Source organism: Psychrobacter sp. K31L (assembly GCF_017942195.1).
Lineage (GTDB): Bacteria > Pseudomonadota > Gammaproteobacteria > Pseudomonadales > Moraxellaceae > Psychrobacter > Psychrobacter glaciei.
In genome coordinates this window covers 1-57671 of sequence record NZ_JAGKSC010000002.1, presented here as the reverse complement: position 1 = coordinate 57671, position 57671 = coordinate 1, and the positions used below count along the sequence as shown (strand labels likewise).

At 42.1% G+C, this 57671-nt stretch carries 41 protein-coding genes (1 of these 41 running past the window's edge); 32 read left to right on the top strand and 9 right to left on the bottom strand.

Annotated elements, in window-relative coordinates:
• From J5X94_RS03400 to J5X94_RS03385, 4 genes are all read right to left on the bottom strand, one after another.
• Positions 1–1677, bottom strand: partial view of an esterase/lipase family protein gene (locus J5X94_RS03400; protein WP_210540116.1) — the 5' portion only. The gene continues 804 nt to the left of window position 1, outside the view; only the first 1677 of its 2481 coding nucleotides appear in the window; it begins with the start codon at positions 1675–1677; its stop codon lies off the left edge, out of view.
• A gap of 542 nt (positions 1678–2219) precedes the next feature.
• Positions 2220–3353, bottom strand: coding sequence for a tetratricopeptide repeat protein (locus tag J5X94_RS03395; protein ID WP_210540113.1), 1134 nt, complete (start codon positions 3351–3353; stop codon positions 2220–2222).
• 201 nt (positions 3354–3554) lie between these two features.
• Complete coding sequence (gene coq7, locus J5X94_RS03390; RefSeq protein WP_026037258.1) at positions 3555–4193, bottom strand: 2-polyprenyl-3-methyl-6-methoxy-1,4-benzoquinone monooxygenase; 639 nt, start codon at positions 4191–4193, stop codon at positions 3555–3557.
• A 196-nt stretch (positions 4194–4389) separates the two neighbouring features.
• Positions 4390–5730 (bottom strand): MFS transporter, encoded by a 1341-nt coding sequence (locus J5X94_RS03385; RefSeq protein WP_210540111.1) that lies wholly within the window; start codon positions 5728–5730, stop codon positions 4390–4392.
• A gap of 480 nt (positions 5731–6210) precedes the next feature.
• Here J5X94_RS03385 and J5X94_RS03380 point away from each other — a divergent pair, with 480 nt between their 5' ends.
• Together J5X94_RS03380 and J5X94_RS03375 are read left to right on the top strand one after the other, a co-directional pair.
• A complete protein-coding gene (locus tag J5X94_RS03380; protein ID WP_210540109.1) occupies positions 6211–9831 on the top strand; it encodes an autotransporter assembly complex protein TamA in 3621 nt (1206 codons plus the stop codon).
• 61 nt (positions 9832–9892) lie between these two features.
• On the top strand, positions 9893–14887 hold the full coding sequence (locus tag J5X94_RS03375) for a translocation/assembly module TamB domain-containing protein (protein WP_210540523.1): 4995 nt from the start codon (positions 9893–9895) through the stop codon (positions 14885–14887).
• 158 nt (positions 14888–15045) lie between these two features.
• On the opposite strand, the gene hemP is transcribed toward J5X94_RS03375, so the two are convergent.
• Positions 15046–15204, bottom strand: a complete 159-nt coding sequence (hemP, locus tag J5X94_RS03370) for a hemin uptake protein HemP (RefSeq protein WP_227672156.1) — start codon at positions 15202–15204, stop codon at positions 15046–15048.
• Between the two features lie 273 nt (positions 15205–15477).
• On the opposite strand from hemP, the gene J5X94_RS03365 reads away from it, so the two are divergent.
• From J5X94_RS03365 to J5X94_RS03275, 19 genes are all read left to right on the top strand, one after another.
• Positions 15478–16560, top strand: coding sequence for an NUDIX domain-containing protein (locus J5X94_RS03365; RefSeq protein ID WP_210540107.1), 1083 nt, complete (start codon positions 15478–15480; stop codon positions 16558–16560).
• 427 nt (positions 16561–16987) lie between these two features.
• Positions 16988–18217 (top strand): lipocalin family protein, encoded by a 1230-nt coding sequence (locus J5X94_RS03360; protein WP_210540105.1) that lies wholly within the window; start codon positions 16988–16990, stop codon positions 18215–18217.
• A 275-nt stretch (positions 18218–18492) separates the two neighbouring features.
• A complete protein-coding gene (locus J5X94_RS03355; protein ID WP_210540103.1) occupies positions 18493–19935 on the top strand; it encodes a glyceraldehyde-3-phosphate dehydrogenase in 1443 nt (480 codons plus the stop codon).
• A gap of 282 nt (positions 19936–20217) precedes the next feature.
• Positions 20218–21429 carry an Obg family GTPase CgtA gene (gene cgtA / locus J5X94_RS03350; protein ID WP_010200157.1) on the top strand — a complete coding sequence of 404 codons (1212 nt, stop codon included), beginning with the start codon at positions 20218–20220 and terminating at the stop codon, positions 21427–21429.
• A 69-nt stretch (positions 21430–21498) separates the two neighbouring features.
• Complete coding sequence (gene proB, locus J5X94_RS03345) at positions 21499–22671, top strand: glutamate 5-kinase (RefSeq protein ID WP_210540101.1); 1173 nt, start codon at positions 21499–21501, stop codon at positions 22669–22671.
• 487 nt (positions 22672–23158) lie between these two features.
• Positions 23159–24295, top strand: coding sequence for a uroporphyrinogen decarboxylase (hemE, locus tag J5X94_RS03340; protein ID WP_201590947.1), 1137 nt, complete (start codon positions 23159–23161; stop codon positions 24293–24295).
• A gap of 167 nt (positions 24296–24462) precedes the next feature.
• The gene (gene argC, locus J5X94_RS03335) at positions 24463–25530 is read left to right on the top strand and encodes an N-acetyl-gamma-glutamyl-phosphate reductase (RefSeq protein ID WP_210540099.1); all 1068 of its coding nucleotides are present in this window, start codon (positions 24463–24465) and stop codon (positions 25528–25530) included.
• 174 nt (positions 25531–25704) lie between these two features.
• Positions 25705–26580, top strand: coding sequence for a hypothetical protein (locus J5X94_RS03330; protein ID WP_210540098.1), 876 nt, complete (start codon positions 25705–25707; stop codon positions 26578–26580).
• A 199-nt stretch (positions 26581–26779) separates the two neighbouring features.
• The gene (locus J5X94_RS03325) at positions 26780–27175 is read left to right on the top strand and encodes an ATP-dependent Clp protease adaptor ClpS (RefSeq protein ID WP_210540095.1); all 396 of its coding nucleotides are present in this window, start codon (positions 26780–26782) and stop codon (positions 27173–27175) included.
• Between the two features lie 682 nt (positions 27176–27857).
• Positions 27858–30428 carry an AAA family ATPase gene (locus tag J5X94_RS03320; protein WP_210540093.1) on the top strand — a complete coding sequence of 857 codons (2571 nt, stop codon included), beginning with the start codon at positions 27858–27860 and terminating at the stop codon, positions 30426–30428.
• Between the two features lie 303 nt (positions 30429–30731).
• Entirely contained in the window at positions 30732–31469 is a 738-nt protein-coding gene (locus J5X94_RS03315; RefSeq protein ID WP_210540091.1) for a uracil-DNA glycosylase, read from the top strand.
• A 15-nt stretch (positions 31470–31484) separates the two neighbouring features.
• Positions 31485–32063 carry a tRNA adenosine(34) deaminase TadA gene (gene tadA, locus J5X94_RS03310; protein WP_416346160.1) on the top strand — a complete coding sequence of 193 codons (579 nt, stop codon included), beginning with the start codon at positions 31485–31487 and terminating at the stop codon, positions 32061–32063.
• Positions 32064–32557: 494 nt separating this feature from the next.
• Positions 32558–33310 carry a (d)CMP kinase gene (cmk, locus tag J5X94_RS03305; RefSeq protein WP_210540090.1) on the top strand — a complete coding sequence of 251 codons (753 nt, stop codon included), beginning with the start codon at positions 32558–32560 and terminating at the stop codon, positions 33308–33310.
• Between the two features lie 288 nt (positions 33311–33598).
• Positions 33599–35287 carry a 30S ribosomal protein S1 gene (gene rpsA / locus J5X94_RS03300; RefSeq protein WP_189580689.1) on the top strand — a complete coding sequence of 563 codons (1689 nt, stop codon included), beginning with the start codon at positions 33599–33601 and terminating at the stop codon, positions 35285–35287.
• 335 nt (positions 35288–35622) lie between these two features.
• Positions 35623–35928, top strand: coding sequence for an integration host factor subunit beta (locus J5X94_RS03295; protein ID WP_010200120.1), 306 nt, complete (start codon positions 35623–35625; stop codon positions 35926–35928).
• A gap of 86 nt (positions 35929–36014) precedes the next feature.
• Positions 36015–36419 (top strand): lipopolysaccharide assembly protein LapA domain-containing protein, encoded by a 405-nt coding sequence (locus tag J5X94_RS03290; RefSeq protein ID WP_194619017.1) that lies wholly within the window; start codon positions 36015–36017, stop codon positions 36417–36419.
• Between the two features lie 72 nt (positions 36420–36491).
• Positions 36492–37190, top strand: coding sequence for an orotidine-5'-phosphate decarboxylase (gene pyrF, locus J5X94_RS03285; RefSeq protein WP_210540088.1), 699 nt, complete (start codon positions 36492–36494; stop codon positions 37188–37190).
• A gap of 225 nt (positions 37191–37415) precedes the next feature.
• Complete coding sequence (locus J5X94_RS03280) at positions 37416–38213, top strand: metallophosphoesterase (RefSeq protein ID WP_228293139.1); 798 nt, start codon at positions 37416–37418, stop codon at positions 38211–38213.
• Positions 38214–38380: 167 nt separating this feature from the next.
• Positions 38381–39217: a histidine phosphatase family protein gene (locus J5X94_RS03275; protein ID WP_210540084.1), complete on the top strand. Its 837-nt coding sequence runs from the start codon at positions 38381–38383 to the stop codon at positions 39215–39217.
• A 70-nt stretch (positions 39218–39287) separates the two neighbouring features.
• Here the strand turns inward: J5X94_RS03275 and J5X94_RS03270 are convergent, their stop codons facing one another.
• Together J5X94_RS03270 and rpsT are read right to left on the bottom strand one after the other, a co-directional pair.
• Complete coding sequence (locus J5X94_RS03270; RefSeq protein WP_210540521.1) at positions 39288–40430, bottom strand: FAD binding domain-containing protein; 1143 nt, start codon at positions 40428–40430, stop codon at positions 39288–39290.
• A 122-nt stretch (positions 40431–40552) separates the two neighbouring features.
• Positions 40553–40819, bottom strand: coding sequence for a 30S ribosomal protein S20 (rpsT, locus tag J5X94_RS03265; protein ID WP_010200097.1), 267 nt, complete (start codon positions 40817–40819; stop codon positions 40553–40555).
• A gap of 467 nt (positions 40820–41286) precedes the next feature.
• Here rpsT and J5X94_RS03260 point away from each other — a divergent pair, with 467 nt between their 5' ends.
• The 6 genes from J5X94_RS03260 (at position 41287) to J5X94_RS13880 (ending at position 48825) form a co-directional block, all read left to right on the top strand.
• Positions 41287–41988, top strand: a complete 702-nt coding sequence (locus J5X94_RS03260; RefSeq protein WP_210540082.1) for an NAD-dependent epimerase/dehydratase family protein — start codon at positions 41287–41289, stop codon at positions 41986–41988.
• An 88-nt stretch (positions 41989–42076) separates the two neighbouring features.
• Positions 42077–42592 carry a ribonuclease E activity regulator RraA gene (rraA, locus tag J5X94_RS03255; RefSeq protein ID WP_228293164.1) on the top strand — a complete coding sequence of 172 codons (516 nt, stop codon included), beginning with the start codon at positions 42077–42079 and terminating at the stop codon, positions 42590–42592.
• 238 nt (positions 42593–42830) lie between these two features.
• Entirely contained in the window at positions 42831–46568 is a 3738-nt protein-coding gene (mfd, locus tag J5X94_RS03250; RefSeq protein WP_210540080.1) for a transcription-repair coupling factor, read from the top strand.
• A gap of 288 nt (positions 46569–46856) precedes the next feature.
• Positions 46857–47291 (top strand): HIT domain-containing protein, encoded by a 435-nt coding sequence (locus tag J5X94_RS03245; RefSeq protein WP_189580711.1) that lies wholly within the window; start codon positions 46857–46859, stop codon positions 47289–47291.
• 687 nt (positions 47292–47978) lie between these two features.
• Positions 47979–48332 (top strand): IS630 transposase-related protein, encoded by a 354-nt coding sequence (locus J5X94_RS13885; protein ID WP_228293138.1) that lies wholly within the window; start codon positions 47979–47981, stop codon positions 48330–48332.
• Positions 48283–48825 (top strand): IS630 family transposase, encoded by a 543-nt coding sequence (locus J5X94_RS13880; RefSeq protein ID WP_228293137.1) that lies wholly within the window; start codon positions 48283–48285, stop codon positions 48823–48825. The genes J5X94_RS13885 and J5X94_RS13880 overlap by 50 nt, the downstream gene beginning before the upstream one ends.
• Before the next feature lie 94 nt (positions 48826–48919).
• Here the strand turns inward: J5X94_RS13880 and J5X94_RS03235 are convergent, their stop codons facing one another.
• Positions 48920–50113, bottom strand: a complete 1194-nt coding sequence (locus J5X94_RS03235; RefSeq protein WP_210540078.1) for a hypothetical protein — start codon at positions 50111–50113, stop codon at positions 48920–48922.
• Positions 50085–51845, bottom strand: coding sequence for a hypothetical protein (locus J5X94_RS03230; RefSeq protein WP_210540076.1), 1761 nt, complete (start codon positions 51843–51845; stop codon positions 50085–50087). Before J5X94_RS03230 ends, J5X94_RS03235 begins: the two co-directional genes overlap by 29 nt.
• A 440-nt stretch (positions 51846–52285) precedes the next feature.
• On the opposite strand from J5X94_RS03230, the gene J5X94_RS03225 reads away from it, so the two are divergent.
• The 5 genes from J5X94_RS03225 to J5X94_RS03205 all read left to right on the top strand — a co-directional run bounded on the left by J5X94_RS03225 (position 52286) and on the right by J5X94_RS03205 (position 57610).
• Positions 52286–53308, top strand: a complete 1023-nt coding sequence (locus J5X94_RS03225; protein ID WP_210540075.1) for a nucleotidyltransferase — start codon at positions 52286–52288, stop codon at positions 53306–53308.
• Positions 53309–53316: 8 nt separating this feature from the next.
• Positions 53317–55008, top strand: a complete 1692-nt coding sequence (locus J5X94_RS03220; protein WP_210540074.1) for a ThiF family adenylyltransferase — start codon at positions 53317–53319, stop codon at positions 55006–55008.
• Positions 54993–55508, top strand: a complete 516-nt coding sequence (locus tag J5X94_RS03215) for a Mov34/MPN/PAD-1 family protein (protein ID WP_210540071.1) — start codon at positions 54993–54995, stop codon at positions 55506–55508. Before J5X94_RS03220 ends, J5X94_RS03215 begins: the two co-directional genes overlap by 16 nt.
• Before the next feature lie 3 nt (positions 55509–55511).
• Positions 55512–57143 carry an SAVED domain-containing protein gene (locus J5X94_RS03210; RefSeq protein ID WP_210540069.1) on the top strand — a complete coding sequence of 544 codons (1632 nt, stop codon included), beginning with the start codon at positions 55512–55514 and terminating at the stop codon, positions 57141–57143.
• A 230-nt stretch (positions 57144–57373) separates the two neighbouring features.
• Positions 57374–57610 carry a hypothetical protein gene (locus tag J5X94_RS03205; RefSeq protein ID WP_210540066.1) on the top strand — a complete coding sequence of 79 codons (237 nt, stop codon included), beginning with the start codon at positions 57374–57376 and terminating at the stop codon, positions 57608–57610.
• The last annotated feature ends 61 nt before the right edge of the window (positions 57611–57671 follow it).

The window sequence follows — 57671 nt, the reverse complement described above, 5'->3', positions numbered from 1 at the left end:
GATGATACCACCCATGCTATGACTGATAATCACGCTATTTTTGCTGGCACGATTTTGTCCTTCAGGATCAGTCTGTTGATACGTACTATTGATCAATTCCTGAATTTGATAACGGTTCTCTAAAATAGGTAAATTGGTCGGATAAAAAATCTGCCATACCTGATAGTTATCACGCAACTTATCATCATTAAAAATATCGTTGGTCAAATTCACCCACGTGGCGGGACTAGACGCCAAGCCATGCACCATGATGATTACCCGCTTATCAGGATCGTAAGGCTCTAGCATAAACAGCTTGGGTAAGCTGGCCTGTTTTTGGCGGGTAATTAGGTTTAAGTAACCGACGCCATCGAGCTGGTTTTCTGCCAGCCATAGTCCATAGCCAGCAGAGAAGTTCGCTGCCAGTGGATAGTCATCGCCCAAGATAGTGGCGCTCTCGCTGCGATAAGGGTTGTATAAATGAATATCGAGCTGATGACTGCTGAGCGTATCAAGGACGCTATCTCCAGCGGGCTTAATTAAGCCCGTCATCAATAAATGCCCTGTAGGATAGATGCGTGAGCTGGGCGCGCTATCATCTTTTTTTCCGTCAACGGTATCTTTATTGAGCCGCCCCGATAGCGATGAAACCAACAGTTGTCGGACAGTCGTGGTATAGCGATCATCCAATGAAGCGACTAAGCTAATACCCAGTCCTGGACGTTTGCTGATTGAGTTGAGGCCTGAGAGACGCAGCTCATAAGTGGATACCAAGTCAGCGAGCGCTGAGGTTTGTTTTTGTGCATTTTTTAGATAGTTACTTTCGTTGGGCATAAAGATATTGAGATTATAACGGTCTACTTGCACCTTCATCACTTCGATCTGGTCAGTAGGTTTACCGTTTAACGATGCTCGGTTTGCGATCGCTTCTTGTTTGCTCGTATCTTGAGAAGCCGTGCTCATTGGTAGATAGTCCACTTCGGTCTTACCCATCAATTTATTTGTGCCATCTACCGATTGATATAGTTGGGTAATGACGTCATTGCTGGCTGCGTTATAAATATCTTGAGTTTGGATGTCAATATCGCTTGGAATACGGTTTTTTGCCTGAGATTGACTTTTTACTTTATCTACTCCTTCAAAGTCATGTGCCAAACTGTCATAAAACAGATAGGTATAGCTGGATTTGATGGCATCAAACAGTTGACTTTGGTAGTTGATCAAGCATTCGTCTGTATTCTTCTGCTGACTATCGGCTTCAGTATCACTCAGAGGCGCGTTGGCATAATAAGGATCAAGCGGCGGACGAGTGAGGGCATTTTGACACTCTTTGGAGTCGGCAAGCTGACGAGCTCTGGCATAATGTAATTCTGAAAACACAGCCAGCGCTGGACGGTAATTTTCATTGAGCATGCTGTCAGTGAGCTGCATTAGGCACAAATCAAACTGTTGAAAACAGGCCTGTTCGTTGAGGCCTGCTGATAACAAGGCTGACGCTGTGTCAGTACTGAGCTCATTGTCTGTGACGATATTGCCGCGCTGTGCAGAAATGGTCTTCGCTGATGCTTGCTTTTCAACCGATACGGTACTACAAGCTGGTAGTAGCGCCATTGCCATTATGAGCCCTGATAGAATGACAGGTTTTATTTTTATAGTAGCGTGTGTTGCCGGATTACTGACAGGGCGAGTGAAGGTCATAGGTAATTCCAATAAATAATAGTCATGCCTATAGTCATCATAGGTCGTCAATATAATAAAACGAGTGTAGCGCAACTTTTTGGATTTCACTATTTTATTTGAAACTTCAGGTGTAATGGACAAAATTAATAGTAAAATTTTGTTTAATAATATTCAGAATAAAATGAGTGTGACGACAACGTATCAAATTTTTAACCTGAATGGCTAAAGAGGTTATTTGAATAAGCAAAAGAAAAAGAAAAAGCGACAATGACTAGGGCGTGTCTTCATTTCAAAAATGGCGATAAAAATGAGATAAATTGCCGTCAAACAAGAAAAATAGCGCAGATAATATCGGGATATTAACCAGCTATTTGACGATGTTTGGCAAGATTTAGCCATTTTTAGCCCATTTAGATGACTATCGAGTGAATTGAAGACAGGCCCTAGCATTGAGCCAAAAAAAAACTTCTTTTTATATTGATATCAAACCAATACAAAAAGAAGGCGCTACGTACTTTAGTTTTAAGTCATTTTTTAATAATTGAAGTTAATAACTGAATTTATGCTCCTGGCTTCACGTCGATATCAGGCGCTGGTATGTCCCAAATATAAAACTTGCCATCTTCAACGAGCTTAATTTGTTGACGAATAACTGCATTATTAGGGACTTGTTGCTCGAGACGACGCAAACGCTCTAGAGCATTATCGCGACGATCACTTAACAAGTCTGACTGCGCCAAGCTTTGCTCCGCTTCGGTGTAGCCCAAAGAGACGGCTCGGTCTAGATATTTTTGACCTTCTTTGAAGCCACCGCCTTCTGATAACATCATACCGTATAAGAAGTTGGCTTCACCACTATCAGATTTTATCTTGATGGCACGGTCGACATATTTGCCGCCACGTACCGTATAGTCTGAGCCTAAGTCTAAATTACGCCCCATACCATTGAGTTTGGCCGCCCGAAGTAGCACGTCATAAGAAGCATTTGGCGATTGAGCATAAGGCTCAATCCATTCGGTCAATACTTTGATTTTTTCACGAGTATAGTGACGTTGTGAGCGATTAGGAAAGTTTGGTGGATAATGACGGGCGTTAGGAGAGACGTCTTCAATAAAGTCATCTAGCAAGCTAACGTCAAGCTTATCAGTACCCAAACCTTGCTGCTGTGGAACCAACACTGTCGGTACAAAGCTAACGCTTGAAAGTTGCACTTGCGGCGTTGGAATATTAGACAGCTGACCACCACGAAGGTCAATGCCGGTTGCTGTCATTGGTCCACGCTCGTACACACGAGTCGTCCCTGTCAATTCCGGAGTTGCTACTGCTGGTGCTTGCGGTACTGCCGCTGACTGTACAGCGTTTAATGGCGGCTGACTTTGCTGAGTGCCAGTTGGTAAAGCATTGTTTTGCTGAGTAATATTTGCCGTTGCCATATTTGCTGCTACGTCGGTTTGAGCCGTACTGGCAGCAGCGTTAGCATTTGGCTTAGCAAGACGAATGACGCGTCTGCTTGAATCCATGGCACTAGGGACAGCAGCGACTGTGCTAGCACTAGCTGTGCTGTCAGTTTCTGCCGCATTAACAGGGACAGACAACATCATGGCACAGGCAGCCGCTAAGGCGGTCAAGGTCGCAAACTTAGGCGCTTTAGTAGATGAGTCGGTAGACAAGCTAGAGTGGTTGATGGCTTTCATAAAAGTCGTTACCTTGTGTATTAAGTCGTTATTTACAATCGATTGATAGTTGTTTTGTATTGTCTAAAATGTTTTGTATTATTGGCGCGCAATCTTGCAAATTTCTAATACCCTAGCAAATTAAGCTGAATGCTATCAGTAGTAGGATTGTTAAATTAAATAATTCAGTCAGCCCTATGAGAGGCGCTACTCACTATGCATTTACAGATGATAAGCCGTGGCTTTCATCCGATTTGCCATCCAACGCATGGTCTGACGCACCGGTGGTGATAAGGCCGCGCCACCACTTGCTAGTGCCAGCTCGCGATGGTGCAATTCTTCAATATCCATTTGCGCCAGTATCTCTCTTGAGCGCTGATCATGGACGGGTAATTGCCCGATATGCTCTTGCAAATGCTCGCTGACTTGCGCCTCGGTTTCGGCGACAAACCCCAAACTAAACTCGTTAGAGATAGTGCCTGCTACCGCACCAAGACCGAAAGACATGCCGTACCATAATGGGGTAAAAAGGCTAGCATGACTGCCTAATTCCTTTAAACGTGTCTCGCACCACACCAAATGATCGACTTCTTCTTCGGCTGAATGCTGCATGGCTTGCTTGACGCCATTGTCTTTGGCAGCAAAGGCTTGACCGTGATATAGACCTTGCGCACATACTTCGCCAGTATGATTGATGCGCATCAGTCCTGCCACGTGACGCGCCTCCGTAATGGTCAGCTCAGGAATATCGTCATTACTGACGGGCAATGGGCGGGTACTGGGGTTTGAGTGCGGAACAACCGCTCGCAATGCCTTGTCAACCCCAAGCAATAGCTGGTCAATTTTAGATAAGGGACGCAGGGCCATGATTCACTCCTGATGGCTTTATTTTTTATCAATAAAATACTTTTATTAAGGCTACGTGCTTTTTAAAACAGTCATATTCTGTTCATGCACATTACTATAGCAAACAATACAAATTATCGGCACCACTATTATCGGCTGTATGATTCAGCAAACACCAACTTTACTAATGCTCGTTAGATCTTCGAAGCATCTAATCTTGTCGGCTAAGCTCATCATCATGAGTTTGGATGACCGCATGCTTCACGTGTTTGTTCAGCTTAATATATAAAAACGCACCAAAAGCAATGTTTAGCAGACCAGTGACCAAGAATAATTGCGGTAGCGTCAATCCTAAGGTGTTGAGCACCACAATCGCAAAAATCGCTGAGCTGACCATAAAGATGGCATTAAAAATGTTGTTGGCACCAACGATACGTGCGCGGTGGCTTTTGGGCGCGTAAGCCTGCATAGACGCATATAAAGGGACAATATATAAGCCGCCACTAAACCCTAAAAAGAACAAATCGGCAAACACGCGCCAACTGCCACTCACGCCAAACAAATCACCAATACCCAGTAACGTCTCAGTGTTAACGTCAATGTTTAGTCCTGACAAGGAAAAATACAAATCGATAGCAAAAATACTTAAACCAGCAATACCAAAAGGAAGTAAGCGTAAACTGACTTGGTTTTTGGTCAAGGTTTTACATAACAAAGACCCGATCGACACACCAACAGAAAATAACGTTAATAGGAAAATAACCACTGACTCATCGCCATGCAAAATGACTTTGCTGAATTCTGGTACTTGGGTCAAAAACGTCGCGCCATAAAACCAAAACCAGCTGTTGCCAAGAATGACAAAGAATAAGAAAGGCAGCGAGTATAAATAGCGTACCGTCGACCAGCTGGTGGTAAAAATATTCCAATTAATCTTGAGCGTCGGCTGCATGGCGGGCATCGTAGGAATATATCGGGCTGCTAGATAACCCAAAACAGCGACGACCAATACGGTGGCGCTAATCCAATAAAGGGATTGCGATAGCTGGGTCAAAACACCGGCGACAATCATACCAATGAGGATAGCCAGTGAGGTGCCCATCTGAAACAAACCATTGGCACCGACGAGCTCATCTTCCTTCATCGCTTGCGGTAAGTAAGCGTATTTAATCGGGCCAAAAAAAGTTGAATGTGTGCCCATCAAAAACAACGCCACAAATAATAAGCCGTACCACTCAAAGACAAAGCCTACAGCAGCAATCGCCATAATGACCAGCTCAAGCATTTTAATGAAGCGCGTGAGCTTTGACTTTTCAAACTTATCAGCGATTTGTCCCGCCAATGCCGAAAATAGAAAGTAGGGTAGTATAAATAGCATTGCCGCTAAGTTATTTAAAATACTAACTTCCATGCCCAACTGACTGGCAGCGGTATAAGTCAGTACTAATATGAGTGCTTGTTTAAAAATATTGTCATTGAACGCCCCCAAAAACTGGGTAAAAAACATGGCGCTAAAACGGCGGCGCTTAAATAACTGAAACTGGTTGGCCATGAAGATTCCTACAGATGGATCGCGGCTGATAGATGAAAAATAAGGGCTGCGCGCAGCTTTTGAGGTGCAAGCAATTATCAATATTATCAAAAACTTATCGAAATATAGCATAGGTTTTATCAATATTAAGCCGTATAATAGCAAGGCTTTGATAAAAATACATGCGCCCGATGCTATGATTTCATAATTAACTAAGTTATGATTTGTAATTTTACATGGTTGTCTTTTGAAGGGTTACCTTGTGAAAGCATCAATGAGGTGAAGGTATCAATGAGACTCAAGACTCGGTATCACTTAAAACGACCTATTTTATGCTAGCAAGTTTAGATGATATACGTTCAGCGCTAAAACTTAGCAATAAAAAAGTACGGTAGTCCATAGAGCATCTCAGCTAACTGTTATAAGTTTATTCACCGGTAATACCTGATGAGTCTATCGTCAGTGACTTGTGCCGCGTGAGGTGATAGGAAATAAGTATACATGGAACAGCAGCCTTCAACTCTAGCGCGCCACTTGTCAGTTACGCAGTGTAATGCGTTAACCAGTCATGACGGGAACAACATCAAACCCTCTAAATATGCCGCGATTGATGAGTTGCAGCCAGCGTTGTCGCGTACTTATTTTACGCGTTCTGCGATTTTTAGGGCATTAGCGACCAGTTTGGTGGGCTTTGGCATCGCGCCTATGGCATTGGCTGAGACCACGACAGGTATCGATACTAGCAGTCAAATCATTGATAGTCAGAACGTTGGTTCTCAGAATGATGACACGCAAAATACAGCCAGCCGGTCAACCGCCAGTACTGCGACACTAGCCCAACCACCAACAGCATCACAGCCCCCGACCCCTCGCGAGCCATCTTCTACTGAAGACACTCAGCTCGATATCGCATTGGATGCCTTACGACTAAAAAGAGCCGTGGAACAAGGCATCATTGATAAGTCAGTATTAGATGATTATAGAGAGCAAAACCTAAGCAATAAGCAGCCTAATAGTAAAGAGACAGACGCGCAAAATTCACTATCTGAGCAAGCATCTGCAAATCAGCAAGGTGTTGATGATAATGACAATATCAATGACAATGATTTGGATAATGAGCTTTATGATGTAGACGACTTGAGTGACGCGCAGGCGAACGTTGCCAATAAGGATTTGTTGCAGCAAGCTGAGACAGTGCAGCAGCAAGGCTATCAGATGATGACGCCTGAGGAAATTGATCGCGAGCTGGCAGCGCTAGATAGGCAAAATGCGCAAGACATTGACAGTATCAATAATGGTAGCGCCGCTACTAGCACTGATATTAATGGCATGAATGGTATTAGCAATAACGACAGCGACTTTGATGCGCCTATCGCGACGTTAAACGATACCAACCCGCCTATCGGTTTAGATGTGAGTCTCGACGCCACCAACTTGCCAGCACCGAACAACCTTGATACGTTAGGAAGAAATGAGACGGCGGCTGAACAGGCTAAGACCGCTGAAATCATGGCACGACCCATTAACGTAAGCGATGCTGTCAGTAGTGGAAGCGCTGATGACGATAATATTATTATCGATGATCAGATGTCAGTCAGTGCAGATAATGTGATAGGAGAGGAAGGCGAACAATCAGATATCATCAATCCAAATGATTATTTGCCAGATTATCAGTCCGAAACCCAAGCTGTCAATCAAAGTATCCTGCAGGCCAAAAAGCCTAAGGCGCTGTCTCGCAAAAAAACCAATATCGTTAAGCGGCTCTATGATAGGTTATTTAATGATGGTGCTCTAGCGCTACCACATGTAGAGACAACGGTTTACTTGCAGCAAGTCGCTGCTGACGATGCGACTAACGCTCAACCAAAAGTTATCGAAGCAGACGAAGACACGCAACCGATTAAGAATATTAAGGCGGCGCTTGATGACACGACCGTCCAATCTGTCGTTGACTTTACGGCAGCTTTACCGCGTCTGCGTCAAACGGCATTAGATGCCGCAAAAGCCGTTGGTTATTACGATGTGACCTTACGTCTGCGCCAACCCAATAGCGACATCATTGAGGTGGTTATTGAGGATTTAGGCGAGCCGGTCACTGTGGACAGTCGTATTGTCGAGATTCGTGGTGAAGGTAGCGCGCAAGAAGAATATCAAGCGTTAGAAAAAGAGCTGCCACCGCAAGAAGGCGATGTATTTAACCACCGCGTCTATAAAAACAGTAAAGCAGCGCTTGAGTCACTCAGCAATACTTATGGCTATTTCGACCAATATTGGTTAAATAAATCAGTCGATATTATTTTGCCAGACAACACCGCTGATATATCGCTGGTTTATAACACGGGCGACCGTTATGAATACGATGATGTGGTGTTTTTTACTTATGATGCAGCGACCAATACTCTGACCCGCGACCCTGATAAGCTACCTGTCGAACTGTCTTTATTGCAGCAGTTGTTTGATTTTAAACCCGGTGATCCATTCTATCGCCCCGATATTACCAAATTTAGTAACGATTTATCGGCGACGCGTTATTTCAACACTGTGAATGTCGAATCCATTTTGCCACCCAATGAAAGCAGCGAAAACAGTACTTTAGCTTTTGATAATGCACCCGCCAATACTCTTGACAACGATGTTGATGGTGAGGTCAATGCTTCAGAAATTATCGATGGCGTAGCGGCAGCAAATAATGGGGCAGAGAGTAGTAATACGAATGGCACTGTCCAAAATAGCACTGTCCAAAACAGTGATGAGGCAAATGGCAGTGAAGGCACCAACACTGCCAACAGTGGAGAAACAGTCAATCCGGCTGATATCGCTGCCATTGAGTTTGAGGCAGACGAGCAAACACTGGAAAAACTTCAAGCCATTAAACAAAAAGCCAATCGTTTAAGTCGCCTACCAGATGATCGGGTGTTAGACGAAAAAGACCAAGAGACAGACACGATTTTAGGTAAAATCAGTGACTCTATTAGCAATGTGGCACAAAAAATATTTCCGGATGAAAAAAGCATTCTTGCGGATGAAAACTTTGTACCACCAACGCTGGCAGGACGTAAAACGCCGCAACAAGTACGAGAAAGTAAAAAAGTCCCACTATATGTCTTTGTCTCTGCCAGTAAGCCACGCGATGCCCAAGTAGGTATTGGTTATGGTACCGATACTGGCGTACGTGCCACGGCGAAGATAGATTACAATCTACTCAATCGTCAAGGCTATCAGGCAGGGGCAGAAACAGAAGTCTCTAGAATTACTAAGAATGTTTCGGTCTATGCCAGCCGACCGTGGAAGCATCCGCTTAATGATAAGTTAGATGCTCGCCTGACTTATGAAGAGGAAGTCATCGATCAAGGCGAAGGCAACTTTGATCTATCTACCCGAACGCTAAAAGCGGCATTGGCACGTAATATTCGCCGTGACAGTGGCTGGAATCGTAGCTACTCTGTGCGTTACCGTTTAGATGAGTTAGAGACGGGGGTGGATGAGGCCAATTTAGAAGATCTGCCCATACGTTTTACGTCTTCTAGCCCGCAGCAACAAGCGCTGTTATTGGGCTATGGTATGAATAAAACGGATGTGGATAGTGCAACCAATCCAACTCGTGGTATCCGTCAGTATTACTCTATTGAAGCAGGAACTGAAAAGGCATTAAGCGATACGGATTTGGCAATTGTGCGTGCGGGTGTCAGCGGTATATATAGCTTTGGTAATGATAATAAACACCAAGTCCTTGGTAGCCTCAATACCGGCTACATTTGGGCCGATGACTTTTATGACGTGCCTTACAAGTTGCGCTTCTTCGCGGGTGGCGACCAAAGTATTCGCGGCTACGATTATGAAAGCTTATCGCCTATCGACAAAGGCTATCTGACGGGTGGACAAATCCTCGCCGTTGGTAGTGCCGAATATAACTATGAATTTAGACCTGGCTTCCGCGGTGCGTTGTTTACCGATGTGGGTAACGCCTATGACAAAGACTTCGAGACTGAAACCAAAGTCGGCGTCGGCGTTGGTATTCGCTGGGCATCGCCAGTCGGTGTGGTGCGGGTTGATGTCGCTGCTGGTGTGACAGAAGAGAGTATTCCGGTTCGATTGCACTTCTTTATCGGATCGCCTTTATAAGAGCCTCGTCAATCGTTTTTTAGCGATTGTTGACAATCATTTTTTAACGTAGTTGAGTGTGATGTTGACCGAAAATACCCCGCCTAATGATTCATCGGATGAAGATCCGGCGCAACGAGATGCCCGTGCTGTAAGACGTTGGTATCCGCTGTCTTTTTTGCTCAAACTACTGGTGCTCATACTAATTGTGCTAGCAATTATGTTCGCCGTATTTTTTTATGCGGCTGGTACTGAATCAGGTACCAAGTTCTTATTAGAAAAGATCAGTGCCGAGACGGGTATTAAATTCAAATATGGGCGCGGTAATTTACGTGATGGTTTGTTGGTCACGGATATCGATATCGAGGCGACCGAAGACCTTGAAGTACGGGTAGATAAAGCCTATGTCAAAATAGGCTGGCGTGCAGTATTTGCAAAAGAAGTCCATCTACGGGATGCCGACATTCAACGTATTGAGATTATCAATAAAAAACCACCAACGGGTGAGGCTTTCGATTATAAAACGCTTAAGCTACCGGTGAACCTGCGTTTTGATCAAGCAAAAATAAAAACGATTGTCTATAAGCAAGTGACCAAAGACCCTATCATCGTTCATGACATTACCGCTCGTGACTTAACATGGGTTGGCAGCATGGTCACGGTAGGTCGTGGTGACTTACGCTATGCGGACATTGTCAAAGTCAGTGCTTTACAAGGTGAGATTGATCTTCAAGGTGACTATCCGTTAGATTTGAGTGCTATTGCTGAAGTGAGTGCTTTAGACAAAGCCTATATCGATCCGCTAAATATCACTGCCACAGGCAGTTTAAAGCGTACTGTCGGCAAAGTGCGTAGTCGCTATAATGATAGCGATGTCAGCGGTGATTTTGTCGTACAGGCATTGGACAAGGATTTGCCACTTCAAGCAAAACTGCAATGGGATGATATTTTGATTCCTTATGCTGAAAGCCAAAATATTCGTTTAAAAAGCGGCACGGCCACTGCCTCAGGTGTCATCTCTGAAATACGTCTGCGTATTAATACCGAACTGACTGCCAAAGATATCCCTTCAGGGCATTATCAAGGGCGGGCAGTGATTGCCAATAGCCAACTGCGCATTGATCGTTTGGATGCTCAGGTTCCAGCTGGAAACTTAATACTACAAGGTATTTTAGATTGGAAAGATAGCTTCGATGCAAAAGTACGAGTGACCGGTAGCAACTTCGATATTCGCCGTGTTATTCCTGACGACTATGCCGATTTCAAAGCCTATGCCCCGCAAAAATTAAACGGTCGACTATCGCTACATTATCAACAACAGAACAGCGCGGGTAACTTAGAAGTTGACGCAGATTTCCGTCAGCGTGATGGCGAGCATATTAATGCCAATATTACCCAAGGTAAGACCTCTGCGAAGATCAAACAGGCAGCGCCTTTATATATCGATGCCACTTGGCAAAATCTGACCCGTCGTAACGTCCCTAACATCGGTAATATCGATAGTCCAAGCGGTCAAGCGGATGTCATCGTGCGCGGTTCGACCCTCTCTATCGATGCCAATGCGGTGATCAATGAGCTGAATGCCGCTCCCAAAGGCAACTACGATGTACGTGTCCGAAAAGTGGGTAATGTCATCGATATTAATCGCCTTAATTATGATGGCATTGTCGGTGACCTATCGGGTACAGGGCAGATCCAACTGGCGAGCAAGCAGCGCCCATTGACGTGGCAAATTGATGCCCGTACCAATGGCTTACTACCCAAAGAGTATCGTAGTGACTTACCGCTTGAGCGTCTAACGGGCAGCATTAGTGCCAGTGGTCGCTTAGTGAATATCACCAAAAGCGGAGTCAAGGGTCAGCGTCATATTATTAATTTAAACAATACCGATTTGCAGGCGCAGCTTGATGCCACGCAAGACGGCCGTGCTATCGGCATCACTGGTGGCGGTGACGCCAAAGTTGATATCGTTGGTGGCGAGCTGTCTATGTTTGATGCGCGTTTTGATGGGCAGGTCGATACTGCAGATGTGCCAAAGGGTCGCCTGTCTATCGATGCGGCAGGCACGCCAAGGCTGATCAGTATTCGCAAGCTCAATTATAACGGTGAGGCTGGCGCAGTGAATGCAAAAGGTGTCATCGATTTGCGCAAAAATATTGGTTGGACAGTTGACGGTCGCTTTGATAACTTCAATTTGGGTTATTTTTTACCCAATAATCCCGCCATTATTACTGGTGACCTAAAAACCAATGGTGAGTGGCAAACTGCATCCAAGAACAACGCGAATGCCAAAGGTAAATTGAATCGCTTTGCAGTAAATTTTAACGGTGTATTAGATGCCGAGCAGCTACCAGCAGGCAAACTCGCTATTGATGCCAGTGGCGATGCTCAACTCATCCGTATTAAACGCTTCCGTCATGTCGGCGCTGCAGGTAGTATCGATGCTAGCGGCACCGTCGATGTGCGTCAAGGTATCGCTTGGGATATTAAGGCGGTAATGAATCGCTTTAATTTAGGTTATTTCCTCAAGAGTACGCCAAGCGCTATCACTGGTACTATAGATACCGACGGTCGCTGGAGTGATACTCAGCAAACCATTAATATCAAACAAATCAACTTGACCGGCATGTTAAAAGGTCAGCCGCTTAGTGCAAAAGGCAGCTTAGCCGCGAAAATGCGTCTGCCAAAAGACTTGGCGAGTTACTTTAAGCGTCTGCAAACGAAAGATGCACAAGCACAATATAAGCAAGTGAACGCCTTAATCGACAGTTTAAATGCCAATAACCTCGTCTTACGTTGGGGTGATAACTACATCACTGCTAATGGCAATGCCAAGCAATTACAAACCAAGATTAATATCACCAGTCTTGATCAGCTCTCCAATAAGCTGACCGGTAAAGTGACCGGCGGTGCGACCTTATCGCAACCTGCGGGACAAGCCTTGCCCACTATTTATATTGATTTGGTCGGTGAGCGTATTGCGCTCCCAGGTTTTATATTGCGTCAAGGTCGTATTCGCGGCAAAATCGTCAACTTAGCAAATAGCCCAAGTCAGCTGATTGTCAGCGCTGAAGGCTTAGACGCTGCGGGACAGAGTTTTAAAAGCGTTAATGCGTCTTTCAATGGTACTGAAAAGTCGCACGTGGTCGATCTAAACGTCGCGAATGAGCAACTTGATATTGCGGCAAGACTCAAAGGTGGCTTTAATCGCGACACACTCAGTTGGTCTGGGGTGATTGGTAAAGGTCGCGTCAAGTCTAGATATGCCACGTTGAACCAACTACAGCCAGCGCAATTAATCGTCAATTTGCCCAACAATCAGAACGGCAATAGCCGTGAGCTTAAAGTGCAACTTGCCGCACACTGTTGGCAGGCGGCAGATCAAACTGGCAAGCTGTGTTTGCGTGAAAAATTAATCGCTTCGCCATCTGGTGGTCAGGTTGACGTAGTGCTACAAAAGCTGGATACCTCGCTATTTTCAGTATTTCTACCTAAAGATATTGATTGGCATGGTCAGATCAATGGTAAAGCCGTTGTCGGTTGGCAACGCGGTCGTCCACCGACTATTAATACCACTTTATATTCTGATAATGGCAAAATAGGCTTGCTCCAAGATGGTGATAGCGCTCCTATAAGTTTGTCATATAAGCGTGTATCACTGATTGCCTTGTCAGTACCTGAGGGTCTCAAACTGCGTACAGACATCAATACTGGTCGCGGGGCACGTGGTTATGCGGAAGTTATTGTCGACCCTTATAAAGATCCTAAACCCATCTCGGGCGCATTGGTGCTCAATGAGCTCAATTTAGCGATTTTCAAACCTTTCTTCCCCGGTATGCGCGTACTCGAAGGTAATATCACCATGGCGGGTGGTGTGGGTGGCACATTGGATAAACCACAGTTCTATGGCGATGTTAAATTGGCTAATGGTCGTATCGCGATGCTGGATCTGCCTGTCAATTTAAGAAAAGTTAATGTCGATGCTAAAATTCGTGGCACGCAAGCGACTGTTGATGGAACCTTTAATAGTGGTACGGGCAGCGGCACGCTAACCGGAACGGTAAACTGGCAGCAAAAACTACAAGCCAAACTGAGTATCGCTGGTGAGCGTCTAGTACTGACCCAGCCGCCATTGCTATTGGCTGAGATTAATCCTGATATCGATATCATCGTGCGTCCAGGCGACCGTTACGTCAACATTACAGGTGCTATCAGTGTGCCGTCGGCGACCATTCGTCCGCCAGAAGCCAGTGAAGACATCATTACGCAAACTGAAGATGTGGTCGTCCTTGATCGTCGCCTTATTGGTAATATCGACGAAGTTTTAGCTATCTCAAAACCTTGGTCGATCAATGCCGATATTGGCGTAGATTTAGGGGATGATATTAATTTCCGTGGATTTGGTGCCGTTATTCCTTTGGCAGGTGCTATCAATATCACTCAAAACGGCACGGGCATTATGCGCGCCACAGGGGTGGTACAGGTATCACGTCGTACCAATATCAATGCCTTTGGTCAGAGTTTAGAGCTTAACTATGGTCAGGTACGCTTCAATGGTGATGTCATGAAGCCTAACTTGAGTATTGAGGCCGCCAAAACCATTAGTGGAAAAACAGTTGGCGTGCGTGTTAAAGGCAGTACTGAAAGTCCAAATATTATTGTCTTTAACAATGCTGGTCTTACTCAGCAGCAAGCAATGAATGCCTTGGTAACGGGTCGTATCGATAATAAGAGCGCCACACAAATCAGTGAGCAAGGATTTAAGTCACAAGTGACTAATAATCTAGCCGCTGCTGGTCTGAGCTTTGGCCTGAGTGGCACACGCAACTTGACCAACCAGATTGGTCAGGCCTTTGGTCTACAAAGCCTGACCGTTGATGCTTCTGGCGGTAGTGAAGACACCAACGTCAATGTCACCGGTTACGTGACCCCTGACTTATATATTCGCTACGGTGTGGGTGTTTTCAATGCGCAAAACAGCTTATCTGTCCGTTACCAGTTGACCCGTCGCATTTATGTTGAAGCCACATCAGCGGCAGAGAACGCAGTTGATGTGGTCTATAGTTGGCAGTTTTAGGTAACACTGTCATCCGTTGCTTATTCATCAATGAATTGCAACAATTGCAACAATTGCAACAGTGGCTCAATAGCACTTACCATGTTCTACCTAATAAAACGCTATCCAATAAAAAACGCCTTCATCGAAAGGCGTTTTTTATTGAGGTTTAATTTTGACTATTTGGTCAAAATTAAGCGATTGTTGCGGGTTAAGCGTAAGCGATATTCCTCACCTTCGTGCTCAATACGTACTTCTTTGGTCAAGGCAAACAGATGCTGTGACTGTAAAGTTGGTAGACGGTTTTCGCGGCAGTTCAAGTAACGAGAGATAACCATGCTCATAGTAAATTCCTTTTGATAAAACAGTTGAGTAGTCAACATCAGAGAGTAATAATTATTAACGATAATAATTATCATTTAGATTGAGTTTTTTTGCAAGGTAATTGATAAAATAAAATGCAGTTATTATGTAAACTTATATGAAGCAGTAGTGATAAAGCCCATCTCAAGTGCATTTTCACCAGTTTTGTCTACCTTTTGATTCCATAGCAGACCGCCATTTCAAGTTATTATCAGCAAACAATGAAATAAGCACTTAAGGATAGTATTATGCCAAACCCCTCAAAAATCCCAGCAACGAGTCATCAAAAGATTGTAAACGTCGCTGTCGCTGTTATTCATTATCAAGCACAGTATTTGCTTGGATTCCGCGATGCGGCTCAACATCAGGGTAATCGTTATGAGTTTGTAGGTGGCAAGATTGATGCGGATGAAACCGCAAAACAGGCCTTAATACGCGAAGTCGCTGAAGAAACTGGGATCGATATTCACGGCAATACGGTCGTCAAACTTGGACGGCTACATCATGATTATGGGGATAAGCAGGTAAGCTTGCAGGTCTATAATATTGAGCTGACAGCACTACAGTACGAACAGCATCGCCATCTTCGCTATGGCTTAGAAGGGCAGGCGCTAAAATGGGTCAATAAATCTGCGCTATTGGCGGGAGAGTATCACTTGCCTGCTGCCAATAAAACGATTCTTGAATGGTTGCGACTACCCACGAAGATAGCGATTACTTATCCTCTGGCACACTTTAGTGATCGACCCAATCCAGCAGCAGAATGGTTGACTTACCACGAGGAAAAGGTAGCGCCTCATGCTTGGCTATACATTCGAGTTAAGGAGTCAGGCTTTGATAACAGCGTAAAGCAACTGATGACTTTGCGTCCAGATATTCAGGTGATTCTGCCTTTTGATCATCACATGCAATCTGTGCAACCTGACTATCAAATCGTTGCTCATCAAGTCGTTGTTCATCAACTCTCTCAGACTGCGCTCATGAAATGGTTTAATAATGGGGAGCACGTTTCTGTAGGTGAGCAGACGTTATATAACGATCGACCATTGATAGTCAGTTGTCATGATGCGGCTAGTATCTATGCTGCCAATAAGCTTGCTAGTGCTCGTTTACAGCAGCAGCTACCACCAGTTATCGGTATTTTTCTGTCACCGTTATTAGCGACCCAAACTCACCCTGATACTGCACCATTAGGTTGGTCAGATTGGTCAGCTCTGGCACAGTTGGCAGATATGCCTGTCATCGGCTTGGGTGGATTGTCACCAGCCATGATTGGGCGAGTCGCTCAGTTCGGTGGTATCAGCGTGGCAGGTATTCGTCAGTTTATTTAGCAATTTGTTTAGGACGTATCTTTATTTTTATCGGGTATTTGTTATAAAAGGTTTATGCAAGTAATGGATCTTCTCTATATTTATCCAGCCAGTAACTCTGTGTTTATTCTTTAGCACAAACATAGAATTACTTACAAACCGTTGCGTTTTCCTACATTGCAACACTGTTTTAATCGTAGTGCTGCCATTAAGATAAGCTATCAAATTAGAAAGTGTCCATTTAAAAGTACCCACGCTATTTTTTATAAATGACGATTTTAGTGTTTATAAGCCGGCAATCGGGTCAAGCTGTCTTCACTACTTCTAATAACATTTAATTTTACTCGTATTATTTTTCACATTAGCAGTGTGTTTGAGCAAGAAATTAAATGGTAATCATTTGATAATTGATCAATTTTAACCATCACCACTAATTAATGGTACCTCTATGAAAACCAATAAGTTACCTCAGTCAGCATGGTCTGATTCACAGGCAGCCGGTTCTCAAGCGCAGCAACTCAGCCAATCAAAGGCTCGTTATCCTCATGATAGTGGGCAACATGCCAATAGTGCTAGCAACGATGCTAGCTATGACAGTTATGACGATGAACGTTCAGACCCTTTGGCAAGAGATACGTCTCTGCAAGACAGCTATTTTGGATACAAGAGTATCGACAAAAGCCTTACACAGGCAAAAGAGTTTGCTATGATTGAAAACGGTAGTATCGATAGTAACGATCCAAAAAACAGTGATCCAGAAGATTTTGACACAGCCAATGGCTACAAAAAAGCCAGTGGATCTCAAAAAATCAGCGGTTATCAAGAAACCAGCGGCTATAAAAAAGTGCAGAAGAAACAAGCACAAAAAATCAGTGAATTAGACGCATTTATGTCGGAAGATCCTGCTGATTTTTCAACAGAAAAACCCCAAAAAACCGATGATTTATCATTTACTGCCACTTCATACAAAAAAATACCGGAGCGCATATTCATGAACGGGCTTATCAAGCATACCGGCATTGCCTTAGCGATTATTATACCGTTGGCAGCGTTTTCGGCATATGCCGCACCGTTGCCGGCTACAATGTCTGCCAATAAAACCTCTGCTACAGCGACGACTGATAAAGCGACAACAGAGACATTGTCGGTGAAGCCTAGCAGTATCATGCATAGTTCTGCCAATGTACCAACGACCGTCGATAGTGTGGATCTCAAACAATATGCAGGTACGTGGTATGAGATAGGTCGATTGCCGATGTATTTTCAGCGCAATTGTGCCAGTGATGTCACTGCCAATTACACCGAAAAAACAGATGGCTCAGGAATTATAGTCACTAATAAGTGTCAGGCTGAAGATGGTTCAGGCATTGTAGCTGAGGGGTTGGCAAAACCTGCTGACGATACGGGTAGCAAATTGAAAGTCACGTTCTTGCCTTCATGGATTCGCTGGCTGCCAGTTGGTCGCGCTGATTATTGGGTGTTGGCACGGGATCCGGATTACAAGACAGCTTTGGTCGGTACACCCGATAAAGGTAGTCTATGGTTGTTGGCACGGTCGCCCAATATCAGTCAGGAAACTTACGCAAAGTATCGCCAAATTGCCCAACAACAAGGATATGATTTAAAAGAATTTAAATTGACAGCGCACAGTAATCAAACGGTTACTCTGGTGCCATAACTGTCTAAAATATTCGTGTTTATCAAAAGGTAGCGTAATAAGCTGCCTTTGTTTTTATAATCTATTAAATATACCCTCAAAACGCGTTATAAGTGCTTGCTGATCGGTTAGCACTGGCAAAATAGAGCATATTAAGCTAAAATCTAGGCGATCTAAACACTCTGATGAAAATGATTGACATGAATATTCTTCTGTCATTTTATTTGAGTGGTTACTTAGACTAAATTCAATCTATCTGTTTGATACTTTTTCATAATACTTTACTGATCATAAGGATGTTTCTCGTGAGCAATGCTGATACCTTACGCCAACTACATCAAGAGCACTTGAGCAATTACAACAACCAAGAGCAACAAGCGATCGAGCTTATGGGGCTATTGAATAAGCTCTATAACGAGCAAGATGTACAAGTAACATTGTTCGGTGAAACGCTAGGTACTACCTCAGTTGGTCAGATATTAGCACTACACCAAAAAGTAGCACTGCGTGATCATGGCGCTAAGTCTATCGATATCGCTGACACTTTAGCGATGGTAAAAGTCATCGCAGAGAGCAAAGACATTCAAGCCACTCGTATCGACGTTGGTCAATTGATTGCTAATGACACTGATGTACAAGCTGCGCTAAAATCTGTCAATAATGCAGGTGCCGTCAATGGCGCGACGGATGTTGTATTGTATGGTTTTGGCCGTATTGGTCGTATTTTGACCCGTCTGCTACTGTCACAAGCGTCAAGTGCAAAAGGTTTGCAACTAAAAGCCGTCGTTGTACGTCCAGCTGCTGCTGGTGATTTGGCTAAGCGTATTTCATTGCTTGAGCGTGACTCGATTCATGGTAGATTTTTGGGTGGCATTAGTATCGATGATGACAATAACGGCATGATTATCAACGGTCGTTTTGTGCAAGTAATTTATGCTAAAGACCCTAGCGAAATCGACTACAATGCTTATGGTATCGACAACGCTTTGGTCATCGATAATACAGGTATCTGGAAAGATGAAGCAGGCCTTGGCAAGCACCTACAATCTACTGGTGTGAAAAAAGTTCTGTTAACTGCACCTGCTGGTGGCGATATTAAAAACGTCGTTTATGGTGTGAATAACAATACTATTGGCGACGATACGATCGTGAGTGCTGCTAGCTGTACGACCAATGCTATTACCCCAACGCTTAATGTATTGAACGATGAGTATGGCATCGAAAACGGTCACGTAGAGACTATCCACTCATTCACCAATGATCAAAACTTAGTCGACAATTATCACAAAGCAGATCGCCGTGGTCGCAGTGCAGTTATGAACATGGTGATTACCAGCACTGGCGCAGCAAAAGCAGTTGGCAAAGCATTGCCAGAACTAAGTGGTAAATTAACGGGTAATGCTATTCGTGTACCAACGCCCAATGTCAGTTTAGCTATTTTAAATTTGAACCTTAAAACAGCACCAAAAAGCGCTGATGCGTTAAATGAATTTTTGCGCAAGATGGCCAACAGCAGCACTTGGCAGTCGCAAATTGCTTATACTGACTCTACAGAAGCTGTATCAACGGATTTTGTTGGCACGACTCATGTAGGTATCATCGATGCTCAAGCAACTATTTTGACGGATAATCATGCCATTGTTTACATTTGGTATGACAATGAAGTCGGCTACAGTACGCAAGTATTGCGTTTGGCGACGCAAATGGCTGGAATCAGCTACACTCAGATTCCAGCATAAAAAATCTAAGGTGACATCATTTATGCGGTAGTACCTTGCAATCCGTATAGATTCGTCGGTTTTTAGATGCAGTACTTAAGCACCCGATAGTCCGATTGGTTATCGGGTGTTATTGTCATAATGACTACCAAGGGCGGCTTCACACACGGGTCGCAAATATTTTTTAAATCAGTTTTTAAAATTATTGGTTTTTATAACCACACAAACACATAGCTATACCCTAAAATACAGTCGCTGACTGTAACCAGTTGATAAACTGGATGGTAAATTAAGGAACGTAAGATGCGATTTATTGATGAAGCCGTCGTAACGGTAAAAGCAGGTGACGGTGGTAACGGAATCGCCAGTTTTCGCCGAGAAAAGTATGTCCCACGTGGTGGACCTGATGGTGGAGATGGTGGCAAGGGCGGAGATATTTACGTCATTGCAGAGGATAACACCAACACCCTAGTGGACTATCGTTATACCCGTCGTCACGATGCTATGCGAGCAGAGAATGGCCACAGTAGAAACTGTTCAGGCAAGGGCTCCGATGATTTGTTTTTACCAGTACCTATCGGTACCACAGTAGTTGATACCGAAACTGACGAAGTGTTGGGTGACTTGGTTGAACTTGATCAGACGTTACTGATTGCCAAAGGTGGCGATGGTGGTTTGGGTAATACCCATTTCAAAAGCTCGACCAACCAAGCACCACGTAAGGCTACGTCTGGTTTTGAAGGTGAGTTAAAAGTTCTTAAATTTGAGCTAAAAGTTGTGGCTGATGTTGGCTTGATTGGTTTGCCTAATGCTGGTAAATCTACCTTTATTCGTCAAGTCTCTGCTGCTAGACCAAAAGTTGCTGACTATCCGTTTACCACCCTCGTTCCGAATCTAGGTGTGGTTGATATCGGTCGTCATCGCTCATTTGTGATGGCAGATATTCCAGGTTTGATCGAAGGTGCTTCAGAAGGTGCTGGACTTGGCATTCGTTTCTTAAAACATGTGGCTCGTACTCGTCGTCTGTTACATGTGGTTGATGTAAAGCCAATTGATGGCAGCGATCCGGTAGCCAATGCTTGTGTTATCTTGAATGAACTTGAGCGTTTTTCGCCTGAGTTATCCAACTTGCCCCAGATTTTGATATTAAACAAAATTGATCAGGTGCCTGACGAAGAGTTAGATGAGCTTTGTACTCATATTGTCGCCGAGCTTGAGTGGACAGGCGATGTATTTCGCACGTCAACCTTAATGGGTGAAGGGACTGATGCAGTTAAATATCATTTAATGAATGAGATTGAGCGTGAGCGTGAGCGTGAACTAGAAGATCCTATCTTCGCTGAAGCACAAAAAGCGCGTTTTGAGCGTTTAGAAGCAGAAGTGCGTCTCAATACTGAGGCTCAGCGTGAAGCATATCGTGCGGCTCGTAAAGCGGCGCGTGAAGGCACAGATTTAGTCAACGAAGACGAACTGGATGATGATGACGATGGCGTTGAAGTCGTATATGTTCCCTAAGTTATTTCGTTTGAGCTGATTTTTTAAATTAACCCCCGTAATTAATCCATAAAAGAAACAGGAGTTTATATGGCAGGTGACATAGAAAACACGACCGAAGAGGCAAGGTTTATTAAGCAAACTCGCAACTTTGATATTCAGCGCGTTATTGTCAAGATTGGTTCATCGTTATTAACCAATAACGGTCGAGGGCTAGATCGTACTGCCATATATGAGTGGGCAAAACAGATTGCTAAGTTGCACAAAAAAGGTGTGGAGGTGCTACTGGTATCGTCAGGTGCCGTTGCTGAAGGTGTGGTACGTATGAACCTTGAGGAGCGCCCTAAGAAACTAGCTGCACTACAGGCCTGCGCTTCTATTGGTCAGATGGGTCTGATTGAAACGTGGTGGTCAGCATTGATCCAACATGGTATTCAAAGCTCGCAGCTACTATTGACTCATGATGATTTGTCCAACCGTAGCCGTTACCTCAATACGACGGGTGCGCTGACGCAATTACTAGAATGGCGCGTACTACCTGTCATTAATGAAAACGATACCATCACTATTGATGAGATCAAATTTGGTGATAATGACACGTTAGGTGCAATGGCAGCAGCGATGGTCAATGCTGACTTGTATATTATCCTAACCGATCAAGACGGTGTGTTTACTGATAACCCACGTGACAACCCTGATGCCAGAATGATTCGTCAAGAGCGGGCGATGGCTGATTATTTGTTTGATATCGCAGGGGATGGTGGCAAGCTCGGACGCGGTGGTATGTTGACCAAAATCCGTGCTGGTCGTCTTGCAGCGATGGGTGGGTGTCCAACCGTTATCGTGAGCGGTGCTATTGATGATGTTATCACTCGTGTCGTTTCAGGTGAGGCAGTGGGTACATTACTGACTACCAACGAAGAAGACAAAATCATTGCTCGCAAACAATGGCTTGCAGCGCATCTGCGCATGTCAGGCAGCTTGATTGTCGATGCTGGTGCAGCTAAAGCGTTGACTGAACACAATAGAAGCTTGCTGCCAGTTGGGGTCGTAGAAGTGCGCGGCGGTTTTGATGAAGGCGATGTGGTAGAGATTATTCATCAAGATACAAACGAACGTATAGCCGTCGGGCAAGTGAATTTTTCATCGCATGATGCGCGACGTGTGGCTCGTGAGCGTACCGAAAGCTTTGATAAAATTTTCGGTAGTAATGAAGAGCGTGTGGTTATGGTACATCGTGACAACTTAGCATTGACGGTATAGTCAACCCTATATAAATTGGATACGCTGTCAGTCTCGCTTAGTCTACTATTTACAGCACTTTTTATAGCACTTTCGCTCCACTTTCTTATATCCAAATTATATTGAACCAACTATATAATTTGGATATGGCCTGTTTGCAGGTGCTGATGAGTCATAGAGATGTGTCGGTTGATAGCTTATATACGTCATAGCATGACTTATCAACGTTTAAAAATTGTCAACATGTAGGCATTTATCAGTATTTATTTAGGTATTTATCAGTATTTAGAAGTAACGAGCACTCAAAAATCTAAGAACCAGTATTACTTAATGATACGAGACGTTTTTGGATTGAAAGACAGCGTTGACTAAAACGTTTCTTTGAATGAAAGCTTAATTATCCAACGTGCAACGCGTTTTATATCCTCTATATTCAACTTATTTTATCCAGCACAGTATTCATTGAAAATAGTAACAATGAATACCGTGCTGCTTTGGAGATTTGTACATGAGTGCTTCAGACCATAGCAACTCGCTTCAGCAAGAATTTGCCCCTTTAAAAAACGACAGATTGCTACGCGCATTTCGTTTTGAGACGATAGACACCACCCCAGTGTGGATGATGCGTCAAGCAGGTCGTTATTTACCAGAGTACAAAGCCACCCGCGCTGAAGCAGGTGATTTTATGAGCTTGTGCCGAGATACTGACCGCGCAACTGAAGTCACTTTGCAGCCCTTACGTCGTTATGATTTGGACGCCGCTATTTTATTCAGTGATATTCTGACCATTCCTGATGCTATGGGATTGGGTTTGTATTTTGAAGCTGGAGAAGGGCCGAAGTTTAAACACCCTATTCGTACGCAAGCAGATTTAGATAGATTGCCTGTGCTTGATGTGAATGATTCTCTTGATTATGTCATGCGTGCGGTGACAAGTATTCGCAAAGCGCTTAATGGCCAAGTACCTTTATTTGGCTTTTCTGGTAGCCCGTGGACACTAGCGACTTATATGATTGAAGGCGGTAGCTCAAAGGATTATCGTTATACCAAAGGCTTTTTATATAGCAATCCTGCTTTTTTGCATCAATTATTAGATAAGCTTGCTACGTCTGTTATTGACTATTTAGATGCGCAAGTCGTCGCTGGTGCTCAGGTACTACAGATTTTTGATAGCTGGGGCGGCGCGCTTGGTCATCGTCAGTTTATCGATTTTTCACATGCTTATAATAAGCGCATCGTCGCTGAGCTAAAAGTGCGTCACCCTGATATACCAGTGGTACTATTTACCAAGGGTGGCGGACTATGGCTAGATATTCAAGCAGATAGTGAAGCGGATGCCTTAGGTCTAGATTGGACGATGCCGCTTGATCGTGCGCGTCAGGCGTTGACTGAGAGTCAGCGTCAATTGACTAAGCAGCATAAAAAACTACAAGCTAGCAAAGCGCTTCAAGGTAATCTGGACCCAGCAACCTTGTATGGTTCTCCTGAAACCATCCGCTCAGAAGTAAAATTAATGCTTGATGATGCCTATGCTAACGGCGAAAAAACCGGCTACGTAGCGAATTTAGGTCATGGTATTACGCAGTGGGTCAACCCTGATAATGCCAAAGTATTTATCGATGCCGTGCATGATTATAAAATCTAGCCACTGTTTTATTTAATTACTGTTTTATTTAATCACCGTTTTATTTAACTACTCTGCTATTTAGCCACTGGGGTATTTAAATGCTATGATAAATTTGACTTATAAAGTTAAAATCCAGTGTTAGCTATAGCCTAGCAATTACATTATTGAGTAAAAGGGGATATCTTATGATTTCAGCAGCAATCGTCGGTGGCACAGGGTATACAGGTATTGAGCTGATTCGCTTACTATCCGCTCATCCTGAAGTTTCTATTGATTTGCTAACGTCACGTAGCGAAGCTGGTACACGTGCTGATGAGATATTCCCAAGCTTACGCGGTATCTCAGACATCGTTTTTAGTGACTTGGGTGATGATACACTTGCAACGTTGCAAAAATGTGATGTGGTATTTTTTGCCACGCCACACGGTGTCGCGATGAAGCAAGCGGAAGCATTGACTCAAGCAGGCGTGCGAGTCATCGATCTGGCAGCTGATTTTCGTCTCCAGTCATTGACGGAGTTTGAGCATTGGTACCAACAGTCGCATGCATGCCCTGAGTTATTGAAGACCGCTGTTTATGGCCTACCTGAAGTCAATCGCCACAAGCTTGCAAACGCCTTAGTAGTAGGGAACCCTGGCTGTTATCCAACCACGGCTATTTTGGGACTAAAACCCATTATTGACGCGCAAAACAAGCAAGCAGCACGCTTGATCGACGCACGTATCGTTATTGATGCCAAATCTGGTGTTTCAGGGGCGGGACGTCAGGCAAGTTTGGCGCTTAATTATGCGGAAACGACAGACAATTTTAAAACTTATAGCGTTGCAGGTCATCGCCATCTGCCAGAGATTGAGCAAGGAGTTGCGCAATTATTAGACAGTCAGTTTAGCCATCGCATTCGCTTTTTACCGCATTTAGTGCCAATGATTCGTGGCATGTTAAGTTCTATCCATATGGAGATGACTGAGGAAGGTGCGGCTATTGATTGGCAGCAAGTATTTGAAGAGTGCTATGCTTCAGAGATGTTTATTGATGTCATGCCAAAGGGCATTTATCCTGATACGCGTAGTGTACGTGCCAGCAACCGTCTGCGGATTGCGGTACATCAAGACAATGACCGTGCTGAACTGACGGTTATCGTGGTACAAGATAACTTAGTAAAAGGCGCGGCAGGGCAGGCGGTACAAAATATGAATGTGATGTTTGGTCTTGATGAATCACTGGGATTGAATTTCGCGCCTATTGTTCCTTAATATTGAGGCGTGTTGAACGCTCACAAATAAGCACTGCCATGGTCGAGGGATCAAACATAACCTATTAAGTTACCTCATTTTTTTATTGTCACATCGTTCATATTGATGGTGCTAGGTATTGATTATAAATTCCGCTATAATAACCTGCCCTTACTGTTAAGAGATACTGTCTAAATGCGTGTTAAGATTGTACTACGCTTTTGCTCACAGCCAGCACGTCTATCGTGCCAAGACGCTATTTCATATAAATTGGAGCGTAGCCGACATTCTTTACAAGTCAGTAATGGCACTATCGATAGTCGGAACAGTCTCAGTGCGAGCCAAACAGGTGCTTCGACACTGGTACTGGCGCTTTTTGTCGTGGCCATATTAGCGACAGCTATCGTTGGATTGGTATTTGGTCACAAGCTTGGCTATCAGCGCGGCTTTCATGCGATGCAAACTGAGACCAAACAAGCGATTATCAACAGCACTGAGGCAACTAAAGAGCTGAAAGATCTACGTGTTAGCAATAAGATTGCCACGAGTGAAGCCGCCACTGCCAAGCAAGAGCTGGCGATAAGTTTGACAAATTTAGAAGAGTTACGCGTCACACAAAAAGAATTAACCATTGAAAACAAACAAGTTACCCAGCTTAATGAACTTTATACTGAGGTGATTAGTGATAATGGTGGCATGCCACTACAGATAATTGGCGCTAATATTAAGCCGTTACCTGAGAACGCTTTCGAGTATGGTTTTGATGTCGGTATGCTGAGTAAAGATGGCACTGCCAAACGTTTAACACCAATTTTGACATTAATTGATAATGATGACTTTGTGGAAGTACCACTAGATCCTGCCAGTTATTCGATCAAAGGTATTGTACGTATTCGTGGTCGCTTTATGATGCCATCAGGATTTAAGCCTTTACAGGCTAAACTGACTTTAAGAGCTGGTGGGCAACAAAAAGAACAGTTGTATGATTGGAGGCTTGGCGATAGGGTCGACAATATGCCGCTCTCCCTTTTAGACTTGCCAGAAGTCGATGAAAGTCCTATTCAACCTTGATTATTACTCAAATTTTAATAAGCACTTGAAATTTAGTGGTATGAGCCAAAGCTAGTTAAACATAATGGCTACTGATAGCAGCTAAGTGGAAGCAAAGGTGCTTTGTTACATACTAATTACGCACCAAATAGCCTCTCTGTATAACCTCCTTTTTATTTAGAATTTACCTTATAATTATATTTTTATTATGATAAAACCTATGACTCTACAAGCTAGGCCAACCGTTTTCGATTGGCATTTTCCCAACATACCTGCACAGCATGCTCAAGACAGTGCGCCAGAGGATGAGACGTCGCCGCAAGCAGACGTGCTCGTGGCCGAGCCAGAAGTGGCGAAGCCGCCGATGTATGCGGTCGTGATGTATAATGACAATTACACGCCGATGGAGTTTGTTGTCTATGTTTTACAGTCGGAATTTCGCCACAGTGTTGATTCTGCCGTTGAAGTGATGTTGACGATTCACAACAGCAGTAAAGGTATTGCTGGTATCTATCCCAAAGATATCGCTGAAACCAAAGCCAAAAAGGTAAACAGTTTGGCTCATCGCGAAGGCTATCCTTTATTGACTCAAATTGAACCACATCAGGGTGAATAGCCGCCACAACGGTTTTATTTTTTCGCAGCTTTTCACCTTGTTTGATATTATTTAATTAGCTATTTAATGCTGCCACTTCTAAGCTTATATACCCGTAATATTTTTTAAAAGCCTTTTTACTAGGCAATGCTACTATTACTTCACCGCAAATCAGCCCTCATACCTCTCCTAGGTAATCAGTCTTCTTTCTGCTTTGATCTTGATTTTTATCTCAAATAGCCTTATATACTAAACATAACGTCGTGTGATAAATGGATGTCTTGCGCTCAGTTTTTTAGCATTTCGCTATGTTCCTAATACCCTGATTATTTACGCCCTTATTTTTATAAGATCTTTTTTATTCTCAACTTCTCATTTGTGTAATTCGTTATTTTCTGACTTTCTCGTCTCCAACATCCCCTCACAAAGTATGCTTAGATACATTTTAGTATGCGTTAATAGATTGACTATGTTTGAGTATCATGTTGAGATAAAGAAAAGCGAATATGAATTATCACAATCATTGCTAGATAGGTCGAAACACTCACTAAATGATACACGGTACACTTCAATCATCGTTTGGTCGTGTCTCTTAATAATACTAACATTGCCCTTGAACAATACATCTATCGCCCTGATTTACTACCTAACTCATTCATAAAGCTATCAATTTATAAGATAGGTACAACCGTAGGAAGTCCTTATGTTAAGTCGTCATCTTGAAGTTTCTTTGCGTTTAGCAATGACACTTGCGCGCCAAAAATCGCATGAGTATCTCACTGTTGAACATTTATTGTTGGCACTGTTAGAGAACACGCATGCTGCCAACACATTAACGGCGTGCAATGCAAATGTTTCAACGCTACGTACCGAGCTCGAGGCTTATATCAATAAGCATACGCCAACGGTAGATGCAGAAACGGAGCAGTCACCACAGCCAACCCAAAGCTTTGATCGCATCCTGCAACGTGCTATTTTTCATGTGCAGTCTATTGGTGGTGGTCGTTTGGTCGAAGGCTCAGATATCTTGGTATCTATGTTTTCCGAGCACGATACTTACGCTGTTTATTTACTCAAAAAACAAGGCATCAGTCGTCTTGAGCTGACCCAGTATTTATCACATGGTCAAGATAAAGATGAGCCATCAGAGCCTCGTGCTTCTACGACTGGAGAACGTCGTAGTGCTTCTGAAAAAACCAGCAAAGATCCGTTGGTTGAGTTCGCTACTAACTTAAACCAGCGTGCGGCAGAAGGTAAAACCGATCCATTAATTGGACGTACTTCTGAGATTGAGCGTGCTGCTCAAGTACTCTGTCGTCGCCGCAAAAATAACCCATTGTTGGTTGGTGAGCCAGGGGTTGGTAAAACGTCTATCGCTGAAGGTTTGGCATGGTTAATCATCAATGATAAAGCACCAAAGCCGCTTAACGGCTGTGTGATTTATAGCTTAGATATTGGTTCGCTCATCGCCGGTACTAAGTACCGTGGTGATTTTGAAAAACGTATGAAATCGCTCCTTGATGCAATGAAGAAAAAGCCTAATGCCATCTTGTTTATCGATGAGATTCACATGATTATTGGTGCCGGCTCTTCAATGAGTAGCAACATGGATGTGTCTAATCTAATCAAACCGGCGCTTGCCAACGGTGAATTGCGTTGTATTGGTTCAACGACCTTCACTGAGTATCGTCAAGTGTTTGAAAAAGACCATGCACTCTCGCGTCGTTTTCAAAAAATCGATGTGAAAGAGCCAAGTGTCGATGACAGTATCGATATTTTACGGGGCCTCAAACCGCGTTACGAAGAGTTTCATAACGTTGAATATACAGATGAAGCATTGGTCACTGCTGTACAGTTATCGGCCAAGCATATTCACGAGCGCTTTTTACCTGATAAGGCAATTGATGTTATCGATGAAGCTGGTGCTTATAAGCGTTTAGGCGTGATTCCGGATACCGATGATATCGAGGCAGAAGAAAGCTTCATTGCTGATTTGGAGCAAGATTTTGATGCGCAAATTGATGCCGATGTTGAAGGTCTTGAGAGCGATATTCATAATGACGTAACCGGTGATGACGACGATAATGAAATGCAGGATGAAGCCAATACTGCAAAAGCCAATGATCGTGCTAAATCATCTGATGAGTCAAAAGCGGCGAAGGCCAAGAAAAAACCACCGATGAAAATCGATGTGGCAGACATTGAAGCTATCGTGGCCAAGCTTGCGCGTATTCCGCCCAAGTCGGTATCAAGCGATGATAAGAGTATTCTTGAGCATTTAGATCGTGATCTTAAGCATTTAGTATTTGGTCAAGACGAAGCGATTGAGACCTTGGCAGATGCCATTAAATTGTCTCGTGCGGGTCTAAAAGCACCAGACAAGCCAATTGGTTCATTTATGTTTGCCGGTCCGACAGGGGTTGGTAAGACAGAAGTATCGCGTCAGTTGGCAAAATTATTAGGCGTAGAATTGGTGCGCTTCGATATGTCAGAATATATGGAAGCCCATACCGCATCACGTCTGATTGGTGCGCCTCCTGGCTATGTCGGTTTTGATCAAGGTGGACTGCTTACTGAAAAAATCAATCAGCATCCGCATTGTGTCTTATTGCTTGATGAGATTGAAAAAGCGCATCCTGATGTGTTCAACTTGTTATTACAAGTGATGGATCATGGTACGTTGACGGATAATAACGGTCGTGTCGCTATCTTTAAGCAAGTGATTGTCATTATGACCACCAACGTGGGTGCTGATAGTATTAGCCGCTCTTCGATGGGCTTTACTCAGCAAGATCATAGCCGTGATAATACAGAATCGCTCAAACGTGTCTTTACCCCTGAATTCCGCAACCGCTTAGATGCCACCATTCAGTTCAATTCACTAGATACATCAGTGGTGGTATCAGTGGTCGATAAATTCTTGGTCGAGCTACAAGTACAGCTTGATGATAAGCAAGTCACGCTAGAGATTGATGATGAAGTACGTGATTACTTGGCTGTAAAAGGATATGACCGTTTGATGGGTGCGCGTCCGATGCAGCGTCTGATTCAAGACGAAATCAAAAAACCATTGGCAAGTATGATTTTGTTTGGAGATTTGGTTAACGGTGGGGTTGTTCATCTTACCTTAGAGCCTGAAGCGGGCGATGAGCAAGATGGTGCTACTATGAAACTTGATAAGCTATCGGATAAAGGTTCAGCGAATAGTCGGATTATCTTAACAGTCGTTGAGACCCATGAGCCGCGCTCAGACTCTGAATCATTGGCCAGCTAAACGGTTTTACATTAGCTTTATAAAAACGGCTACCATATTGCTGTGGTAGCTGTTTTTTTATTGCTATAATTTATCAACAAACCTCACATCATTTTTTGTTACCATCAACTTTTAAACTACGCTATAGTCAGTGAAAAGTAATATCAAACCATCACGCACTGCTGATACCAATTTTTCTTGCTTGCTGTGCTTGCGCAGACAGAGGCTACAAAAAATTAATATCAGCAATACCGTCGCGTTTCTAGGATATTTTAACTATAGTTACGAAGTAATTATTCATAACAAATATAATAAGGATGTACCATGGCACTGTTTGACGAACAGCCGACGAAGACCCCAGAGCAAAAGCAAGCGATTTTAGACAATGTACGTTTACCAGCAGACTGGAAAACGGCACTAGCAGATGAATTGACCTCTGACAATATGGATAACCTACGAGCTTTTTTAAAGGAAGCGTACCAATCAGATGAGAGTGTTTATCCACCTGCACCGCTGATGTTCAATGCCTTTAACCTAACCCCTTTATCGAAGGTTAAAGTCGTTATCTTGGGACAAGACCCTTATCATCGTCCAGGTCAGGCAATGGGGCTATCTTTTTCTGTGCCCAAAGCGATTCCCAAGCCGCCGTCACTTAATAACTTACTCAAAGAAATGGCCAATGATATCGGTACCAGTTACTCAGCCCATGGTGATTTAACGTATTGGGCGCAACAAGGAGTTTTACTCTTGAACAGCTCATTAACGGTGCGAGAAGGTGAGCCGAATAGTCATCAAAATAAAGGTTGGGAGCAGTTTACCGATGCCGTGATTGATGTGGTCAATGAACAAACGGAGCACACGATATTTATATTGTGGGGCAGTAAAGCGCAGAAAAAAGGCAAGTATATCGATACTGAAAAACATTTAATCTTAACGGCTGTGCATCCTTCACCGCTGGCTGCCAATCGTGGTGGGTTTTTTGGTTCCAAGCCGTTTTCTAAAACCAATGATTACTTGGTACAGTATGGACAAACACCAATTGACTGGCAATTACCACAATAGATAAAAAATAATCTAATGATAAATTTACAATCTCATCCGTTAATACCTAGCCAATTGGCCGCTATTGAAGTAGAAATGCCACTTGCAAGCAGTACATTTTGGTCGCTGCAAGACGTTAAATGGATGCAAAAAGCATTGCTACTGGCTAAACAAGGGGCTGCACTCGGAGAAGTGCCAGTAGGCGCAGTGTTGGTACACAATCAGCAGATCATCGGGCAAGGATTCAATGAGCCAATTGGACGCCATGACGCGACTGCTCATGCTGAGATAGTTGCACTAAGGGATGCGTGCGCGCGTTTAAAAAACTACCGCCTGCCGCTACAGACAACTTTGTACGTGACTTTAGAGCCCTGTACGATGTGTGTTGGCGCACTCATTCATGGCCGTGTGGATAGACTGGTCTATGCGGCGAGCGAACCTCGAGCGGGCATGGTTGGTAGTCAAATGAACTTAGCCATGCAGCCTTTTTATAATCATAGTATTCAAGTTGATGAAGGTTTATGCCGTGAGCATAGTAGTCAGATGCTAAAGCATTTTTTTCGTGAACGTCGCCGCGCAGCCAAAAAAAGTAAAAACACTGTCATTAACAATTAGGGTCTGTTAAACATATAAAATATTAGGACTGCTGATCGCTAAAATCTTCCCAAACTAGGCGTAAACCGACGATAATGTCGAGACCTTAGCTAGGTTTACAACAACGTTTGGGGTGATTTTAGCATCAGCCTTTCAGGGCAGGGCTATTTTTTGCCAATACATGGCGAAATTGTCTAACCTAGAATGACTAGGCGTCAAAAATTTCACTGCGTATTGTCTAAAAAATAGCCACTGCCAGTTCCACATTTGAATGTTCAGCAGACCCTAAAACAGACATTCAACAAGATATCAGTCTTGTGGCTAGTGATAGCGTGGTTTTTTTGCTATAATATCGCCCTATTTGATTGCTAATAAGTTAGTAGTCTAACAAGCAGTTGATAATTAAGTAAATATTGGGTTGTTACTGTTGCATAAGTAGCATTCTATCTAATATGCTTTTTAGTATAAAAGCAGCCATATAAGCAGTGCCTACTATTAAGTGATAAGTGAGTCCTATGACCGTCTCTACACCTACTAATGATAATAGCCAAGCGCAGCCAGTGCGTTATCCTGTTATTTGTATTGACGGTCCAAGTGGCGCAGGCAAAGGCACGGTAACTTGGCGTCTGGCACAAGCACTGGGTTATCAGCTGTTAGATTCAGGCGCTTTATATCGCATCGTTGGTCTAAAGGCATTTGAAGCAGGATTGATTACTGCCGATGCTAGCAAAGCGATTGATGAGATGGCTGTATTGCAGTTGACACAAAGCTTAGATATTGCTTTTGTGCCTAACAATGAGTCAGGCCGTGTCGATATCATCGTGAATGGCGAAGCAGTGGGTGAGCAAGTACGTAACGAAACGATTGGTGGTTACGCCTCACAAGTGGCTGTCTATCCAAAGGTTCGTAATGCCTTGCTAACGCTACAACAAGACATGGCAACTCGTTCAGGCCTAGTGGCTGATGGTCGTGATATGGGTACGGTGGTGTTCCCAGATGCTGACGTTAAAGTGTTTTTGACTGCCAGCGCGGAAGCACGTGCCAAGCGCCGTGTCACACAGCTAATGGAAGCGGGACAAGTAGCAGATTTTGAGGCAATATTAACGACGATTAAAGCCCGTGATGATCGTGATGAAAATCGTACGACAGCACCGTCAAAGCCAGCAGACGATGCCTTAGTATTGGATAGCTCAATGCTAGATGCAAATGCGGTTTATGAGCAGATAAAAAAACACTGCCAGAATCAGGGTGTCTGCTTTAATAGCTAATAGAAACAACATATTGAGCACTAAATAGTTTCCTATATCTTTGATTTTAGTATAAAATTATAGGATGTCGGATAAGCAGTGATTAGAACAACGTTATCGTTTTAATAACACAAGACAGTTGTTGCTAATGAGCTCTATAAACATTGTGTTTATGAACAATGCGCTTATTAGCAACAAACGTTTTTTTATATGACTATGTAGGATATAAAACCAGTATTCCGTTTTATATAGTCATAAATTTGATCCGTACTGTGCTGGACAGGATACGGCTATACAAAGGTAGACATAATGGAATCATTTGCTGAACTATTTGAAGCGAGCATCGAAGAAACAGGTCTTGATATCGAGCGTGGCTCGGTTATCACAGGTACTGTTGTAGCCATCGATAGTGATTGGATTACAGTAGATACTGGTCTTAAGTCTGAAGGTATCGTCGCTCGTGAAGAGTTTTTAAGCGAAGAAGGCGAACTTGAAGTTGAAGTTGGCGATAGTGTCGATGTTGTGGTTGAAGCGGTTGATAACGGTATGGGTCAAACCTTACTGTCACGCGAAAAAGCCAAACGCGTTGAGACTTGGAATTTCCTTGAGAAAATCTCTGACAATGATGAGATCGTTAAAGGTATTATTTCTAGCAAAGTTAAAGGCGGCTTTACCGTAGATATCGGTTCAGTACGCGCGTTTTTGCCAGGTTCATTGGTAGATGTACGTCCTATCCGTGATACCACGCATCTTGAAGGCAAAGAGCTAGAATTCAAAGTCATCAAACTTGATCAAAAACGCAACAACGTTGTGGTTAGCCGTCGTGCAGTTATGGAAGCTGAAAACTCAGCTGAGCGCGAAGAGCTATTGAACAAGCTTGAAGAAGGTATCGAGATAGAAGGTATCGTTAAGAACCTTACTGATTACGGTGCATTCGTTGACCTAGGTGGTATCGATGGTCTATTGCACATCACTGACATGGCATGGCGCCGTATCAAGCACCCATCTGAGGTGGTTGAAGTTGGTCAAGACCTAAAAGTTAAAGTATTGAAGTTTGACCGTGAGCGCAATCGCGTTAGCCTAGGTCTAAAACAACTTGGTACTGATCCTTGGGATAACGTTGGCGGCACATACCCAGTGGGTAGCGTTGTTAAAGCACGCGTTACTAACCTAACTGATTATGGTTGTTTTGCTGAGATTTCTGAAGGCATCGAAGGTCTAGTGCACGTGTCAGAAATGGATCATACCAACAAAAACATCCACCCATCAAAAGTAGTTCAAGTGGGCGATGAAGTTGAAGTAATGATTCTTGATATCGATGAAGAACGTCGTCGTATCAGCCTAGGTATCAAACAGACTCTAGCCAATCCATGGGATGAGTTTGATAAGAAACATGAGCGCGGTGATAAAATCACTGGTACGATCAAATCAATCACTGACTTCGGTATCTTTATCGGTCTAGACGGTGGTATTGATGGTCTGGTTCATCTATCTGATATCTCTTGGAACGAAACTGGCGAAGATGCTATCCGTAACTACAATAAAGGCGACACCGTTGAAGCAATGGTATTGTCTGTAGATGCAGAAGCTAACCGTATCAGCCTAGGCGTTAAGCAGTTAAGCTCTGATCCATTCAACGAATACCTAGTCAACAATGACCGCGGTGCTATCGTTAATGGTAAAGTGAAAGAAGTAGACGCTAAAGGCGCTACTATCGAACTTGCTGACGAAGTAGAAGCTTATCTACGTGCCTCTGAGATTCAACGTGACCGCGTTGAAGATGCGACTAAGCATCTAACGGTTGGTGATGATGTTGAAGCTAAAATCATCAGTGTTGATCGTAAAACACGCAACATCAACTTGTCTATCAAAGCGAAAGACGAAGCTGAAGAGCGTCAAGCGATTAAAGATCTTGGTAGCACTAGCACGACTGCTGCTCCAGGAACTGATGCACAGCCAAAAACAATTGGTGACTTGATCAAAGAACAAATGCAGTAAGTTGCTAAGCTATTGATATAAAAGTAATGTAAAAAAAGCGACTCCGGTCGCTTTTTTTTATGATTAAATTTGTATAACGTGGTTAGTAATGGAAGTTTTTGCTCAAACAGACAAACTCTTATTTCCATTTATCCTAATATCCGCTATCATTTGCAACATTGAGTAACAATATATCAGTCGGATTTAGTTTTATATAAATAATATCGGCTTATAGAAGCAGTTGTGACTTTAGATGTTTCTAAGTTAATTCAGTATAATGCTATAAATAGTCATCGTAAAAACCAGATTTTGACTCACCGTCATTTTATCCATTAATCAACAGGGCAAGCGTCATAATGCAGCAAGCGATTAACAAATCCGAATTTATTAGTAATTTGAGTGCGAATTGTGAAAATATAACTGACACAGTTGTAGATGATGCAGTACGTGAAATATTAAATTTGATGACCCATACTTTAGCCAATGATGGTCGGGTAGAGGTTCGTGGGTTTGGTAGTTTTTGTCTACATCATCGCCGCGCTCGTATGGGGCGCAACCCAAAAACAGGGGAAAGCGTGCCCGTACCTGCCAAAGCTATTCCGCATTTTAAGCCGGGTAAAGCACTACGTGAAGCCGTAAATGATAAAGTAGCAAATAATTAGTATTGGTCATAGATGTGTTAATTGATGATGCACTCTAGAATGCTATCTTTAAACTGTTAGCTCCATTCAAAACCGAGGTATCTTTCATGCGCTTTTTACTGTTTGTATTACTGTTTTTAAGCTTTGCTTATTCGCTTGGCTTGGTATTGGCAAATAATACTGAGGTTGGCGTAAACTTGCTGTTCTCACAAGCACCGACGATGAATTTGGGGCTGCTGCTGATACTCTGTTTAATACTCGGTATAATTATCGGTATTTTGCTAGCATTGCTTATTTTCCGCGTCTTACAAAATAAGTGGGAAATCTCACGCCTTAACAAGGCCAACAATCATTTGCAAGAGCAATTGACCCAAGCCAATGTCGTTATTGATCGTCAAGCAAATGCACCAACAGTAGAAGATGCGGTCTACGGGACAGCGGCGACCCAGACTCAAGATACAGCAGTTAATATAGATGAAGGTTCTACTTTGATTAAGCATAAGCGAGACTAAGCGGCTTGATAATGGCGGCGCGGCTAATTTTAAAAATACAATGCTTTGATAACTCTGATATATGGCAAAACCATGAATAATATAACTAACTCTCCAGTCATCGTTGCTTTAGATAACATGACTTTGGATGCATCCTTGGCGCTAGCTGATCAATTAGACCCAACGTTATGTCGATTAAAAGTGGGTAAAGAGCTATTTACTCGTTGTGGCCCTGATATCGTCAAGGCATTGCATCAGCGTGACTTTGAGGTGTTCTTGGACTTAAAGTTCCACGATATTCCCAATACCACGGCTCAAGCAGTATTGGCGGCAGCTGAGCTTGGCGTATGGATGGTTAATGTCCATGCAAGCGCGGGCTTAGAGGCGATGTCATTGGCCAAACAACGCTTGTTAGACGGTAATTTTGAGACCTTGTTGATTGCCGTCACTGTGCTGACTTCTATGGACAATCAAGCATTGATGCAAACGGGCATCACAGACGGTTTAGATGCGCAAGTCAGCCGCCTAGCACAATTGACCAAGCAAGCTGGTCTAGATGGTGTGGTGTGTTCTGCCCAAGAAGCAAAAGTGCTTAAGGCTTTATGTGGTAAAGACTTTAAGCTGGTCACGCCTGGCATCCGACTCGCTGAGGACAGCGCAGATGATCAAAAACGTATCTGTACGCCGAGTCAAGCTTTGATGGAGGGTTCTGATTATCTAGTCATTGGACGCTCTATTACCCAAGCACAAAATCCTACCGCTAAGCTACAGAAGATACTTCAAAGTATTTAAGTTTGAATAGATGTTAAGAAAAAAAGACAGCCTAAATGGCTGTCTTTTTACTTTTTGATGGACAAGGAAAAGCTGCTACACTACTTAAATTTATGCTTACAACCTTTCTAAAATATAATGGCCATATCAAAAATGTTCATCTAACTAAATATGAATATTACTATTATGAGCGTTTATCGCTAATTAGATTTTTAATAATAACGCCACTAAATGATGTTGGATAATATGAAATTACAGATATTAAGTGACTTACACATTGACAGCTATGCCCGGCAATTGCATCCGATGGGGCATATTCCCAAGACCGATGCAGACATTGTATTGGTCGCTGGTGACACCGCTAATAGTGATAGCGGCATGCCGTGGCTACAAGAGCAAGCTGCACGTTTACAGGTACCGCTTATTACCATCGCGGGAAATCATGAGTATTTCAAAGAAGATGTGCTAAATTTCGATCAGAAATTGGCAACATGGGACAATTACGATGAAACCTCAGCCAAAGGCATGCGCGTGCTCCAGTGTCAGCATGTTGACATCGGAGAAGTACGCATCTTAGGGTGTACGCTGTGGACTGATTATCAGTACCAAGCGAATGAGGACACTATGGTCGCTGCTAAACGCTTTATGCGGGACTATACGCAAATATATGCTGGTGATCAGCTATTCTCACCTGAGCTGTCTATGCAATTGCATGCTGAGCAGCGTCAATGGTTACAACAAGCCTTGATAACCGCGAAAACACTGGGCAAAAAAACGATAGTGATGAGTCATCATAGCATCAGTGCGTTATCAGTGTCTGAGAAGTATGCCAGCCTACCCAGTAATGCAGCGTTCGTCAGTGATTTATCTGGCTGGATGCATGAAACTTGGGCGCCCACGCTGTGGGTGCATGGACATACGCACGAAGCATTTGACTATCGTATTGGTAATACCCGAGTGATTGTCAATCCACGCGCTTACCCAAATGAGGTGAGTAGTACAGCATTAGCCTTTGCTTGGGATAAAGTCATTGATATTGGTTGAGCCGTTTTTCATATAAATACGTTGGATCGCTAGCAGTGGCTTAGCTCATCCTGAAATAGTCTATCATTTATTATTGGTCTTAAAAGTCCGTTCATTATCGCTGCTTATATTGCAACTGGATTTATATTTTGTTCATTCCTGATAAAAAATCTGCTAGGCTTGCTAGCATGAGTAAATATCCTATTAATACCCAGTCAAAACTATCCGCAGATAAGCTTGCGAGTCACACGCCAAGTGCGCCTGCGCCGTCACACTTACCTGATAGTATGATCTCTTCGGTCAGCTTATTACCTGATAATAAGCGACTGATTTTATTTACTAGGCATTCTCTACGCGAGCGTTCTGATGGTAACGGTTTTGCCAGTTATCAGTTGCCGCTCACGCCTAAAGGTCGCATATTGGCTAAGTCTTGGGGACGTTGGCTAGCAGGACATCTGCCGTATTCGCTCGATGTTGATAGCATCTCCAGTCCGATTGGGCGCTGCATTGACACAGCACAATTGATGCAAGAAGGGGCGGGATTACAGCGTCATATTGCTCATCAATCATTGCTGGTGGAGCCGGGTAGTCTCGTCACCGAGCCTGAAATTGCCAATCCAGTGTTCAAAGAAATTGGCGTATTGAACTTTATCAACCGTTTTTTGCAAGGCAATCTTGAAGGCACCAAAAATGCCTATCAAGGTGGTCTCGATATTTTATCGCTCTTTTATCAACATCAGCCGCAGCATGGGCATTTAATGCTCGCTGTTAGTCATGATACTTTGTTATCAGCTTTTTTGGCGGTAATGCTTGATGTGACCGAAATCGATTGGAATGATTGGCCTAAGATGATGGAAGGGGTGTTTTTATGGTTCGATGACAAGCCTTTTGATCAGGCGAATGCTTATTTTGTCTGGCGTGGTGAGGTTTATATTCGTCCTGTTAGTACGCTGTTAGACGGTTACCGTGCTGCCGGCTTTCATCCTAGCAAATTATTGCTGCCACCAAAAGTGAAGTGGACTTAATTTTTTAAGGAGTTTTATGCTTATTAAGCATAAACTTGACCCATTCATCTCATCAGTTGAATTTTATTTTCTATCCCTCTGTTCGACTTTTACCATAAGAAAACTGAGAACGATCACCCACACTGCGACCATGTTTCCATAATTGCATGCCATGTGATAGCTGGTTGCTCTCCCATGCCTGTAAGGCTTTAGGAACGTTATGACTATGGTCAACGAGTGCCTCTGCCAACGAAATAGCGTTTGCTGCTGCTTTTGCTGTACCCGCTGCTGTATGAGGCCGAGGAATAAAAGCGGCATCTCCTATCAGTGCCATTCTATCGAAAGCCATCTGCGGCACTGTTAAGTCTAAAATCGACTGTACAAAAGGCTCTTTAGTCGCGGCTACTAATTTTTTGAAAGGATCAGCGAGTACAAGATCTGCGTAGCTTCGCATTGCTCGATCAACAGCAGGCGACATCATTCCTGGTGGCACAGAATGCATTCTACATTTACTATTTTTGTCGGTAAGTATATGAGCTAACTCCGTTTTCTCATCATAGTTAACGTACCAAACCCAGTTAAATCGGCGTTTTCCTGGAACCAGCGATTCGTTTTCACCAGGAATGACGTAGGCCAAAATATGCGAGTTTGGAAAATCATAAAATACAAACCGTTCAGTAAATATCTTAGCCACTTCTGGCGCTAAGTCAGCTTCGTCGATCAAACCTCTATAAGCCACGTAACCTGCATATTGAGGCTCATAAGTGGGCAAAAGCTGTTGGCGCACAGTTGAATTTGGCCCGTCAGCACCAATCAATAAATCTCCAGTTTCACAAGAGCCATCAACAAAAACAGCTGTTACCTTAGCGCCTTTTGATTGTACCTGAGCTAATACTTTACCTTGATGATAATGCTTATCTGGAAAGTGTCTTCGCATCGAGCGATAGAGAATATTCCAAGAGGTGAGCGTCTGACGCATGGCCATTTTTTCAATTGAGCCATTTTTTTGCAGATAATAGCGCTCAAGAGCATCGACGCCTAGCTTGTCTGTCGCAATTCCCGCCTTTTTCAGAGCAGTCACGACATCAGCTTGCAAAACAACACCACCGCCTCTGCTATCCAAATCACGAGCAGAACGCTCGTAAATATCTACTTGCCAGCCGATAGAGCGTAATAGTGTCCCTGAAAACAGCCCAGCTAACGAACCACCGATCACGATTGCACGCTTATTCATTGATTCCACTGAGCCTCTCCTAAATATCTATATACAAATAAGAATAGCATAAAAAAACCTTGCCCCGGTATTAGAACCAGTGACAAGGTTTTTTTATGCTTACGGTCTAAACAGAACAAATCTTAAGCTTGAAGGCCTTTGATTGTTTTGTTTAGGCGGCTCTTACGACGAGCAGCTTTATTCTTATGAATAATACCTTTGTCAGCCATACGATCAAGAACCGGTACCGCTTTTTTGTAAGCTTCGGTAGCCGCGTCATAATCTTTAGCTGCGATTGCCGCATCAACACGTTTTAAGTAAGTACGAACCATAGAGCGTTGTGACGCAGAGTTCTGACGACGTTTGGTGTTTTGACGGGCGCGTTTACGAGCTTGTGCAGTATTAGCCACGCGTATCTCCTTGATAAAGACAGATAAAAATATGAATGTTGATTGCAATAATGGGTTTAACAATCATCGGTGACGAGCAGCCTCTCGCCAAACATGATGTCGATGTCTGATATTAATAGGGTATCTAATATCAATAGATCATCGCAAGCGTCAGAACTGTTTGGAATAATTAAACAGCGTTGACGTGTAAAGCCGGTTATCTTAGCAAATTATTGCGCTTAGAACAATATATTTGATGGTTAATGCTCAAAGTAGTTAGACTATTTGCTAATATTTTACTTTAATAGGCTATTAAGAGCAAAGTCAGTTGCCAAGTCATACCTATCGCTGACAAAATCTCTTACAATAAACTGTGCTTAATGAGCTCAGTTATCTGTTAATTTAGGTATGATATAGGAGCAATCTGTCTTTACGGATATGTCTTCTCATAATCATGGATTTTCTAACATTATATAAATGGATAAGGTATGCAGCGAAAAGCAATTATGATTGGCGCGACAGGATTGGTGGGGGAACACCTTGTCAAACAGTTGAGTGAGCTTTACGACACGTTGATTGTGATTGCACGGCATCCGCCACGCTACATCAATGCCAGTATGCGCTTTTATCAGGTCAATGACTTCGACAATCTAAGCGAAATATTTGTCAGTGTGGGTGTTGATCGAACCACAGATGCCTTTAGTTGCCTCGGCACCACAAAAAAGCAGGCTGGCAGTGACGAAGCGTTTCGAAAAGTCGATCATGATTATAATATGAACTTTGCCAAACTATGCCGCGATAAAGGCGTCGAAAATTTCTTTCTATTGTCTTCAATGAATGCCGATATCGACAGTCGGTTTCTGTACAATCGAGTAAAGGCTGAAACTGAGCAGTCAATTAGCGCATTAGATTTTGCGCAACTAGTGATTTTTCGTCCGTCATTGTTACTTGGCAAACACAAGGGACGTCCGCTTGAAAGCCTTGGTCAAAAAGCCTTTAAACTTATCTCGCCGTTATTGTCAGAGTCTTTATCATTGCATCCCATTTCTGCCAAACGCGTCGCTAGTGCAATGGCGATGAGCGCCAATGATATTTATCAGCGTAGTAAATACCGTACGGAACCGCTAATTAAGCATACTGATATTATCGAAAATAAGGAGATGCTGGCGATGACCAGAGTGAAAAAATAGCCTAAGTAGTATATCAAAAAAAGTTAAAATCAATCATAAGTAGTTAGGGAGCCTGATCATGTCAGACACGATGCCAGAATCAACCACGATGAATAAAGAGAACTTTGTGACCTGTGATTTATTGGATGCCAATCCTGAGTCGCAGGTATGTCTGCCTAATATCGAAGGCAAGTCGTTTCATCGTTTTGGTGGCAAAGACAGATTTTGCGGTGAAATCGTGACGGTGAAATGCTTTGAAGACAATAGCCGTGTAAAATCATTACTGAACAGCGATGGCAAAGACAAAGACGGTAATGGCAAAGTATTGGTGGTCGACGGTGGTGGCTCAATGCGTTGCGCGCTGTTGGGTGACATGATTGCGCAGTCAGCGATTGATAATGACTGGGCAGGGGTTGTGGTGTACGGCTGTGTTCGTGATGTCGATGATATGGCAGCAATGGACATCGGTGTCATGGCGCTTGGTTGTATTCCTCGTAAATCAAATCGCCGCGATGAAGGCCAAACGGACATTGAAATTAGCTTTGGTGATTTGAAACTAAACTCTGGTATGTTTGTCTACGCAGATAATAATGGCATTATCGCTAGCGACAAGCCATTAATTTAAAAACAGCTTATAATTTAAAAACAGCTTAATGAATATAACTCGAAAACCTCAGCTTAACCGTTGAGGTTTTTACATTTAATCATCCTGTCTTTATGTACGAATATGAGTTCTATCAACTATTTAGCTGTTGGTTTTTTAATAAAAATGCTAAGTGACAAACCGTTACGGCATAAATTTTGGTAATTGCTGAAATATTCGTATAATAGCTTTCTGACTCTTAACGTTGATCCTATCCTTTATGCCTATCACTGCTTTGACTGACGCCTTTGACCCGATTAACCAGCAGTTGTTTCCTATCCAGAATGCCCAGCGGCGTTGGCTGGCTCCTGTGCATGGGGCTGTCAGCAGTTTATGGCTGGCAAGTCTAGTACAAACGCCGCTATGGAATGTTGCTGACCGTTTGAAGGTTGTGGTAACCCGTGACCAAAACCAGCTCAATCAGATAGAGACGGAATTGGCATTTTGTGGGGTCGATGCTTATGTGTTCCCTGATTGGGAGACGTTGACTTATGATGAGCTGTCCCCGCATCAAGATATTGTCAGTGAGCGTATCAATCTATTAACCGATATGCCAACGACAGGGGTGCTGCTCATCTCGGTTCAAGCTTTGATGCATCGGGTTGCCCCGCCAAGTTGGCTGATTGGGCAGCATTTTGATTTGAGTGTGGGTGATCGATTTGATATCAACACTCAACGTGGTCTATTGGCAAAGGCAGGTTACCGTGCAGTTGAGAATGTCTTTGAGCCGGGCGAATTTGCCGTACGCGGTAGCATCATTGATATTTTTGCGATGGGTCAGCCATTTCCGCTACGTCTAGATTTATTCGATGATGAAATCGAGACCATTCGCTTCTTTAATCCGCAAACCCAGCGGACGCTGACTGTCGATGACCTCAAAACGATGATGAGCGGCAATGACAGTAGTATGGGCAAAGAGTCACTATCGCTACTGCATAAACTGCCAGATATCTCAAAGCCTATCCAGCAATTTCAAATCCTACCGGCGAAAGAGTTTCCGCTCGATGAAGGGCGTGAGACTTTCCGCACCAACTTTGCTGCCATGTTCCCTAGTGCCAGCAGCCGTAAGTTTGAGCTGCATAAAGATGTGATGGCAGGTATCGCCAGTAGCGGATTAGAATACTACCAACCATTATTTTTTGATTTAAAGGATTGGGAGGCGGAGAGTAGTTTATTTGCCTATTTACCAAGTGATACGCTATTTATAACAGATGAGCTAATTAACGAAAAGCAAGCAGATTATTGGTCACAGATTCAGCGCCGTTATGAAGAGCGTCGTCATGATATTGACAAGCCTATTGTCGCCCCTGAATTGTTGTATTTATTATCAAATACTTTAAACGAGCACCTCAATCACTATCCACGCGTGATTCTCAGTGCGCGCAATGAGCTGGCTACCATGACGGATGTCGCTGCGATTGATAGCGATGATTCATTGTTAGAGGTTGGACAACAGTCAGATTTACAGCCACAACTGCCGCTTGCGGCAAATAAGCAGCAAGGCTTGGTGACGTTAAGCGCGCTAGAGCCACCGCAATTATCAGTGAATCATCAAAAAGCTGAACCTCTCACAGAGTTATTAGAATTTCTAGCGCTACAAGCGCAAACGGCGACACCAGTATTAATCGTTGCCGAAACAGCAGGTCGCCGTGAGATTCTGATTGAGCTGTTTAAAGGTAAAATAGACATCAAAGCTTATGATAGCTTTGAGGCATTTTTAGCAGCTGATAAAACTACTGGGCTTAATGCTAAAAAGCTACCACAGGTTGGGCTAACCGTTGCACCCATTGAACGCGGGGTATATGTCCCTGAGCGTTTGGTATTGATTAGTGAGACACAATTATTTGGTCGGCAAGTACTGCAAACGCGTCGCCGTCGTCAAAGCGGTGTATCAGAAGAGTTTTTGGTTAAAAGCGTCACCGAGATAACCGAAGGCAGCCCTGTGGTGCATATCGAGCACGGTATCGGTCGCTATAATGGTCTGATTACACTAGATGTGGGTGATGGCGAGCAAGAGTTTATTCATTTGAAATACGCTGATGATGCCAGTATTTATGTGCCAGTCGCCAATTTACAAATGATCAGCCGTTATAGTGGCGGTGATCCTGCACTTGCGCCATTGCATAAAATCGGTAGCGGCAAATGGGACAAAGCCAAGCAAAAAGCTTTGGAGCAAATTCATGATGTCGCTGCTGAACTGCTCAATATGCAAGCAAGGCGTGAAGCTAAAGTCGGTATTCATTTTAAAATCGACTCGTCACAGTATGAGCTGTTTGCCAGTCAATTTGCTTTTGAAGAAACACCTGATCAAGCCAATGCTATCTATGCCGTTATGGAGGACATGAGGCAAAACCAACCAATGGATCGCCTTATATGTGGTGATGTGGGTTTTGGTAAAACTGAAGTCGCTATGCGCGCTGCGTTCATTGCGGTTAGTGCTGGCTATCAGGTAGCGGTATTGGTACCGACGACTTTGCTGGCAGGTCAGCATGAAGACAATTTTCGCGATCGCTTTGCTGATTGGCCGGTACGAGTCGAAACGCTGTCGCGTTTTGGCGGTAAAAAGCATCAAGATACGGTATTGGCTGACTTGACGGCTGGTAAAGTTGATATTGTTATCGGCACTCATAAGTTATTACAGCCCGATGTGAAGTTTTCTAATTTGGGGTTGATGATTGTCGATGAAGAGCATCGCTTCGGTGTGCGTCATAAGGAGCGTATCAAGGCCATTCAGACCGATGTAGATAGTATGTCGATGACAGCGACACCAATCCCTAGAACGCTTAATATGGCGCTCTCCGGTATGCGTGATATGTCGATTATTGCTACGCCACCTGCTCGTCGTCTGGCGATTAAAACCTTTGTCATGCAAAAAACAGAAGCATTAATGAAAGAAGCTATCTTGCGTGAGCTGCTACGCGGTGGTCAGGTGTATTTGCTTCATAACGATGTTGCCAGTATCGAGCGTATGGCTGAGACCATTCGCGAGCTGGTTCCTGAAGCACGAGTAGGTGTGGCTCATGGACAGATGCAAGAGCGCCAACTTGAACAAGTAATGCAGCAGTATTATCATAAAAAATTCAATGTGCTGATATGCTCGACTATTATTGAAACCGGTATTGATGTGCCGAATGCCAATACCATTATCATTGAGCGCGCTGACAAGTTTGGCTTAGCGCAATTGCATCAGCTGCGTGGTCGAGTTGGTCGTAGCCATCATCAAGCGTATTGTTACTTACTTGTGCCGTCTATTAAAGGTCTCAAAGGTGATGCCAAGCGACGCTTACATGCCATTGAACGTGCTAATACACTGGGCGCAGGTTTTATGCTGGCAAGTGAAGATTTAGAGATTCGCGGGGCTGGTGAGATACTTGGTAAGCAGCAAAGCGGTAATATGCAAGCGATTGGCTTTAGTTTATATATGGACATGCTGGAGCGCGCGACCAAAGCGATTAAAGCGGGTAAAGAGCCTGATTTGAGTACGCCATTGTCACTGACTAGCGAAATTAATCTGCATAGCTCGGCATTGATACCAGAAGAGTATTTACACGATGTGCATCAGCGTTTGTTGTTTTATAAACGTATCAGTAATGCCGATGATAAAGAAGCGCTCACTGATATCCGTACCGAAATGATTGACCGTTTTGGCATATTACCCGATCAAACCAAGCAGCTTTTTGCCATTCACGGACTGCGTATACAAGCCGAGCCGCTAAAGATTAATAAAATTGATGCCAATAGTAATAGTATGACGTTGGAATTTGCGCCTGATACACCCGTTGATGCGTTAGCGATTATTAAACTGATTCAGAGCAATGGTCAGCGCTATCGTATGAATGGTGCTTCTGGTATTCGTTACCAAGATGCCGATAAACTGGCAACACCGCAGCAGCGCGTCACTGTGATCCAAGAGCTATTACGCTACTTTAGTGAGTATATGGTGACAGAGCCTGTTTAGCTTTGCTTTGTTCTAAGCAACGGCTTAGCAGGTACAGGCGTCAACTATGCTACGCCAAACGAACATTCCAAAGCAATCAGTCATGGTGCTATTTTATCAACTGGATAACTGATAAAATAGCGACATTCTATATTTAGCCTATTATCTTTATACAGTCGATTCACTCTAAAAATCATCCCAGCTGGATGCTTTATTTGTCGTATCTTTTTCATATTGAACTGGCTATAACCCATTAAGTTTTTAATTCATTTCCTTTTATTCAAGTGTCATAACAAGAGAACCGTCATTATGTTCCAACTTCATCATAAACTTGCTGCTGATAGTTTCTTAGTGGGGGATTTCCCTTTATCGACTTGTCGTCTAATTAATGATTGCCAGTTTCCTTGGTTGATATTGGTGCCACGAGTATCAGGCATCAAAGAGTTATATGAGCTGTCTGAGGCAGACCAAGTGCAGTTTTTACGTGAGTCGAGCTGGTTATCAAGCCAACTGGCCAAGACCTTTCAAGCCGACAAAATGAACGTGGCAGCACTGGGAAATCAAGTACCGCAGCTACATTTCCATCATATCGTTCGCTATCAGAACGACATGCAATGGCCAAATCCAGTATGGGGTGTCCCTGCTATACCGTATACCAACGAAGTATTGGCGCAGATGCAACAGACGCTAATGATGGCGTTACGTGGTCATCATCAAATGCCGTTTGATTGGCAAATGCAGTGAAACTTAGGTAGCATCTCCAAAAGTATACTGAGGGATCAAACGAAAGGGGTTCGACCACCCAATGCGGTTTGAGTCAGATTAGGATTTTTTAGGGGCAGTCTTATAAAGTGATGAGCATAGCTGCTTATCGCTTTACCAACACTAACTGAGACCATAACAGCAATGTCCCTAACATCACAACTTCTAACCATCATTAGCCGTATGATATTTTCTATTTTGAAAAGATAGCCGTGATAGGTTAAGGCGTTATCGACAATGAACTGATGCTTGCAGTCCTTACATTGGTAATTCTGCTTCGGCGGTCACTCTCCTTTATTCCCCTAGTATATTTTTTGATATACCACCGAAAATTTTAATTAATTGAAACTGTGTATCCTACACTTGTACCTGTTTTTTCATCGTAATTTCTAAATGGCAAAAACCAGATTTTAGTGGTTTTATTCTGTTTCCAAAACTCAAAGGTCGCTTCCTGTTCGATAGTATGAGATACGCTATCTTTTTTATCTACTATTGATATAACTAAAGAATCAATCCCACTGTCTTCAAATAATAGATCGTCTATAGGAAAGCTAAGAGTAGATTCGTAGGGGCCAATATATAGATAGTTGGAGACTTTGTGAGAATATAGTCAGTCTTTTATAAATAAGATACAATACTTTTAAAATAAGCGAAGTGGCAGAAGAATCCATGACCTACTCAGCAGATTTTCGAGCGCAAGTGATTAAGAGCGTCAAAAACCAAGATATGACTATCCGTCAAGCTTGTATTTTCTATAACGTGAGCAAAACAGCATTACAACGCTGGCTGAAAAACCCAACCATCAAGCAATCTCGGAATAAGCCACCCAGTAAAATACCTAATGAAGCTCTATTAAAAGACGTTGAACAGTATCCAGACGATTATATGTACGAGCGAGCTCAACGTTTAGGCTGTAGCAAATCGGGTATTGAGATTGCCTTAAAGCGTTTGAGTATCAGTCAAAAAAAAGACCTTGGAGCATCCAAAAGCCTGTCCGATAAAAAGAGCGGCGTATCAGAGTAAGCTTAATAGGTTTACACAACAAGGCTATCCCATTGTTTATATGGATGAGAGTGGCTTTGAAGCTGAAACTATCAGACCTTACGGCTATGCACCGATAGGAAAACCCTGTATCGACAGCTACAACTGGCAAGCAAAAAAGCGCACTAATATCATTGGCGCACTTTATGAAAAGATGCTGTTTGCGCTTGATTACTTTGAACAGAATATCAACAGCCATATATTTTATGACTGGTGCAAGTTCACTCTAATTCCAAGTCTTAAAACTAAATGCGTGATTGTCATGGATAACGCTCGGTTTCATAAAAACAGACGTATCCAAAAATTACTTAACAGGCATGGTCATCGTATCCTTTGGCTACCACCCTATAGCCCTGATCTTAATCCCATTGAAAAGAAATGGGCACAAGCTAAGTTTCTACGCCAAGGCTGGATGGAGAATAATTTGCCTAAACTGTTTCATGATATGGGTTGTATCTCCTTTATTATGAACTGACTATATGAGCAGTAATAATAACCAAATAGTCTATCGGTTATTTGGTTATTATTATGTCGTAAGATAAAGAATTTTCTATTTAGAGCGATCTAGCTTATTTTGACTCTAATATTTTCTGAAAAGGTGGATTAACTATACCTTCTGGCACTAGAATATTATCTTCAGGGTATATAGCTATTTTTTCAATATCATTAATACCGACTTCCCAAGCTTGTTTGATATGAATTTCTTTTATACTGATGGCAGAATCAAACTCAACTTCTGGATATTGACTCCCTTTGAGCATATAGGCTGGCGCTAATCTAAAGCTTTTGAACTTACTGTACGATTCTTCAAACTGCATCCAACTTAAGTCATTATTAGGTTCCATTGTTTGGATTCTAGCTATCATAGTAAATAACTTTGCATTACTTTCTTTTTTAATATTCTCTGATAAAACTACACGGTAGTGAGCAGGGTTTTCTCTATCAATTCCCCTTATAACTGATACACGAAATCTTTTGGCTACGTCTACATGTGTCAATTGTTTCAGTAAGTGCTCAAATATACTCAAGCCCTTCTTTTTATCTTTAAAGAGTAGGAACATGTAAGGAGGTTCATCAGGCGATCCCATGTAACCAACTCCCTCCCATCTTGTTGAGTCCCACAAGTCTGATCTGATTAGCTTTGTTATTGCAATGTCTTTATGAGTATGTTTCTCCATATCGAACACAGGCATATTTTCATGATCACCTAACTCTATTGGTTCTGTAGCTATAATATCCTGTTTAGGGAAACTTAAGTCCCATGGGGTTTTCCTCAGTAACGGGAAACGATTACCTTGAGTCAATTTCTTAAGTAAGTCATTATTTGAATTTTTACCCAAAATATTATAAATAGCTCCTAAACAGGTCTCAAACATCATTGACCGCGTTAAAACTTTATCCTCTGTAATTAGCTTCTCTAAAGTTCTTTTAGAATCTTTAATTATGAAACATTTATCAATGACATCAGCGATAAAGGAGATAAACCATTCACCTATAATAGGTTTGTTATTTTGGTTTAGATCTTCCCATAAGAAAGGGTGGCACAATATTTCGAATACTGTTCCTCTATCATTAACAATACATTCATGAGAAATTAAGTTTTCAGAATCTTCAAATGAGACTATATCAATATTTACGATAGGTATTTTTGCAATAATATTATCTATCAGAGCAGTAGCTAAGAAGCTTTCAAGACTAGTTGAAATTGCCTCTGTCAATTCAATAAACGGTGTCTTATTGGGGAAGGATAATCTTATCTTCATCTATAAACTTATCATTAATAATTTGCGAGCTCCATAATCCAGTTTTTAACCATATTAATGATTGAGCAATACGGCCAAGAGTAAGTTCGTTCCAAGCTAGCGAAAAATATGCTTCTATTGCCATTGGAAGAATAACTTTATTTTTATGAAAGTAGTTTGTCAACAACGAAGCTGCGTTTAAAAGAGTTCCTCTTGCTGCCCAATGCAAATCGACTTGTGAATATATACTCGATAATGCCATATTGGCGTAAGTCATCTCTTCAAGTGCTTCTTCTTTATTTAAACCTACTAAAGTCTTTCCAATCAAGTGAATAGCTCTATAGTAGTTACCTCTCTCTGCCTGCTTAATACCACGCTCAAGAGCTATCGTGCTGGTTTTTACATCTCCGTTACGTTTGATAGATTGTTCAGTTAGGTAGTCTTGTAGCGCTTGATAATTTGGGTAACTATGAAATATGTCATCTAACTGATCAATATACCCATAAATATTTTCAAATGGAAACCCTATTAGATATTCACCTTGTTGGCATACTTTCTGGATTCTTTGAAAGATTTCTTCCATTTTATCTTTACTATCAAAGTTCAGAATAAGCTGTAGTTGAGTCAAAGCTATTTCTGCTTGTAAAGCATTACTAGGTCGGCTTTTATCCTTAATAATCTCGTTTAACTGAGAAACAGTATGGTTTGTAACATTATCAACTGCATAAGTATCTTGTCCTTCATCTCTATATCGATGACTAATCTGAATAACTAATAAAGTAACAAAGTCTGCCCAGAGAATAGAGTTGCTAGATTCAGTGATTGTTTCGTACGCGCTCTTAAAGTTACTTTCGAAACTTTTAAAATCTTCATACCAGTAGTATGAAGCTCTGGCATAGTTGTAATAGGCATAAAATATTTGGTTTGTTGTACCAAACCTTTGAGCTATTTTAACGGCTCGGTCATACAACCCCTGTGTCTGTAATACTGGGTTTTCGAGTTGCTTACTTAAATTAGCAACCTCTAGAAAAATATCAACCTGTTCAGAAGTTATTTTATCCAGGTTAATCTCACCGTTAAGTTTAGTCTCTAGTTTCTCAAACCTCTGCTTCTTGCTATAGTCTTCAGGACTGAAGCTAATCTCTCTTTTAAAATTAGTTGGAATTTGTAAAGTATTAATAGCAATATGTTCAAGCTTATTTTTATAAGTCTCATCCAATAGCCAGCTAAGATCCAAGATACAGACTTGAATGTCATATTGACTTGAAAGCTCATCTTCAAGCTTGCTTCTCTGATCAGCTTTAGTAAGCTGATTTGTGATACAGAAGACTTGAGTGTAACCACGCTGAGTCTCGACAATCTTCCTCACATCATTCTTACATTTTGGTTTCCAAGATTTTTGAGTGCTAATCGCAAATGCCCAACGTTTATTATTGGCATTACTGTTGATACCGACATACCAAAGTAGTTTATTTTGCTCAGAGACTGGAAATGTTTGTGTGTCTGTTTTGCCATCTCCACCTGCCACAGGACCGGTTTGTTCAAGCAAGTTTGGACAAATAGTTTTTTGACAAACCTCTTTTACAAATGTTTCGAATTCTAGTTCTTTACTTTTTGTGTTTAGATTAGACAAATAGTATTCAAGGTGCACTCTGTCGAGTTCATTTATAACTACTTCCTCAGAAGAAGAAAATTGTTCAGGGCGTCTGTTTTTGAGGAACTGCTTCGGAGTGGGTAAAGCTTTAATATCCATATAATTTTTCCTGAAGGTGATGAATACGTTATACAACTCTTTGTGAATCTATATGATTGCAATTGCAATAGACGAGCTAAGCGGTCACAAGCTATATTGAACACCTGATCTTCGCTGAATCTGTTCAATATAGATATATCGACTACTTACTTCTTTATTTTCGGCCATAGATGGCTAACATGTTAATTGCTTAATATGCTGAATGGTAATTTGCCATATAGAAGGCTCGCTCTTACCAGATAACGACCGATAAGACGATGTCTTAGTAATTTGCTCTGGTAAAGCTACTTTAAGCTATTGTTGGATATTTTTCAGCGTTAAATTGAGTCGTTGCGACATTAATTGTCGTATGCAAATATTCTGTACCTATCAATTTTTGTGGGGTATTGGTATATTCTGTAAATATTAAAACTTAACAATAATTGAGAGGCAATATATATATGGCAGATTTACAAAAACAGTTCTTAAAATTTCATAATGCTATTAAATTAGACACTTACGAGGAAAATGGTTTTCTACGTGAAAAACGCGACCTAATCATCGATAAGCTTAAGAGTAAATTGGCGGAAAGAAAAGACGATGGTTATCCTCAGTATGAAAGAAGCTTCAATCAAGGAAGCTATGCTTTAAATACAGGTATTCAACCTATAAGAGACGGTGATTATGATATTGATGTTGGCGTGCTTCTTGACTGCCATAAAGAAAACTATAAACCGGTCGAATTAAAAGAGTTAGTCGCAGATTGTATAAAACACAATAACCGGACTGTAGAAGTGAGTCGTTCATGTGTGACAGTGACATACATGAAAAATGGCAAACCAGATTATCATGTTGATTTGCCAATCTATGCTAAGTCTAGCAATGCATACGATGATACATACTATCTAGCTAAAGGTAGAAAAGGGTTAGCTGAAGATAAGCGAGTTTGGCAGGCAGCGGATCCTGAAGGTATCAATTCAATAATTAATGGCTTATACAAAGGTAATGATACCTATGAAAATAACGGTTCTGATCAACGTAAACAGTTTCGTAGATGCGTACGCTACTTAAAGAGATGGCGTCATCACAAATCTGTTGGGATTCATAGCATTGGGCTGACCATGGTAGCATATCATTGGTTAGGGCCCGAAGTAGAAGTTAAAAATGATGGAGAAATTCTATTAAGTTTGGTCAAAACTATCTTGAATAATTTTGATTACTCTGGTCGTCTAAGCATTAATCTGCCTATAACACCAGGTGGTGACTTGCTAAAATCTGTCAACGATGACGATATGGCTACTATCAAGGAGCGTTTTGAATCATTAAGAGATAATTTACAATCGTCTATAGATGAGCCAGACGCACATGAGGCTAGTAAGACCCTGAGAAAAAGTTTTGGTGACGACTTTCCAGAAGTAGCCAAAACCGATAAAGCTAAAAAAAGTAATCAAGCGCCATATGTCAGTACTGGCACATCAGCATAGGTAATGTCATGATAATTAGCGATGGCGTACAGCAAAGCTATAAAAACTATATTCGCTCTCTTGGCGGCAAAAACATTGAGAGTGAGAATAAAAAGGATGGTTTTATAGCCATCGGCTTTGATTTAGATATTCATGGCCAGACAATCCCTTTATCAGTCAAATATGTTGATCAAAAGCGTTGGCTATCTTTACCGACAGTATCGGTTGCTCCGTGCACCCTGTCAGCGTTAGCTCATGTTGGTAACGACGGCTTGATATGTGTCACAGATCATCAAGGTGAGATGTTTGATAGCGCTGACTTATTTGGTCTCTTCAAATATGCTGTATATACGGCTATAGGCATTCTGACGAATGCCCTTAAATCGTACAGTGCTGGAAACAGAGATGCCTTATATGAAGAGATCGATGGTTATAATCAAACAGTCGTATCGGATGCTCCTGTTATTATTGCGACACATAATCCGAATCAGTCTGACAGTTTATATGCATGGTGTATTAATTTTACGAGACAACGTAATACACCACAGTGTCATCACATTAAATATTTAGTAGATGGCAATAGCCAATATGCCCCTAGCTCTAACCCTTATACTGCTATAAAGGTAATTAAGATATCTTTAGCCGATATCCAAGACTTTATTATTCCCAATCTTTTTACATCCTTTAATGAATACTGGTGGGAACAACAAGCTTTAAACTTCAGTACCGAACAGTTAGACAGCTTAAATAAGAAAAGTAAGTTTAGAACTGTTCTCTTAGAGATACCCACGTCTAAAATGTATACTTATTTGGTTATCTCCTACTATCAGGATATGGCTTCGAATAAATATCGTAATTTTAAGGTACAAACTTTACAGCGCGGTTGGCGCGAGTATTTACTTAATCGTACTGGCATTGAGCCTCAATCTTCAAATAAGAAAACAGTTGTGATAGCCGGATGCGGTTCAGTTGGGTCAAGAGTTGCAGAGATACTGGCTGAGTCAGACGTCGATAAATTAGTACTGGTTGATTATGATGATATGAAAACCGACAATATTATGCGGCATTACCTTGGAATACAAGATGTCAACCAATCAAAGGTTAGTGCTCTTAAAAATCGTCTCCAACAAAACATACCTGAGTTAGAAGTAGTAATCTACAAAACTACTATCTTAAATTGGCTTAATAGCCAGAATGATGAACAGCTATCTAAAATTCATTCCATAGTGCTAGCTACTGGTCACCCTCCAACAGAACTAGAGGTATGCCGCCGCTTATATACTTACGAGGGAAACGTTCATGTTATATCTGGTTGGCTAGAGGCTTATGGGTTGAGTGGTCATATTCTAGGATTCAAAAGCAATGAGGATGGCTGTTTAAAATGTCTCTACTATGATTACGAGGGCAATCCTTCAAATTATATAAAGACCATTTTGTTTAGTAACCCTTCTGGTATAGTTTTATCAAAAAATATTACTGGATGTGTTGGAGCATTCACAGCATATAGTTCAGTCCATGCTATGAAAACGGCTGTAATAATGGCTGAGTTCGTGGTCGAACTCAAGACTGGATTACAGTCATGGTGCGCTACCAACAAGTTGCCGATTGACTATGGCTTAGAAGCTACTAAGCGCCATGAAGAAGCTCTACAAAATGGTGGTTACTACTCACAGTCTTTAAATACTATTAAAGTGGCAAGTTGCTCATGTTGCAGTACCTAAATAACCGCATCGTATGGAAAGAAAATGATAAAGCATACGATGGCGTAATATCAGAGTCTGTAATAGCTACTTGGTTCAGTTTTAGACAATCACAAGCAAGATCAAAGGAAGCTGGCGGTATATTATTAGGTAGCTATTATCCAGAAAATCATACCATAGTAGTAGACGACTTAACGACGCCCATGTTCAGAGATAAGCGGACTCGCACCACTTTCTTTCGTTCCAAATCTCACGATAAAGCTTTGAAAGAATATTGGAAAGATACCAAAGGTTTTGGTGGTCTTCTAGGGCTATGGCATACACACCCTGAGCCAAAACCCAATCCATCTAGTACGGACTTAAATGATTTAGCAAGTCAATTCACTAGTTCTAAATATTTATCGGAACGTATTTTGTACGTCATCGTTGGTACTAGTCATATTGGCTTTTGGATTGCCTACTCTCAAAACTCTAAAATATTTTTAGGCTATTTACCTTTTTCTACTGAATTGGACGATTAAATAATGACTACAAATAATCTATCTGTGGTAACTCAGATCCCGCTTGATCAAGCCCTAAACAAAACTATATTTACCGATCTTAACTCAGCTAAACAATATCTCGACCATCTTAAAGGTACAGGACTACAATGGGATCATGTTGGCTTTCTTTCAGACGCAAGCTATTATAACTTAATGACACTACTGTTCAATGACGATGAGTTAATTGATGTTTTTAGGTTTTCTTTTTTAGACGAAGAAAATCACATATTTATTCAGAATTTAAGTCAAAATTTTCAATTGAAAATAGAATACAGGCTTTCTGAGGTTGAAGCTTTTGAAGCTAAAAATCTGAATGACAAAGCTGAAGTAATGTCCCTATGGTCTAATTGTCTGCAAAGCTCATATCCTGTAACTAGTGAATCGCTAAAAGATTTTGTAAGTGATCTAATCTTGAAAACTAATGATGGTGGTAGAGGTAAAGACTTTACAGTTAATACTATACGTAAAGTCATGGATGATAGCCATGGTAGATGTATGTTCAGAGGATGTGGTCAACGTTTAGATGTAGACGACCTAACAGGTTATGAAGGTAACTACGGCTATTTAGCTCATATCACTGCATCCTCTACTAAAGGTCCAAGAGGAACACTATATCTATCACCTCTATTGTCTAATGAACCCAGTAACGTTTTATTGTTATGTGATGTACATCATCGCTTGGTAGATAGGATTGCAAGCTCGTATTATCCAACACCGGTATTGACCAAAATGCGTGAAGAGCATATTTACTTGAGCAATAAATTGCTTGATGCTTTAAATTATACGCCAGTTGATATTTTCTTTATTCCTTGGGGTGTAAACAGTCAGCATGTAGAAAAACCTAATTCAGTGGCAATATCGAAGTCCCTAAGTGTATTTGAACATAGAGCATCAGATAATATTATTAATGTAAACTCTGGTGCAAGTGAATCAATGGATACTGATAATAGTTTTGAAGAGAATGCTTCAAGGTATATAGAGAAATGTGTTAATAAAATTCATGATCGAACTGAAGGGTCTGGTGCAGCAGTATTTGTTTTAGGTCCAACTTTTGCTTTAATAGGTTTTGGTGCGAAATTTGGCAATAAGTCTAAATTAATGCCAATGCTGCGTTACAGAGATGCTAGTAGTTGGATGTGGCCAGGCGTGCAACCTAGAGAAGACGCATTCATCATAGAGGAGCCAAAGATTGACTCAGATCAATCAGAGGTCATTGTTAGCGTTAAATTAACAGCCCTAGCTCCAAAGATAGACAAAACAATTGAGTATTTAAATCAGACAGCTAAAACAGAAATACCAGTCATATATATACATCCTCCTGAAAGTTATGGATATGGTAATGGAGCAATAGCACATCCTATTGAAGGTGAAAGACTTGCTAATGAACTTAAGAAAATATTTACGAATTTGAAGGAAATACACGGCATAGAAAAAGTTCATTTACTAGTCTGTGCTTCGAATGCAGCGTGTGTGTATATTGGCCAAGCTGTAGATAGATTTCAACCTGAGTTTATAGTCTACGATTATGGAACTAAGATGATGGAGCCGAAACTTAAAATATATAATGACGGGAATACTGTGACTATTGAATATATCATAATGGATAACAGCTAATATACATAATGAGTTAGTATAAAAAGGCATAAGGATATAAGGTTTTAGCTAAGAATTAAGAGGCTAGTGATTAGGATCATTTCACTATAAAAAATAAAGGGCAATAGATGCTTTATTATTTTTCCCTTCTTCATTTCTATATATTACTAATAATCATTATATGTAAAAAAATAATTAGGATTGTTAAAAATATGACTTAACAATTGTATAAATAATATTTAGGAAAAACCATGGCGAAAAACAAAAGACTCAATGTTTACTTTTTAATTAACGAGGGTGTTCATCTGCTAGACTTAGCAGGTCCAGTACAAGCTTTCCATGAGGCTTCGAAAATGGGAGCCGATATAGTTATCAATTATGTAGGTTTTGAAGAAAAATTCCTATCGCATCAAGGTTTATACTTAAACAATATCTCACAACCGCCAAAAGAGGTTGCAAGCCAATCAATTGTTATAGTCAGTTCATAATAAAAGAGATACAACCCATATCATGAAACAGTTTAGGCAGATTATTCTCCATCCATCCTTG

Coding starts and splice junctions, on each gene's coding strand:
- J5X94_RS03355 (WP_210540103.1), top strand. CDS start 18,493: ATGTTTCTCGTGAGCAATGCTGATACCTTACGCCAACTACATCAAGAG.
- J5X94_RS03205 (WP_210540066.1), top strand. CDS start 57,374: ATGGCGAAAAACAAAAGACTCAATGTTTACTTTTTAATTAACGAGGGT.
- J5X94_RS03270 (WP_210540521.1), bottom strand. CDS start 40,430: ATGAATAAGCGTGCAATCGTGATCGGTGGTTCGTTAGCTGGGCTGTTT.
- J5X94_RS03315 (WP_210540091.1), top strand. CDS start 30,732: ATGGCACTGTTTGACGAACAGCCGACGAAGACCCCAGAGCAAAAGCAA.
- rraA (WP_228293164.1), top strand. CDS start 42,077: ATGAATAAAGAGAACTTTGTGACCTGTGATTTATTGGATGCCAATCCT.
- J5X94_RS03280 (WP_228293139.1), top strand. CDS start 37,416: ATGAAATTACAGATATTAAGTGACTTACACATTGACAGCTATGCCCGG.
- J5X94_RS03330 (WP_210540098.1), top strand. CDS start 25,705: ATGCGTGTTAAGATTGTACTACGCTTTTGCTCACAGCCAGCACGTCTA.
- J5X94_RS13885 (WP_228293138.1), top strand. CDS start 47,979: ATGACCTACTCAGCAGATTTTCGAGCGCAAGTGATTAAGAGCGTCAAA.
- J5X94_RS03380 (WP_210540109.1), top strand. CDS start 6,211: ATGGAACAGCAGCCTTCAACTCTAGCGCGCCACTTGTCAGTTACGCAG.
- pyrF (WP_210540088.1), top strand. CDS start 36,492: ATGAATAATATAACTAACTCTCCAGTCATCGTTGCTTTAGATAACATG.
- proB (WP_210540101.1), top strand. CDS start 21,499: ATGGCAGGTGACATAGAAAACACGACCGAAGAGGCAAGGTTTATTAAG.
- J5X94_RS03210 (WP_210540069.1), top strand. CDS start 55,512: ATGACTACAAATAATCTATCTGTGGTAACTCAGATCCCGCTTGATCAA.
- J5X94_RS03290 (WP_194619017.1), top strand. CDS start 36,015: ATGCGCTTTTTACTGTTTGTATTACTGTTTTTAAGCTTTGCTTATTCG.
- mfd (WP_210540080.1), top strand. CDS start 42,831: ATGCCTATCACTGCTTTGACTGACGCCTTTGACCCGATTAACCAGCAG.
- J5X94_RS03385 (WP_210540111.1), bottom strand. CDS start 5,730: ATGGCCAACCAGTTTCAGTTATTTAAGCGCCGCCGTTTTAGCGCCATG.
- J5X94_RS03235 (WP_210540078.1), bottom strand. CDS start 50,113: ATGAAGATAAGATTATCCTTCCCCAATAAGACACCGTTTATTGAATTG.
- J5X94_RS03320 (WP_210540093.1), top strand. CDS start 27,858: ATGTTAAGTCGTCATCTTGAAGTTTCTTTGCGTTTAGCAATGACACTT.
- J5X94_RS03395 (WP_210540113.1), bottom strand. CDS start 3,353: ATGAAAGCCATCAACCACTCTAGCTTGTCTACCGACTCATCTACTAAA.
- cmk (WP_210540090.1), top strand. CDS start 32,558: ATGACCGTCTCTACACCTACTAATGATAATAGCCAAGCGCAGCCAGTG.
- J5X94_RS03365 (WP_210540107.1), top strand. CDS start 15,478: ATGCCAAACCCCTCAAAAATCCCAGCAACGAGTCATCAAAAGATTGTA.
- tadA (WP_416346160.1), top strand. CDS start 31,485: ATGATAAATTTACAATCTCATCCGTTAATACCTAGCCAATTGGCCGCT.
- J5X94_RS03245 (WP_189580711.1), top strand. CDS start 46,857: ATGTTCCAACTTCATCATAAACTTGCTGCTGATAGTTTCTTAGTGGGG.
- J5X94_RS03295 (WP_010200120.1), top strand. CDS start 35,623: ATGCAGCAAGCGATTAACAAATCCGAATTTATTAGTAATTTGAGTGCG.
- J5X94_RS03275 (WP_210540084.1), top strand. CDS start 38,381: ATGAGTAAATATCCTATTAATACCCAGTCAAAACTATCCGCAGATAAG.
- J5X94_RS03360 (WP_210540105.1), top strand. CDS start 16,988: ATGAAAACCAATAAGTTACCTCAGTCAGCATGGTCTGATTCACAGGCA.
- hemE (WP_201590947.1), top strand. CDS start 23,159: ATGAGTGCTTCAGACCATAGCAACTCGCTTCAGCAAGAATTTGCCCCT.
- cgtA (WP_010200157.1), top strand. CDS start 20,218: ATGCGATTTATTGATGAAGCCGTCGTAACGGTAAAAGCAGGTGACGGT.
- argC (WP_210540099.1), top strand. CDS start 24,463: ATGATTTCAGCAGCAATCGTCGGTGGCACAGGGTATACAGGTATTGAG.
- J5X94_RS03225 (WP_210540075.1), top strand. CDS start 52,286: ATGGCAGATTTACAAAAACAGTTCTTAAAATTTCATAATGCTATTAAA.
- hemP (WP_227672156.1), bottom strand. CDS start 15,204: ATGGTTATCTCTCGTTACTTGAACTGCCGCGAAAACCGTCTACCAACT.
- rpsA (WP_189580689.1), top strand. CDS start 33,599: ATGGAATCATTTGCTGAACTATTTGAAGCGAGCATCGAAGAAACAGGT.
- J5X94_RS03215 (WP_210540071.1), top strand. CDS start 54,993: ATGTTGCAGTACCTAAATAACCGCATCGTATGGAAAGAAAATGATAAA.
- J5X94_RS03230 (WP_210540076.1), bottom strand. CDS start 51,845: ATGGATATTAAAGCTTTACCCACTCCGAAGCAGTTCCTCAAAAACAGA.
- J5X94_RS03260 (WP_210540082.1), top strand. CDS start 41,287: ATGCAGCGAAAAGCAATTATGATTGGCGCGACAGGATTGGTGGGGGAA.
- J5X94_RS03220 (WP_210540074.1), top strand. CDS start 53,317: ATGATAATTAGCGATGGCGTACAGCAAAGCTATAAAAACTATATTCGC.
- J5X94_RS03325 (WP_210540095.1), top strand. CDS start 26,780: ATGACTCTACAAGCTAGGCCAACCGTTTTCGATTGGCATTTTCCCAAC.
- J5X94_RS03375 (WP_210540523.1), top strand. CDS start 9,893: ATGTTGACCGAAAATACCCCGCCTAATGATTCATCGGATGAAGATCCG.